This is a genomic window from Pseudomonas sp. 2822-17 (genome assembly GCF_002742485.1).
GTDB lineage: Bacteria > Pseudomonadota > Gammaproteobacteria > Pseudomonadales > Pseudomonadaceae > Aquipseudomonas > Aquipseudomonas cyclaminis.
In genome coordinates this window covers 57,672-112,745 of sequence record NZ_LJRZ01000926.1, presented here as the reverse complement: position 1 = coordinate 112,745, position 55,074 = coordinate 57,672, and the positions used below count along the sequence as shown (strand labels likewise).

General features: G+C 58.7%; 61 protein-coding genes and 2 pseudogenes (2 of these 63 running past the window's edge). 47 read left to right on the top strand and 16 right to left on the bottom strand.

Annotation, left to right across the window (positions count from 1 at the left end):
• Positions 1 to 592: the 5' portion of a LexA family transcriptional regulator gene (locus AOA60_RS30300; protein ID WP_044286778.1), read on the bottom strand. 140 nt of this gene lie to the left of the window's left edge; the window shows 592 of its 732 coding nt (coding positions 1-592); the start codon lies at positions 590 to 592; its stop codon lies off the left edge, out of view.
• Positions 593 to 670: 78 nt separating this feature from the next.
• On the opposite strand from AOA60_RS30300, the gene AOA60_RS30295 reads away from it, so the two are divergent.
• From AOA60_RS30295 to AOA60_RS32470, 38 genes and pseudogenes are all read left to right on the top strand, one after another.
• Positions 671 to 931, top strand: coding sequence for a hypothetical protein (locus tag AOA60_RS30295; protein ID WP_044286779.1), 261 nt, complete (start codon positions 671 to 673; stop codon positions 929 to 931).
• 328 nt (positions 932 to 1,259) lie between these two features.
• On the top strand, positions 1,260 to 1,778 hold the full coding sequence (locus AOA60_RS30290) for a phage regulatory CII family protein (RefSeq protein WP_032889628.1): 519 nt from the start codon (positions 1,260 to 1,262) through the stop codon (positions 1,776 to 1,778).
• A complete protein-coding gene (locus AOA60_RS30285; RefSeq protein ID WP_034106748.1) occupies positions 1,771 to 1,998 on the top strand; it encodes a TraR/DksA family transcriptional regulator in 228 nt (75 codons plus the stop codon). The genes AOA60_RS30290 and AOA60_RS30285 overlap by 8 nt, the downstream gene beginning before the upstream one ends.
• Positions 1,988 to 4,204 (top strand): VapE domain-containing protein, encoded by a 2,217-nt coding sequence (locus tag AOA60_RS30280; protein ID WP_099587399.1) that lies wholly within the window; start codon positions 1,988 to 1,990, stop codon positions 4,202 to 4,204. The genes AOA60_RS30285 and AOA60_RS30280 overlap by 11 nt, the downstream gene beginning before the upstream one ends.
• Positions 4,197 to 4,562 carry a hypothetical protein gene (locus AOA60_RS30275; protein WP_099587398.1) on the top strand — a complete coding sequence of 122 codons (366 nt, stop codon included), beginning with the start codon at positions 4,197 to 4,199 and terminating at the stop codon, positions 4,560 to 4,562. The genes AOA60_RS30280 and AOA60_RS30275 overlap by 8 nt, the downstream gene beginning before the upstream one ends.
• Positions 4,563 to 5,078: 516 nt before the next feature.
• Positions 5,079 to 5,423 (top strand): phage holin family protein, encoded by a 345-nt coding sequence (locus AOA60_RS30270; RefSeq protein ID WP_099587397.1) that lies wholly within the window; start codon positions 5,079 to 5,081, stop codon positions 5,421 to 5,423.
• A gap of 46 nt (positions 5,424 to 5,469) precedes the next feature.
• The gene (locus AOA60_RS30265; RefSeq protein WP_099587396.1) at positions 5,470 to 5,709 is read left to right on the top strand and encodes a hypothetical protein; all 240 of its coding nucleotides are present in this window, start codon (positions 5,470 to 5,472) and stop codon (positions 5,707 to 5,709) included.
• A gap of 3 nt (positions 5,710 to 5,712) precedes the next feature.
• Positions 5,713 to 5,814 (top strand): annotated as a pseudogene (locus AOA60_RS30260) (phage holin family protein); the annotation flags it as partial.
• A 276-nt stretch (positions 5,815 to 6,090) separates the two neighbouring features.
• The gene (locus AOA60_RS30255) at positions 6,091 to 6,399 is read left to right on the top strand and encodes a hypothetical protein (protein ID WP_099587395.1); all 309 of its coding nucleotides are present in this window, start codon (positions 6,091 to 6,093) and stop codon (positions 6,397 to 6,399) included.
• Between the two features lie 73 nt (positions 6,400 to 6,472).
• Positions 6,473 to 7,069 (top strand): terminase small subunit, encoded by a 597-nt coding sequence (locus AOA60_RS30250; protein WP_099587394.1) that lies wholly within the window; start codon positions 6,473 to 6,475, stop codon positions 7,067 to 7,069.
• 3 nt (positions 7,070 to 7,072) lie between these two features.
• Entirely contained in the window at positions 7,073 to 9,097 is a 2,025-nt protein-coding gene (locus AOA60_RS30245) for a phage terminase large subunit family protein (RefSeq protein WP_099587393.1), read from the top strand.
• A 1-nt stretch (position 9,098) separates the two neighbouring features.
• On the top strand, positions 9,099 to 9,305 hold the full coding sequence (locus AOA60_RS30240; protein ID WP_034106735.1) for a phage head-tail joining protein: 207 nt from the start codon (positions 9,099 to 9,101) through the stop codon (positions 9,303 to 9,305).
• A complete protein-coding gene (locus tag AOA60_RS30235; protein ID WP_099587392.1) occupies positions 9,305 to 10,786 on the top strand; it encodes a phage portal protein in 1,482 nt (493 codons plus the stop codon). Before AOA60_RS30240 ends, AOA60_RS30235 begins: the two co-directional genes overlap by 1 nt.
• Complete coding sequence (locus tag AOA60_RS30230) at positions 10,783 to 11,913, top strand: head maturation protease, ClpP-related (RefSeq protein WP_099587391.1); 1,131 nt, start codon at positions 10,783 to 10,785, stop codon at positions 11,911 to 11,913. The genes AOA60_RS30235 and AOA60_RS30230 overlap by 4 nt, the downstream gene beginning before the upstream one ends.
• The gene (locus AOA60_RS30225; RefSeq protein WP_099587390.1) at positions 11,910 to 12,248 is read left to right on the top strand and encodes a head decoration protein; all 339 of its coding nucleotides are present in this window, start codon (positions 11,910 to 11,912) and stop codon (positions 12,246 to 12,248) included. The genes AOA60_RS30230 and AOA60_RS30225 overlap by 4 nt, the downstream gene beginning before the upstream one ends.
• Positions 12,249 to 12,310: 62 nt before the next feature.
• Entirely contained in the window at positions 12,311 to 13,306 is a 996-nt protein-coding gene (locus AOA60_RS30220) for a major capsid protein (RefSeq protein ID WP_099587389.1), read from the top strand.
• A gap of 2 nt (positions 13,307 to 13,308) precedes the next feature.
• Entirely contained in the window at positions 13,309 to 13,629 is a 321-nt protein-coding gene (locus AOA60_RS30215) for a hypothetical protein (protein WP_099587388.1), read from the top strand.
• Complete coding sequence (locus AOA60_RS30210; RefSeq protein WP_099587387.1) at positions 13,626 to 14,282, top strand: hypothetical protein; 657 nt, start codon at positions 13,626 to 13,628, stop codon at positions 14,280 to 14,282. The genes AOA60_RS30215 and AOA60_RS30210 overlap by 4 nt, the downstream gene beginning before the upstream one ends.
• Positions 14,275 to 14,793: a hypothetical protein gene (locus AOA60_RS30205; protein ID WP_099587386.1), complete on the top strand. Its 519-nt coding sequence runs from the start codon at positions 14,275 to 14,277 to the stop codon at positions 14,791 to 14,793. Before AOA60_RS30210 ends, AOA60_RS30205 begins: the two co-directional genes overlap by 8 nt.
• Positions 14,790 to 15,365 carry a phage baseplate assembly protein V gene (locus AOA60_RS30200; RefSeq protein WP_099587385.1) on the top strand — a complete coding sequence of 192 codons (576 nt, stop codon included), beginning with the start codon at positions 14,790 to 14,792 and terminating at the stop codon, positions 15,363 to 15,365. The genes AOA60_RS30205 and AOA60_RS30200 overlap by 4 nt, the downstream gene beginning before the upstream one ends.
• 46 nt (positions 15,366 to 15,411) lie before the next feature.
• On the top strand, positions 15,412 to 15,609 hold the full coding sequence (locus AOA60_RS30195; protein WP_099587384.1) for a hypothetical protein: 198 nt from the start codon (positions 15,412 to 15,414) through the stop codon (positions 15,607 to 15,609).
• Between the two features lie 5 nt (positions 15,610 to 15,614).
• Complete coding sequence (locus AOA60_RS30190; RefSeq protein ID WP_099587383.1) at positions 15,615 to 15,941, top strand: GPW/gp25 family protein; 327 nt, start codon at positions 15,615 to 15,617, stop codon at positions 15,939 to 15,941.
• The gene (locus tag AOA60_RS30185; protein WP_099587382.1) at positions 15,938 to 16,825 is read left to right on the top strand and encodes a baseplate J/gp47 family protein; all 888 of its coding nucleotides are present in this window, start codon (positions 15,938 to 15,940) and stop codon (positions 16,823 to 16,825) included. The genes AOA60_RS30190 and AOA60_RS30185 overlap by 4 nt, the downstream gene beginning before the upstream one ends.
• Positions 16,822 to 17,427: a phage tail protein I gene (locus tag AOA60_RS30180; RefSeq protein ID WP_099587381.1), complete on the top strand. Its 606-nt coding sequence runs from the start codon at positions 16,822 to 16,824 to the stop codon at positions 17,425 to 17,427. Before AOA60_RS30185 ends, AOA60_RS30180 begins: the two co-directional genes overlap by 4 nt.
• The gene (locus AOA60_RS30175; protein WP_099587380.1) at positions 17,424 to 19,409 is read left to right on the top strand and encodes a phage tail protein; all 1,986 of its coding nucleotides are present in this window, start codon (positions 17,424 to 17,426) and stop codon (positions 19,407 to 19,409) included. The genes AOA60_RS30180 and AOA60_RS30175 overlap by 4 nt, the downstream gene beginning before the upstream one ends.
• Before the next feature lie 3 nt (positions 19,410 to 19,412).
• Positions 19,413 to 20,108 (top strand): phage tail assembly chaperone, encoded by a 696-nt coding sequence (locus tag AOA60_RS34100; protein WP_238704507.1) that lies wholly within the window; start codon positions 19,413 to 19,415, stop codon positions 20,106 to 20,108.
• A 98-nt stretch (positions 20,109 to 20,206) separates the two neighbouring features.
• Positions 20,207 to 21,382: a phage tail sheath family protein gene (locus AOA60_RS30165; protein ID WP_099587379.1), complete on the top strand. Its 1,176-nt coding sequence runs from the start codon at positions 20,207 to 20,209 to the stop codon at positions 21,380 to 21,382.
• 13 nt (positions 21,383 to 21,395) lie between these two features.
• The gene (locus AOA60_RS30160; protein WP_099587378.1) at positions 21,396 to 21,899 is read left to right on the top strand and encodes a phage major tail tube protein; all 504 of its coding nucleotides are present in this window, start codon (positions 21,396 to 21,398) and stop codon (positions 21,897 to 21,899) included.
• 14 nt (positions 21,900 to 21,913) lie between these two features.
• Entirely contained in the window at positions 21,914 to 22,519 is a 606-nt protein-coding gene (locus AOA60_RS34220) for a phage tail assembly protein (RefSeq protein WP_099587377.1), read from the top strand.
• 140 nt (positions 22,520 to 22,659) lie between these two features.
• Positions 22,660 to 25,176, top strand: coding sequence for a phage tail tape measure protein (locus tag AOA60_RS30150; RefSeq protein WP_099587376.1), 2,517 nt, complete (start codon positions 22,660 to 22,662; stop codon positions 25,174 to 25,176).
• 9 nt (positions 25,177 to 25,185) lie between these two features.
• Complete coding sequence (locus AOA60_RS30145; protein ID WP_099587375.1) at positions 25,186 to 26,031, top strand: phage tail protein; 846 nt, start codon at positions 25,186 to 25,188, stop codon at positions 26,029 to 26,031.
• Positions 26,006 to 26,212 carry a tail protein X gene (locus tag AOA60_RS30140; protein WP_099587374.1) on the top strand — a complete coding sequence of 69 codons (207 nt, stop codon included), beginning with the start codon at positions 26,006 to 26,008 and terminating at the stop codon, positions 26,210 to 26,212. The genes AOA60_RS30145 and AOA60_RS30140 overlap by 26 nt, the downstream gene beginning before the upstream one ends.
• 68 nt (positions 26,213 to 26,280) lie before the next feature.
• A complete protein-coding gene (locus AOA60_RS30135) occupies positions 26,281 to 26,598 on the top strand; it encodes a hypothetical protein (protein WP_099587373.1) in 318 nt (105 codons plus the stop codon).
• 69 nt (positions 26,599 to 26,667) lie between these two features.
• Positions 26,668 to 27,711 carry a phage late control D family protein gene (locus AOA60_RS30130; RefSeq protein ID WP_099587372.1) on the top strand — a complete coding sequence of 348 codons (1,044 nt, stop codon included), beginning with the start codon at positions 26,668 to 26,670 and terminating at the stop codon, positions 27,709 to 27,711.
• A gap of 63 nt (positions 27,712 to 27,774) precedes the next feature.
• Positions 27,775 to 28,338, top strand: a complete 564-nt coding sequence (locus AOA60_RS30125) for a glycoside hydrolase family 19 protein (protein ID WP_099587371.1) — start codon at positions 27,775 to 27,777, stop codon at positions 28,336 to 28,338.
• Positions 28,320 to 28,862 carry a lysis system i-spanin subunit Rz gene (locus AOA60_RS30120; protein ID WP_099587370.1) on the top strand — a complete coding sequence of 181 codons (543 nt, stop codon included), beginning with the start codon at positions 28,320 to 28,322 and terminating at the stop codon, positions 28,860 to 28,862. The genes AOA60_RS30125 and AOA60_RS30120 overlap by 19 nt, the downstream gene beginning before the upstream one ends.
• Positions 28,863 to 29,011: 149 nt before the next feature.
• On the top strand, positions 29,012 to 29,806 hold the full coding sequence (locus tag AOA60_RS30115; RefSeq protein WP_099587369.1) for a DNA adenine methylase: 795 nt from the start codon (positions 29,012 to 29,014) through the stop codon (positions 29,804 to 29,806).
• Positions 29,807 to 29,836: 30 nt separating this feature from the next.
• Complete coding sequence (locus tag AOA60_RS32470; RefSeq protein ID WP_143522605.1) at positions 29,837 to 30,994, top strand: DUF3800 domain-containing protein; 1,158 nt, start codon at positions 29,837 to 29,839, stop codon at positions 30,992 to 30,994.
• Positions 30,995 to 31,442: 448 nt separating this feature from the next.
• On the opposite strand, the gene AOA60_RS32465 is transcribed toward AOA60_RS32470, so the two are convergent.
• The 5 genes and pseudogenes from AOA60_RS32465 to AOA60_RS30095 form a co-directional block, all read right to left on the bottom strand.
• Positions 31,443 to 32,336, bottom strand: a complete 894-nt coding sequence (locus AOA60_RS32465) for a hypothetical protein (protein ID WP_143522604.1) — start codon at positions 32,334 to 32,336, stop codon at positions 31,443 to 31,445.
• 132 nt (positions 32,337 to 32,468) lie between these two features.
• The gene (locus tag AOA60_RS30110) at positions 32,469 to 33,503 is read right to left on the bottom strand and encodes a YaaC family protein (RefSeq protein WP_099587368.1); all 1,035 of its coding nucleotides are present in this window, start codon (positions 33,501 to 33,503) and stop codon (positions 32,469 to 32,471) included.
• 182 nt (positions 33,504 to 33,685) lie between these two features.
• Entirely contained in the window at positions 33,686 to 33,901 is a 216-nt protein-coding gene (locus AOA60_RS30105; protein WP_099587367.1) for a hypothetical protein, read from the bottom strand.
• 299 nt (positions 33,902 to 34,200) lie between these two features.
• A pseudogene (locus tag AOA60_RS34085) lies at positions 34,201 to 34,456 on the bottom strand (type II toxin-antitoxin system RelE/ParE family toxin).
• Between the two features lie 154 nt (positions 34,457 to 34,610).
• Positions 34,611 to 35,360, bottom strand: coding sequence for a metallophosphoesterase (locus AOA60_RS30095; protein WP_099587366.1), 750 nt, complete (start codon positions 35,358 to 35,360; stop codon positions 34,611 to 34,613).
• A 198-nt stretch (positions 35,361 to 35,558) separates the two neighbouring features.
• On the opposite strand from AOA60_RS30095, the gene AOA60_RS34080 reads away from it, so the two are divergent.
• Positions 35,559 to 35,777, top strand: coding sequence for a hypothetical protein (locus AOA60_RS34080; RefSeq protein WP_099587365.1), 219 nt, complete (start codon positions 35,559 to 35,561; stop codon positions 35,775 to 35,777).
• Positions 35,778 to 35,872: 95 nt separating this feature from the next.
• Here AOA60_RS34080 and AOA60_RS30085 read toward each other — a convergent pair whose 3' ends face one another.
• Positions 35,873 to 37,060, bottom strand: a complete 1,188-nt coding sequence (locus tag AOA60_RS30085) for an MFS transporter (protein ID WP_099587364.1) — start codon at positions 37,058 to 37,060, stop codon at positions 35,873 to 35,875.
• 480 nt (positions 37,061 to 37,540) lie between these two features.
• Between AOA60_RS30085 and mqo the strand changes: the two genes are divergently transcribed.
• Positions 37,541 to 39,187, top strand: coding sequence for a malate dehydrogenase (quinone) (mqo, locus tag AOA60_RS30080; protein WP_099587363.1), 1,647 nt, complete (start codon positions 37,541 to 37,543; stop codon positions 39,185 to 39,187).
• Between the two features lie 443 nt (positions 39,188 to 39,630).
• Entirely contained in the window at positions 39,631 to 39,960 is a 330-nt protein-coding gene (locus AOA60_RS30075) for a YXWGXW repeat-containing protein (protein ID WP_099587362.1), read from the top strand.
• A 43-nt stretch (positions 39,961 to 40,003) separates the two neighbouring features.
• On the opposite strand, the gene AOA60_RS30070 is transcribed toward AOA60_RS30075, so the two are convergent.
• The 4 genes from AOA60_RS30070 to AOA60_RS30055 all read right to left on the bottom strand — a co-directional run bounded on the left by AOA60_RS30070 (position 40,004) and on the right by AOA60_RS30055 (position 43,179).
• On the bottom strand, positions 40,004 to 40,399 hold the full coding sequence (locus AOA60_RS30070; protein ID WP_099587361.1) for a PIN domain-containing protein: 396 nt from the start codon (positions 40,397 to 40,399) through the stop codon (positions 40,004 to 40,006).
• A complete protein-coding gene (locus tag AOA60_RS30065) occupies positions 40,396 to 40,710 on the bottom strand; it encodes an AbrB/MazE/SpoVT family DNA-binding domain-containing protein (RefSeq protein WP_178075439.1) in 315 nt (104 codons plus the stop codon). Before AOA60_RS30065 ends, AOA60_RS30070 begins: the two co-directional genes overlap by 4 nt.
• A 122-nt stretch (positions 40,711 to 40,832) precedes the next feature.
• Positions 40,833 to 42,206 carry a nucleotide 5'-monophosphate nucleosidase PpnN gene (gene ppnN, locus AOA60_RS30060; protein ID WP_099587360.1) on the bottom strand — a complete coding sequence of 458 codons (1,374 nt, stop codon included), beginning with the start codon at positions 42,204 to 42,206 and terminating at the stop codon, positions 40,833 to 40,835.
• 148 nt (positions 42,207 to 42,354) lie between these two features.
• Complete coding sequence (locus AOA60_RS30055) at positions 42,355 to 43,179, bottom strand: aspartyl/asparaginyl beta-hydroxylase domain-containing protein (RefSeq protein ID WP_099587359.1); 825 nt, start codon at positions 43,177 to 43,179, stop codon at positions 42,355 to 42,357.
• Positions 43,180 to 43,489: 310 nt separating this feature from the next.
• Between AOA60_RS30055 and fabV the strand changes: the two genes are divergently transcribed.
• A complete protein-coding gene (gene fabV / locus AOA60_RS30050) occupies positions 43,490 to 44,686 on the top strand; it encodes an enoyl-ACP reductase FabV (RefSeq protein WP_099587567.1) in 1,197 nt (398 codons plus the stop codon).
• A gap of 155 nt (positions 44,687 to 44,841) precedes the next feature.
• Positions 44,842 to 45,465 (top strand): HAD family phosphatase, encoded by a 624-nt coding sequence (locus AOA60_RS30045; RefSeq protein ID WP_099587358.1) that lies wholly within the window; start codon positions 44,842 to 44,844, stop codon positions 45,463 to 45,465.
• On the opposite strand, the gene AOA60_RS30040 is transcribed toward AOA60_RS30045, so the two are convergent.
• The gene (locus AOA60_RS30040; protein WP_099587357.1) at positions 45,462 to 46,367 is read right to left on the bottom strand and encodes a LysR family transcriptional regulator; all 906 of its coding nucleotides are present in this window, start codon (positions 46,365 to 46,367) and stop codon (positions 45,462 to 45,464) included. The two genes, AOA60_RS30045 and AOA60_RS30040, sit on opposite strands and share 4 nt — an antisense overlap.
• A 96-nt stretch (positions 46,368 to 46,463) precedes the next feature.
• On the opposite strand from AOA60_RS30040, the gene AOA60_RS30035 reads away from it, so the two are divergent.
• Positions 46,464 to 47,642, top strand: a complete 1,179-nt coding sequence (locus tag AOA60_RS30035; RefSeq protein WP_099587356.1) for an acetylornithine transaminase — start codon at positions 46,464 to 46,466, stop codon at positions 47,640 to 47,642.
• On the opposite strand, the gene punR is transcribed toward AOA60_RS30035, so the two are convergent.
• Positions 47,614 to 48,537 carry a DNA-binding transcriptional activator PunR gene (gene punR, locus AOA60_RS30030; RefSeq protein WP_099587355.1) on the bottom strand — a complete coding sequence of 308 codons (924 nt, stop codon included), beginning with the start codon at positions 48,535 to 48,537 and terminating at the stop codon, positions 47,614 to 47,616. The two genes, AOA60_RS30035 and punR, sit on opposite strands and share 29 nt — an antisense overlap.
• 122 nt (positions 48,538 to 48,659) lie before the next feature.
• Here punR and punC point away from each other — a divergent pair, with 122 nt between their 5' ends.
• Entirely contained in the window at positions 48,660 to 49,838 is a 1,179-nt protein-coding gene (gene punC / locus AOA60_RS30025; protein WP_099587354.1) for a purine nucleoside transporter PunC, read from the top strand.
• Here punC and AOA60_RS30020 read toward each other — a convergent pair.
• Entirely contained in the window at positions 49,835 to 50,668 is an 834-nt protein-coding gene (locus AOA60_RS30020; protein ID WP_099587353.1) for a nucleoside-binding protein, read from the bottom strand. The genes punC and AOA60_RS30020 overlap by 4 nt on opposite strands.
• A 157-nt stretch (positions 50,669 to 50,825) precedes the next feature.
• Here AOA60_RS30020 and AOA60_RS30015 point away from each other — a divergent pair, with 157 nt between their 5' ends.
• Entirely contained in the window at positions 50,826 to 52,328 is a 1,503-nt protein-coding gene (locus AOA60_RS30015; protein WP_099587352.1) for a nucleobase:cation symporter-2 family protein, read from the top strand.
• 185 nt (positions 52,329 to 52,513) lie between these two features.
• Here the strand turns inward: AOA60_RS30015 and AOA60_RS30010 are convergent, their stop codons facing one another.
• Complete coding sequence (locus AOA60_RS30010; protein WP_099587351.1) at positions 52,514 to 53,440, bottom strand: proline iminopeptidase-family hydrolase; 927 nt, start codon at positions 53,438 to 53,440, stop codon at positions 52,514 to 52,516.
• Between the two features lie 93 nt (positions 53,441 to 53,533).
• Complete coding sequence (locus AOA60_RS30005; RefSeq protein ID WP_099587350.1) at positions 53,534 to 54,298, bottom strand: LuxR family transcriptional regulator; 765 nt, start codon at positions 54,296 to 54,298, stop codon at positions 53,534 to 53,536.
• 183 nt (positions 54,299 to 54,481) lie between these two features.
• Here AOA60_RS30005 and AOA60_RS30000 point away from each other — a divergent pair, with 183 nt between their 5' ends.
• On the top strand, positions 54,482 to 55,074 hold the 5' portion of the coding sequence (locus tag AOA60_RS30000; RefSeq protein ID WP_099587349.1) for a proline iminopeptidase-family hydrolase. The gene runs 295 nt beyond the window's last position; the window shows 593 of its 888 coding nt (coding positions 1-593); its start codon is at positions 54,482 to 54,484; the stop codon falls past the right edge of the window.

Below are 55,074 nucleotides of genomic sequence, written 5' to 3'. Positions count from 1 at the left end.
TCGTTCTTGGTACCCTTGCTATCACTCGGTCTCCTGGTCGTGTTTCCGCTTCAGGATCAACAAAAATAATACAGCCTGTTGGGTAGCTTCGGCCCGGCCCTGGATTCGTCATGGAATCGCCTTGAACCTTCAATGCGTAACCTTGATTACTTATAGATACGGGACACGAGAGCCAACTGTCAGCTTCGTAGTATTCGAAGTTTGATGGGGTTTCACACCAAGCGCCTGCTTGGACCCAAGAAATTAACGGTACTTTTCCAAATTTTTGAGCTATCTCTCTTATATTGCTATCTTCTTTACTTTCTAAGACAACCGACTTGTGAGTGTCGCTTAAGTTTTTAGGTTTTACTCCGTACTCCAACCACTCTCGCCTAATTTGCAACCATGAGCATAGCTCAACCATGCTGTCTGCTTCAGCGATGGCATCGCCATTCAGCCATTTGCTGATTGCTTGTGGGCTCTTGTTAACACCAGCACTCCTCAAATGCTTATGAATATCCACGCCACGTCCCCGGGTGCGTACACCGGCATCGTCGAGTGCTTCGTGAAGGCGCGCCGTGAAAGCTGCCCGTAGTTCGTTCTTATCAACCATGAGTTGATACTCTCACAGGGGTTGCGCAATAGTCAGTTGATGTTAATATCAACCGCGAGTTGATAAATGGAGGTTGCCATGTTGGACCCCGCAGATTTTCCGAACGCTATCGCGTTCGCATTTGAAGCAGTAGGCGGCATTGGTGCCGCCGCCAAGGTGTGTGAAAGGAGTTATCAGGCGCTCAATAAATGGCGCTTGGCTGCCAGCCTTCCCCGCACCGATTACACCGGTGAGACCCACTACGCAAAACTTTTGGCGACCGCTGCAGAGCAGAAGGGCAACGCGTTTGACGCTGCCTGGTTGCTCCATGCATCGGCCCCGCAGAAAGCTGCAATGTAGATAGAAAAAAGGCGACCCAAGGGCCGCCTAGTTCCTCCCGGCACACACCACCACAGTGCTGTCGGGTCGCGATGAAGGTAGGAGGGCACACCACATGCAAACCACCTCCCTTTATCGCGCTGCCAAGACACGGATGTCTTGGGTTGCTGCCTTTTCCACCACAGATTAGGCAGCTGTTGCGCCAGAGGTGAACAACGGATTGTTCGCCTCGGCACGGTGCCGGTTTTGATCCACAGATCTAGCCGGCGTTTGGGCCCTTTCAAGCCACGCGGCAAATGTAACACCACTGCATGTCGCGGGGCACTGGCAACTTCGTAGGATTAATGCCATGAGCCGAGTAGCTTTAAGCTGTGTTGATCGAGCGCAAAGGGAAGTACTGACGCTCGAATTAGCCTTGTACCACGCCGCACGGGACTATCCCGGCGGTGCCGCTGCAATCGCCGCCACCACTGGTAGAAATGCCACTACGCTGCAGCACAAGTTGTCCCCCACGCACCCGTCGCACACCGTCAACATCCAGGAGTTTGGCGAGATCCTCGAACTGACCAAAGACCGCCGCATTCTCGATGCGGTACACGGCCTTGTCGGCGACACGATCTGGCAGGAGTTGGCCGAGGCGTACACCAATGACATGCCCGAAACCCTCACCACGGGTATCGCGCAGTTCTTCCGGCAGGTCGCGGATTTATCCGAGACCTGGGCCAAGCACATTGGCGACGGCAAGGTCGACGACGGCGAGTTGGCCGAGATCCGCCAGTTGGTGTTTCGCGGCATTCAGGGATTGTTGGGCATGTACAACCGCGCCCGTTACGTCAACCAGACGACTCGCGGGGTGGAACGTGGCTGATATTGCTGACTTTGCAAATGACCTGGTGCAAGAGCGCCTGGATCAGGCACTTGCTGCACGTAATGCCAATAAACCTGCCATTGCTCCGCACTCATTCATGTTCTGCGAAGGGTGCGAGACGCCAATCCCATTGGAGCGCCGCCTTGCCATTCCTGGCTGCACCCAATGTGTGATTTGCCAATCCATCGACGAAGCCAGGAAGGCCCGCCATGCTCGATGAGGTACTGAATCAGTTCGCCGATTACGGCCTTGAGCCCGATCAGCCCTTGTTGTTCGGCAAGCTAACTCGCTGCAAAACCACTCAGGACAAAGGCAAAGAAAAAAACGGCTGGTACGTCGTCCACGAACACCGCACCGAGAAAAACGAGACGCTGATCTTCGGCAGCTTCGGTGACTGGCGTTCCGGTGACACTCAAAAGATCAAAGTCAAAGCCGGGCGTATGAGCCCCGAAGAGCGTGAAGTCATGCGCGCTCGGCAGGAAGACGCCAAACGAAAGGCCACTGAGATAGCGGCCAACGCGTCACGTCGAGCGGCCAGCCGTGCTTCCAGTCTGTTCAAGCGCATGCCCGAAAAGGGCAAGAGCGCCTATCTGGATCGAAAGCAGATCGTCGGCTTCAAAGTCCGCTATGCGCCCCGTACCGGCGCATTTTTAGTGCCTATGTGCAACGTGCGCGACCAGATCGTCGGCTTGCAGGTGATTTTCCCGGCCAAGCAAGAGGACACCGGGCGCGACAAAGCCTATTGGCCCTACGGCATGTCGAAAGAGGGCGCCTTTCACCTGATCGGTCCGCATCCCGAACCCGGCGAGCCGGTGCTGGTGTGTGAGGGCTACGCCACGGGCGCAAGCCTGCACATGGCGACGTCGCTCACTGTCGCCATCGCCTTCGACGCGGGCAACCTGCTGCCGGTCTCGAAGGCGATGCGCGAGCGCTTTCCCGGTTGCCCGCTGATCATCTGCCGCGACGATGACTGGAAGACCAAGCGCCCCAACGGTGAGCCCTGGAACCCCGGCGAGGAGAAGGCTGCCAACGCCGCCCTGATCGTCGGTGGCCAAGTGGTTGCCCCGGTGTTCTCCGGCGAGCGCGAGATCAAGTGGACCGACTTCAACGACCTGCACATTGCCGAGGGATTGGAGGCCGTCCGCCGCCAGGTGTTGGCGGTGGTCAAACCACCTGCAGCGGGTGGCTGGAAAGACCAACTGGCCCGCACCGAAAACGGCTCCCTGATCGCGCACATGCAAAACGTCGAACTGATCCTGGGCAACGACGAACGCTGGGCCGGCGTCATCGGTTACAGCGTGTTCAGCTCCAAGATCGTCAAGCTGCGGTCTGCGCCCTTCGGTGGCGGTGCCGGCGATTGGGCCGACATCGACGACATGCGCGTGATGAAGTGGCTGGCGCAGCAATACAACCTGCGGGTCAAAGCCTCCCATGTGATCGAGGCGGTCAGCGTGGTTGCCCACGACCATGCCTTCCACCCGGTGCGTGAGTACCTGGAGAAGCTGGAGTGGGACCGTGTGCCCCGCATTGAAACCTGGCTGACCGACGTGTTGGGCGTCCAGGCCAGCGAGTACTCGGCCAAGGTCGGTAAGCGCTGGCTTATCTCGGCGGTGGCGCGGGTGATGCGCCCAGGCTGCAAGGCCGACTCGGTGATGATCCTTGAAGGCGGGCAGGGCGCCGGTAAGTCCACGGCCATGGGCGTCCTCGGCGGCGAGTGGTTCATGGACACGCCTTTTGCCCTCGGCGACAAGGACAGCTTCCAAGCGATTCGTGGCAAGTGGATCGTCGAGCTGGGGGAGCTGGACAGCTTCAACAAGGCGGAAAGTACAAAGGCCAAGCAGTTTTTCTCTGCATCCACCGACACCTACCGCGAGAGCTACGGCCGCAGAACGAACGACGTGCCACGCCAGTGTGTTTTCGTGGGCACGACCAACCAAGAGGAATACCTCAAGGACGCCACGGGCAACCGTCGCTACTGGCCGGTGTTCTGCAACAAGGTCGACCTGGAGCAACTGCGCGAGATCCGCGACCAGCTGTGGGCCGAGGCGTTGTTCTGCTTTGAGGCCGGCGACATTTGGTGGGTGACTAAGGACGAATCCTGGATGTTCGCCGAGGCGCAGGATGAGCGCTTTGTGGTGGATGAATGGGAGGGCCCGATCCTGGCCTGGATGGAGGAGTCGCAGATCGGCGAAACCGCAACCGGCAACGAGATCCTGACGCAGGCGCTGAAGCTGGACTTCGGTCACTGGGGCAAGCCCGAGCAGATGCGAGTCGGGGCGATCATGCACCGGCTCGGTTGGCGTAAGCGGCGCATGCCGGCTTTGGCAAAAAGCGGGGTGCGGCCCTGGGCCTACGAAAAGCCTGCGGGCTGGGGGCGTGCGCCTGCGTTGCAGCAGTCGGTGATCGAGGAGCCTTGCTTTGATTAAGCGAATCGACGAGATGCTCAAACTATGGGCGCAGGATCTGCATTCGCCTGTGCCGGAAAACGCGGGCGGGCCGAGTGGCGGCAACATGATCGCCATGCTGATGGAGTGCAAGGGGGAGTTGATACGCGGCACTCGGGGCAGTCGCGTGCTGCTGGATGAATCGGCCGACATTGAGCTGATTGTCAACAAGCACCTGCCGCCGCAGCTATCGGTCGTCGTGCGCGAGCACTACTGCAACCACGAAAGCTTCTTGTCGCAGAAGTACACCCACTGCGGATGCAGTCGGGACACGTACTACCAGCGCCTGCACGAAGCCCACCTCCACATCGCCGGCATGCTGATGGGGAAAGCTGCATGACCCTCGGCAACAATCCGCGTGCCGCTGTCCTACTGTCCGGCCTTGTCCGACTGCCGTTTAGTGCAGTTGGACAGGCGCAGGCCGCGCCGTTGTTGACCTGTCCTACTGTCCAACCTTCACCCGCCCCACGCACATATGAGCATAGCGGGCACGTAATCGCGCCCATGGCGCGCACGCGTGCTTTTAGCTTTCTCTCTATACACAAGAGAAAAGTAAAAAAGGTAGGACAGTAGGGCAGAGTCCCGTATTTAGGCGCCTGTACCTGTCCCACTTCGATCCAGAATAGTGGGACAGGTAAGACAGGGCACCAGAAGCGATAGCCGATTGAATGCGTTGTCCCCGCGTCATACCTGTATTGCACCCGTATTGCGCCATGGCATTAAAACTCGCTTGCTGCCACCGGAATCCACCTGTAAAAAGTACCCATCTTCGATAGGTGCGACCGCAAGCAGCGGGACACACCACCACACTGAACCCGGCCATTGCGCCGGGTTTTTGCGTTTATGGGGTAGGGCGATGACAAACGAGCAGCAAGCGCTTATTGAGATGCCGATCTGGATGGTGATCGTACTGTCCCTGGTCGGCGGGATTTCCGGCGAGGCATGGCGGGCCGACAAGGCGGGGGTGAGCGGCTGGTCCTTGATTCGCCGCTTGCTCCTTCGATCCGGGGCCTGCGTGGTCTGCGGGCTTTCTACTATGATGTTGCTGCACGCTTCGGGCATGTCGGTTCTGGCGGCAGGGAGCATCGGATGCCTCACCGCAATGGCCGGCGCCGATGTCGCCATCGGGCTGTATGAACGCTGGGCCGCCAAGCGGTTGGGCGTGTGCGATGTGCCGCCCTCGGGCAGCGGTCAGGTATGATGCGCTGGAGGCCACGAAATCTGCACCAATTTATGGAGTTCTGATTTTGGATAAACCGCTGAAGGCGTATTGGGTCGGTTTTAAGGATGTTTACGCTGCGCCTGATGCTGAGCAGGCAGAGGCACTTGCGGCTCTGCATTACGGCCCTGAGTGGTTCACCATCAGGGATATCCGCGAGGCGACTCCCGACGAACTGGAAGAAAAGTTTAAAATCGATGGAAAAACTACGACTATTCGCGTTTTGCTTCAGGGCTTGAATGGGCCGTGCGTTATCGTAAAATTCTAGTTTGCAATGGCCGGCGCCGATGTCGCCATCGGGCTGTATGGACGCTGGGCCGCCAAGCGGTTGGGCGTGTGCGATGTACCGCCCTCGGGCAGCGGACAGGCTTGATGCTCTGGAGACCACGAAGTACGTGGCCTGTAGCGGCGCGCATCAAAATGGCGCGCCGAAAAGGCGCCGGGGACCCTGGGGGCATTCGAGGGACACGGGGCATGAAACCCGCGGGAAAGCGTTAGCGGATGGGCTGCCAGCTTACTGAAATTCAATCCATTGAAATTGAAATATCTTCTCTGAAATGTCAGAAGTAAGCAGCAAAATTAACGTAGTCCTTGGCTGGCTTGGATCACAGTAAATGTGCTTACATAGTTTTTTAAAACTGGTGATCTTATGACAAATCAACAGCAACTTGTTTCTGCGTCAGCTGACGCTATTCAAATCTTTACTAAGCAAAACCTTAAGGCAGTCGTTTCTGGCGGGCATGTTCCCATTCTCCAGGGAGATACGTTCGTTATTGACTGCGATACTAATAAGATACGGATAGCAGTTGCTACGCTTGACCAGTTTCCTCAATCGTTTTCTATCGGTGTCCAGGCGAAGCAAACAGGCGCGCCTCTAGTACCAGCACAAATGCTTCCTATTTCGGTTTTGACTGCATCCACGCTGTTGAAATACATGGATGCCCACTTCTACAAGTAATCCCCTCCTGCCCCGCTGATCCGAGGTAAGGGGTACTCCAATATTTCCCTCGGATCAGCTTGGTACTTCGCCAATGAAACAGAGTTTGTATCTGTCCAAAAGTGCCTTCGCCGCTCGGATAGGTCGGACGCCGAGCTACGTCACCTGGCTTAAGAATAATAGTCGCCTAGTGCTGTCGCCGGATGGCAAAAAGGTAGACGTGCTAGCAACCGAAGCGCTGATCCTCGAAACCGCCGACCCCAGCAAGGCCGCCGTCGCTGCTCGACACCAGCAGGACCGGATTCAGCGTGACGTTTACAGCCAACTGTCCCCTCTGGTCGAGCCGACTAACACGGCTGCGCCGCAGCAGCCTCTTACCGCCAAGGGCCACGACTTCCAAAAGGCCCGCGCTATGCGCGAACACAACCTGGCGCAACTGGCCGAGATCGAACTACACAAGGCGCAGGGCTCGCTGGTTGCCAGGGATGCCGTTGAGCTTGGGGCCTACAACGCCGGGCGCCATCTGCGTGACCAGTTGTTCGGCCTGCTGCCCCAGTTGTCCCACAAGCTGGTCGCGATGACCGACCCTTGGGACATCGAAAAACACCTGACGGCGACACTCCGTAAATCACTGGAAGAGGCTGAGCGCATGTCCTCCTCCGACCTTGAACGAGCGATGACAACGAGCTGACCTATGACCACGGAAATTCCTGACGGTGACCGTGCGTACCGTGAGGCGTATTTCCGTGGGCTGCGTCCTGATCCAGACCTCTGGATCGACGAGTGGGCCGATGAGTACATGCGCATCCCGCGAGACACTGGCGCGCCGGAACCGGGCCAGTACCGCACCGAGCGGACGCCATATGCCCGCGAGCCGATGCGCTGCCTGTCACCGGCTCACCCGTGTCGGCGCGTAGTCACCATGGTGGCTTCGCAGCTGATGAAAACGCAGATCGCCTTGAACTGGATGGGCGGCCTGATCCACATGGCGCCGTCCAACATCTTGGCGCTGTTGCCCAGCCTGAGCCTGTCCAAGCGTGTCTCCGGGCGGATCAGCAAGACGATCAAGGCCACCCCGGAACTGGCGAAGCGTGTAGCGGCCAGCCGCTCACGGGATGCCCGCAACACCATGGACACCAAGGAGTTCGAGGGTGGCGCCCTTTACGTCACCACGGCCGGCTCTGCGGCCAACTTGTCGGAGCTGTCGGCGCGCTACATCTACGGCGATGAGGTCGACCGTTGGGAAAACGATGTCGGCCAGGAAGGTGACCCCATCGTGCTGGCGGAAACGCGGGCGACCAACTTCGGCCGCAACGCCAAGATCTACTTCTCCAGCTCGCCGACGATCAAGGGCGCCTCGCGAATCGCGGACCTGTTCGAATCCAGCGACCAACGTTACTACTATGTGCCGTGCCCTTCATGCGGGCACATGCAGGTGCTGGAATGGGAGGGGCTGCTCTACAGCAAGGACTACAAAACGGTTCACTACCAGTGCGCCGCGCCAGATTGTGACGTCCTGATCGAGGAGCACCACAAGACCGACATGCTCGCCCGTGGCGAATGGCGTGCCCATGGCAGCGGCGATGGCAAGACGGTGGGCTTCCACCTCAACGCGCTGTACTCGCCGATTGGCTGGAAGGACTGGCCCTCGCTGGCCGAGGAGTTCGAAGACGCCAAGACGGCCCAGGCCAAGGGCGACATGGGCCTGATGCAGGTGTTCTACAACACCCGTCTCGCCAAGGTCTGGGACAGCGCGCAAGAGCAGACCAAGGCCAAAGTGCTGGTCGACAGGGCACGGTTGGAGACCTACACCCTCGGCAGCATGCCGGTGGGCGTGCTGATGCTGACCGGCGCCGTCGATGTCCAGGCCAACCGCCTGGAGCTGATGGTGATGGGCTTCGGCGTCGGCATGGAACGCTGGGTGGTCGACCACCAGGTGATCTGGGGCGATCCTGCCGACGAGCGCACCTGGGCGGTGTTGGACGAGAAGCTCAAGGCTCGCTACCGGCATCCTTGCGGAGTCGGCTTGGCGATCCTGGCGACGGGGGTCGACTCCGGCGGTCATCACACCGATGAGGTTTATCAGTTCTGCCGGGTACGGCGCTGGCGCAACATCTTCGCCATCAAGGGCGCGAGCAAGCCTGGCAAGCCAGTGATTGCTCAGCGGCCGTCCATGGTTGACGTGACCTGGAAGGGCCAGACCGAACGCGGCGGCGCCGAGCTGTGGTTTGTCGGTACCGACACCGCGAAGGACTGGATCTACAACCGCTACGCCTTCGAGGACGGCCCTGGCTCGCTGCACTTTGCCAACGACCTGCCGGACGAGTTCTTCGACCAGTGCGTGGCCGAGCGCAAGGTCGCTCGGTACGTCAAAGGCTACAAGCGTATCGAGTGGGTCAAGGGCAAGGCCGAGCGCAACGAGGCGCTCGACCTGCTGGTGTACTGCCTGGCGATGGCGCATTACCTCGGCATCAACCGCTACCAGGAACACGACTGGGAGCGGGTGCGACAGGCCCTCGCGCAGTCCGGTTTGTTCGACGATGTGTTGGGCGTAAAGCCCGTGCAAGGCGAGCGCGTTGACGCTGAAGAAACACCGGCCCCTGTTGCAGCACGTCAGGCGCTACCCGCACCGCCACCAGTTGCACCTGTCGCCCAACCGCGACCCGCTGCACCCCCTCAACGCCGCAGCTCCACCAGCGGTTACCTGAAGAGACGCTGATATGTCGTTTACCCCGAAGCACCTCGAAGTCATCGAGCGCGCCATTGCACGCGGTGAAAAAACCGTGCGTTACAGCGACCGCACGGTGGAGTACCGCTCTATCGACGAACTGCTCAAGGCCCGTGACGAGATCCGCACGTCGCTGAGCCAAGCCGCCGGCCCGCGCTCTCGCGTGATCCGGCTTACCCACGGAGGCAAGGGCATCTAATGGCTCGACATTATCCGACGCTCACCCGTAATGGATTCTTGCTGCCGTCGAACATCAAGGCCAGTTACGAAGGCGCCGGTGAGGGCCGACGTTCGGCCAGTTGGGAGGCTAGCGAAAACGGCATCAACAGCATCAACACCCCGGCGCTGCGTAACCTGCGGGCACGTTCACGGGCGGCGGTGCGCAATGACCCGTATGCGTTCAACGTCATCGACAAGCGCGTCAGCAACCTGATCGGCACGGGCATCACGCCCAGGCCGACGACGGAAGACGCAGATCTGCGCAAACTCCAGCAGCAGCTGTGGGATGACTGGGTGGATGAAGCGGACGCCGATGAGCTGACCGACTTCTACGGCATGCAGGCCCTGGTGGCGCGCACCGTGGAAACGGCCGGAGAGTGCTTTGTGCGGTTGCGACCGCGCAGCCCCAGTGAAGGTTTGGCGGTGCCGCTGCAGTTGCAGGCGCTGGCCCCTGAGTTTGTCCCTCACGACAAATTCGAAACGGCCAAAAACGGCAACGTGATCCGCGCCGGTATCGAGTTCAACCCGGCTGGCAAGCGTGTGGCGTATTGGATGTACTTGTCGCACCCACGCGACTCGTCGTCGTTGAACGCTGGTTACAACCAGTTGGTGCGGGTGCCAGCGGCGCAGGTGCTGCACATCTTTGAACCGATGGAGCCGGGGCAACTGCGCGGTGTACCGCGTTTGGCGCCCGTCCTGAAGCGCCTGCGCAGTCTGGACAACTACGACGACGCGGTGCTGTTTCGCCAGGAAGTGGCGAACCTGTTCGCCGGCTTCATCAAGCGGCCAGCCCCGGACAGTGGTCAGCAACCACGCGATCCTGTCACGGGGCAGTTGCTGACCACCGACCGCGACGGTTTCACGCCGATGGTCGCCCTGGAGCCCGGCACCATGCAGGAGCTGGGGCCAGGTGAAGAGGTGGAGTTTTCCAAACCACCGGACGCGGGCAACAACTACCCGGACTTCATGCGTCAGCAACTGATGGCTGCGGCGGCAGGTTCGGGCACGCCTTACGAGATCCTTACCGGCGACATGCGCGAGGTCAACGACCGGGCGCTGCGGGTGGTGCTCAACGAGTTTCGGCGGCGCCTGGAGCAACTGCAATTCGGCGTGTACGTGCATCAGCTGTGTCGCCCAGTGCGCGCCGCGTGGATGGACATGGCGGTGTTGTCCGGCGCCCTGGTGCTGCCGGACTACGCGCAACGCCGCCGCGAATACCTGCGCACACGCTGGGTGCCGCAAGGCTGGGCCTACATCCAGCCGGTACAGGACGTGCAGGCGCGGCGGATGGAAGTGCAGGCGGGCTTTGGTTCGCGCAGTGAGATGTGTCTGCGCAACGGCTACGACGCCGAAACCATCGACGCGGAAAACGCTGCCGACCTCGCCAGGTCCACGGATCTCGGCCTCAACTACACGACGCTTGATGCCATCGAGACGTTTGATGAAAAGGAACAACCATGAGCAAAAAAACCAAGCCCCGCGTTTATGACAAGGCGGGCAAGCAGGTCAAGGTCGCCGACAAGAGTTGGTACACCTTCCAGGCCAGCGGCGAAGCCGAGCAGCGCAACATCGAGATCTTCGTGTACGGCGAGATCGGCGCCTGGGGCGTCACCGCCAATCAATTTGTGCAGGATCTGCGTGCCATGGATGACGGCACGTCATCGGTGATCGTCGCGTTCAACAGCATTGGCGGTGATCTGTTCGACGGTCTGGCGATCCACAACGCGCTGTCACGGCTGGGCGAGCGCTGTACGGGGCGCATTGACGCCCTAGCGGCGAGCGCGGCCAGTGTTGCGGTGTGCGGCGCTCACCGGGTGGTGATCGCGGCCAACGCCATGCTGATGATCCACAACCCCTACACCTTCACCAGTGGTGATGCTGAAGACTTCCGCCGTGTGGCCGACGTGCTGGACCAGACTCTGGAAGCGATTATTGCGGCCTACAAAGCCAAGGCGCCGGACATTGACGACGCCGAGCTGCGGCGCATGGTCAACGCTGAAACCTGGCTCACGGCCAATGAAGCGGTGGCGCTGGGCCTGGCCGATGAAGTGGGCGACGGCCTCAAGGTCAGCGCCTGTCTCGGCCAGGGCAGCGTGCTACAGCGTTTCCAGCATGCCCCGCCTGAGCTGCTCGCTCAATTGGACGAAGAGCCGGAAGTAGAACCGCCTGAGCCTGATACGGCCCCAGTGCTGGACGCGGCCAAGCTGGCGCTGATGGTCACACAAGGATGTGCAGCGGCGGGTATCAGCAACCTGGTGGATCCGATACTCGCCGCGACCAAGCTTGAAAGCGAAACCGTGGTCCAGGCTGCGCTGACCAAGGCCAAAGCCTTGCACGGCCTGTGTGTCGCGGCGCGCCTGCCTGAGCTGACCGGCGAGTTCATCGCTGCCGGCCTTGACGAAGCCGCAGTCCGTGCGCGTCTTTTCGACAAGCTGGTAAGCAGTGGTGGTGGCTTTGAAATCAACAACGCCTTGCCGCTGGATAGCGACCCGGCACTCACGGTCAAGGCCAAGCAGGTCGACAGCCAATCAATCTGGGCCACCCGTCAGGCGGCACAAAACGGTAACTCGAAAGGAGCAAGAGCATGAAAACTGAATCGATGCACGCAGGTGAGTTCCTGCTGTCCGAGGGCGCTGGCAATATTTCCCGTGAAGCGATCAACGTCGCTGCCGGTGCCGCGCTGGAACCGGGCCAGATCCTGGGCTTGGTCACGCTCACCGGTGAGTTTGCGCCGTACCAGCCAACTGCCGAAGACGGCACCGAAAACGCCATCGCGATCCTCTACGGGCCGCTGGGCGAGTCGGATGTGCCGCGTCGCGGTCGTGCCATCGTGCGCTTGGCTGAGGTCAGCGAAGCGCATCTTACCGGCCTCGACCCCGCCGCCGAGAAGGCCCTGGCGACCCATTTCGTAATCGTCCGCTAAGACGCTCACCCTGTTAATCCATCCCGCCGAGCGCGGGATTTTTCGTTTCTGGAGAGTACCCCATGGCCGAGATCGCCATTTTTGAAGATGACGCGTTCAGCGTCTCCTCGTTGACCGCTGCAATCAATGACCAGGAATATCTGCCGGGCCGCATCAGTAGCCTTGGTTTGTTCCGTGAAGAGGGGATCAGCACGCTGACCGTGCAGATCGAGAAGGATGGCGACACCCTGGCCCTGGTGCCGGCGGGTGAGCGTGGCACTTCCGGTCTGGTGGTCGGTGCGACCAAGCGTCAGTTGATCCCGTTCAACACCGTGCACCTGCCGGAACGCTTCACCATCAAGGCCGACGAGATCCAGGGCATTCGCGCCTTCGGCACGCGCACCGAATTGCAGGCCGTGCAGGACGTGGTCAACAAGCGCCTGGCGAAAGCGCGCCGCCAGTTGGATGCCACCCACGAGTTCCAGCGCATGGGCGCGTTGAACGGCCAGGTACTGGACGCCGATGGCAAGACGGTCCTGTTGGACATTTATAAATCCTTCGGCGTGAATCGCCAGAAGCTTCAGATGGGTTTGAACAGTCCAGACACCGAGCTGCGGGTCAAATGCGGCGAAGCGTTGGACATGCAAGAGGAAGCCCTGGGCAGCGTCACCAGCAGCGGCTCCCGCGCAATGTGCGGCAAGAACTTCTGGAACAAGCTCATCGTGCACAAGTCGGTCAAGGAGACCTACCTCAACACCATGCAGGCCGCGTCCCTGCGTGGCGATGCCCGTGAAAGCTTCGAGTTCGGCGGGATCGTCTGGGAGCGCTATCGCGGCAAAGTGGCGGGTGTTGCGTTCGTCCACGACGACAAGGCCCTGCTGATCCCCGAGGGTGTGCCGGATCTGTACATCTCGTCCTTCGCGCCGGCCGACTACATGGAGACGGTAAATACCCAAGGCATCCCGTACTACAGCAAGATCGAGCCAATGCAGTTCGGCAAGGGCGTGGCCGGTGAAGCCCAGTCCAACCCGCTGCACCTGTGCACACGACCTCGGGCGCAGATCCTGCTGGAACTCTGACAGTGGCCTTTCGCGATCTGATCGACGACATCGACGATGTGGTGTTCGAAACCCTGGGCGACAGTGCCCAGATCGAAGGCCGCGCCGAACCGGTGCTTGGCATGTTCGCGGCACCCTGGAAAGCGCCGCAGTTCGGCAAGGTCCACACCGGATTGCGCGAGCCTCGTTTTGAGGTTCGCGTGAAAGACTCGGACGGTCTGAGCAAGGGTCTGCGGGTCACCATTGATCTGCCCACGCTTGACGGCGGGGGTGACTACGACCTGCTGCAGCTGGAGCCCGGTGGCGATGGCTTGGTTGCCCTGATTTTGAGGAAGCGTCCATGAGTGTCGGCAGCTACGTCCATCAGACTCGCGACAGCGGGATGCTCAACATTCAGCCGTCAGCATTACATTCCCAGGCATTACGCGAGTTCGGCCAGTTGGTGCCCAAGGCTGCTGCAGCGGCACAGCGTCGTGCGATCAACAAGACGCTGGGCTGGCTGCGTACCCACATCGCCCGCGCCGTGGGCAAGCAGGAACGCATCGCTATCGGCGCCGTCCGGCAACGCCTGCGGGCCTACCCGGTCAGCGGTGGGGCGATGCGCGGCAAGTTGTGGTTCGGGGTCAACGCCATCGAGGCCAGCCGGGTAGGCAAGGCTCGGCAAACCCGCTCTGGCGTCTCGGTGGCGGGGCGGCGTTACCAGGGCGCGTTCTTCAAGCAAGTGTATGGCAGCAGTCCTGACATCTGGATCCGCACGTCGAGCAAGCACTTCAACGCCTCGGACTATCCCGACAGCACTCAGGGCCGGCGCAGCTCGGGCTTTATCGCGGAGAGCGACAACCGCTTCCCGCTGGCGAAAGCCAAGGTCTCGCTGGACCAGGTGCGGCCGCACTTCGACAACTGGGTGAAACAGGCCGATGAGCGCTTGCTGGAAATCCTCAAGCAAGAACTCAACTTTGAACTACAGAAGTACCTCAAGGGGACCGCCCGTGTCTGATCAACCTTTCAGCCTTGACCGTTTGTATGAGGCCATCGAGCAGCACCTGCAGGATCAGTTGCCGGGCCTTCAGGGCGTTTCGTTCTGGCCGGACTTGTCGGCAGACACCAGCCTCCCCACACCCGTGGTGCTGCTGGAGATGGCCGAGATGGAGCCCGCGCAGGATCTCGGCACGGGTGAAACCGCGCTCACCTGCAAGTTCGAGGCGCGGATCATCGTCGATTCGATCAGTGCGGATCCTCAACGGCAGGCGGTGCAATTGGCCTCTCAACTGGCGGTGCTTCTAAGGGGGCAGAGCTGGGGGTTGGAAGTCGACTGCGCCGAGTTCGTGCGCTCCACCCAGGACTGGACCAAGCCCGAGCTGGACGGCTATTTCGTTTGGCTGGTGGAGTGGGACCAGACGGTTTACCTGGGCGCCGAGGAATGGCCGTGGCCGGATGAGCCGCCGGGTTCGCTGGTGATTGACCTGGGGCCAGGCGTTGGACAGATCAATTCAGGGGATCTGCAATGAGCTACGCCAGTGCCCAGCATGACCGGATGATCGCCTCGACGGTGATGCCCTGCGTGGTGGTGGCGGTCGATCTGACCACCGCCATGGTGCGCGTGCAGTCGGGCGACTGGACCAGCGCCTGGGTGCGCTGGCACAGCCAGGCGGCAGGCAAGGCGCGCCACTGGCGGGTGCCGAGCCTGAAAGAGCAGGGCGTGTTGATCAGCCCAAGCGGTGAGCCGGCGATGGGTACGTTCATCCCCGGCTTGTACGGCAATGCAGGTGCCCAGCCGGACAACCGCGACCACGTCGAGGTGTGGCGTTTCGACGATGGGGGCTCCCTGGTCTACGACTGGGAGGCCAACAGCTACACCATCGACCTGCCAGCCGGCACCGTGACGGTCAAGGTCGGCGGGTCTGTGTGGGAGATGACGCCAGACAGCACGCGGTTGGTGTCAGGCGCGATCAACCTGGTGGGCGCTGTCACTATCGACGGTGCAACCCAGATCAAGGGGCCATTGCACGCGACCGGCAACATCAATAGCGACGGCCAGGTCATCGACGTTGGCGGCAACACGCCGAACCACAAACACTGATTTCAACCCGCCCTGTGCGGGTTTTTCGTTTTAGGAGCATCCGTTGATGAGTAAGAACAAACCCGACAGCCAGGACGATGCACGGCCTGGCCGAGTTTTCCGCGACACGCTCTACACCTCGCGCACCTTGGTCTTCGCCGATGGCAGTACGGCAGCGGTTGCCAAGGGGCGTGTGACAGCCAGCAGCGATGAGCAATTCGCCCAGCTGGAGGCGCACCCGGATATGGAACTGCTGCAGGAGTAATCCCGATGATCGGAATGGATCGCCACACCGGCAAACCGCTGTCCGGTCTCGACCATCTCCGGCAGTCCATTGGGGACATTCTTGGGACGCCCGTGGGCAGTCGAAGGATGCGACCTGAGTACGGCAGCCAGATCCGGCGCTTTGTCGACCTGCCGGTTAACGCCGGTTGGAAGAGTGCGGTGCAGGCCGAGGTGGCTCGCTCGCTGGGGCGCTGGGAGTCGCGACTCAAGCTGGAACAGGTGCAGGTCGTTGCCGTCGTCAGCGGCCGTATCGACTTCAAGTTAACAGGCGAGTACTTGGGCGAAAGCCTACTGTTGGAGGTGTCGGCATGAGCACGGTGGATTTATCAGCGTTGCCGGCGCCGCAGGTGCTGGAGTCGCTGGACTACGAAGCGCTGTACGAAGAGGGCCTCGCTGCTTTTCGCGAGTACATGGGCGATAACTGGTCCGCCGCGCTGGAAAGCGACCCGGTGGTCAAGCTCGTCGAACTGGGCGCCTACGGCAAGATGCAAAATCGTGCACGGGTCAACGACGCGGCCAAGGCGCTGATGCTGGCGTACGCCGAAAAGGAAGATCTGGATCAGCTCGCGGCCAACGTGAAACTTCAACGGCTGGTGATACAGCCGGCCAACTTGTTGGCGGTTCCGCCGGTCGAAGAAGTTAAAGAGTCTGACGATGCTCTGCGCGAGCGTATCCAACTGGTTTACGAAGGACTGACTACAGCAGGCCCCCGTAACAGCTACATCTTCCATGCCCGCAACGCTTCGGCGCTGGTCGCCGATGCCACGGCAGAAAGCCCATCACCCGCTGTCGTGGTAGTGACCGTGCTAAGCCTTAGCGGTAGCGGTATGGCTGATCAGCCATTGCTTGACGCGGTGCATACCAAGCTCAGCGACGATGACGTCCGGCCGGTGGGTGACCGCCTCATTGTGCAGAGCGCCGAGATCCTGAATTACCGAGTGGATGCCGTGCTGCACATGCAGGGCGCTGGACCGGAAAACGACGCCATCCTGGCCGAGGCGACCCGGCGGCTTGCTGCCTGGATAAACCCGCGCAAACGCCTGGCATTGGAAGTTGCTCAATCTGGCGTCAACGCCCAGTTGCACATCAGCGGCGTCGGTCGGGTAGAACTGAAGAACTGGAAAGACCTCAAGCCCAGCAAATCCCAGGCGGCATATTGCACAGGCTACAGCGTCGTTCTAGGTGGCACATCATGACCAGTTTGCTGCCGCTGAACAGTACGCAGTTGGAGCGCGCTATCGAGGCCGCGTTGGCTGAGAAAACCGCCATCCCACTGCGCACCCTGTACAACCCGGACACCTGCCCGGCGCCTCTGCTGCCATGGCTGGCCTGGACTTGGTCGGTCGACCGCTGGGACAACAAATGGTCCGAAGCCGTCAAGCGCTCGGCCATCCGTTCTGCGTTTTACGTGCACGCGCACAAAGGAACCATTGGCGCCCTGCGTCGGGTGGTCGAGCCGCTCGGCTACCTGATCGAGGTGATGGAGTGGTGGCAGACCACGCCCAAAGGTATTCCCGGCACCTTCGCCTTGAAGGTTGGTGTTCTGGAAACCGGAATCACCGAAGAGATGTACCTGGAGCTAGAGCGCCTGATCGACGACGCCAAGCCCGTCAGCCGCCCCTTGACCGGACTGGCGATCAGCCTCGAAACCCAAGGCGCCATACACATCGGTGTCGCCCTCTACGAAGGCGACGTAATCGACGTCTACCCACCCGTGCAGCGTGACATTGACGTCACCGGGTACATCGGTGTGGTCGGGCGCGAACACAGCATAGACACTCTGGACGTTTACCCATGATTGATCGCAACTCGCAATTTATGGCGATCCTCACCAACGTGGGGGCCGCAAAGTTGGCAAATGCCAATGCCTTAGGGATTCCCTGGAACCTGACCCAGCTCGGGGTAGGGGATGCCAATGGCACTGATCCTATGCCCAGCGCAACACAGACCAAGCTGATCAACGAGCAGCGACGTGCACCGCTGAATCAACTGCGCGTTGATCCGGTTAACGCGGCGGTGATCATTGCTGAGCAGGTGATCCCGGCGGACGTGGGTGGTTGGTGGGTCCGGGAGATCGGGTTGTACGATTCGGACGGTGACTTGGTTGCTGTTGCCAACTGTGCGCCAAGCTATAAATCAGCTTTGGACCAGGGCTCAGGTCGTACGCAAATCGTGCGGATGAACTTCATTGTTTCCAGCATCAGCAACATTGTTCTGAAGATCGATCCTTCGATTGTGCTGGCGACCCGCGAATACGTTGACCTGTCGATTGCTGAGGCGCTCAACAAGCAGGACTTCAAGCATTCGGTGCTCGTGGCCACCACGGCAAACATCGTCCTGAGTGGCCTACAGACTGTCGACGGCGTAGCGCTTGCCGCAGATGACCGCGTACTGGTGAAAGACCAGACTCAGGCGAAAAACAACGGTATCTACGTTGTGCCGGCAGCCGGTGCCTGGAAGCGCGCTCAAGATGCTGACGCCGGTGCCGAGGTGACACCGGGCCTGTTCGTCACCGTTGAGAAAGGTACTACCAACGGTGATAGCGTTTGGCAGCTCGTGACAGATGCGCCGATTGTCTTGGGCACCACTGCTCTGATCTTTGAGGTCGTAGCAGGGCGCACCGGTGTTGTCGCGGGCACCTACCGTAGCTTTACCGTGGATAAGCTCGGTCGCGTTATTGCAGGCACGAACCCCACGACGCTTGCGGGTGCCGGTATTACTGACGCTATCCTTTCAACGCCTCAAACTGGTGTTGTTGGGAAAATCGCGGACATTGCCAGGCACCAGATTGGCGTATATGCGAGTGGGACCACCGATAGCCCGCCTAGCTCAAGTGGTGGCTTGTTTTTGCATATGAAGTACCCCGGCGAATCTCTCGCCGCGTTCGATATTTTCGGGCATGTAGGGGGTGGCGGTGATATTTTTGGCTTCCGGCGTGTGCTTGCCGATGGGTCATTTGTACATCGAACTGTTTATCACGACGGAAACTTCGACCCTGCAACTAAAATGCCTGTTAGTGGTGGGGCTTACTCGCCTAGTTTTTTCAGCCTGCGCATTACTACTAACTCCTTGCCTATTAACAATCCAGGCGCATACGTTTCATACGGAGCTGACGGGCAGTTCACTAATGCTTTCAATTCTGTGTGCAACCGAAGCTCAGGAACTGGCGGTTTTACCTGGAGAACTGTTAACGCCGACAACAGCGCCACCGGCCCTACAATGACTTACTCCTATGAGGGCCTGTTAACTGTTCCTTCGTTGGCTGTATCGGGGGTGGCTACTGTTCCAACTCAGGACGCGGGCGATAATAGCAAGCGAATTGCTAATACAGAATTCGTGAAAGCTTGGACATCGCAGTACCCGCTCCGCGACTCGATAACAGCATTGGGGTTGGCGAGTGGTGATAAAAACCTGCCTTACATGCGAAAAGATACAACCGGTGAGCTTGTAATGCTCCAGCCGTTAAAGCCCAAGGATACAGCCCTGCTCGCTGCTAACGGCTGGAGTAAGAACGCCGATACCGGCGAGATTATTCAATGGGCTGAGGTTGTTGTTGGCGATACCCCTGGAACTACTTTAGTTCCAGTTACATGGCCGTTTCAGTTTCCTGGCCAGTGTTTAAATGTAAGGCCAAGTCTAAAGCTAGCGGCTAGTACTGCGTCGGCGCTGGGTGTTTCGGTGTCTGCGATTACAGCAACTGGGTGTACTGTGAGAGTTGAGGAGTGGGCCTCTGTAGTGCAAACAGGACTAGTTTTAATGGTAGAGGCCAGGGGATTCTAATAAATGAAAATTTTCTATAGCGCAAAAGATAATACGTTCTTCAATGAGGTATTCCACAATACTCGGGCTATTCAGGTGGCTGACCCCGAGTGGGTGCGGCCTACCGTGGCTGTTCCTGACCCGGAGTGGATTCGCCCAAGTATTTCAGTGCCCAACCCGGCCTGGGTTGAGCTTGAGGGAGAGGGTGAGGAAACGGTTGCTCAAGCGGAATATAAAACCATTTTGATTCCTGATCCTGAGGCAGCGCATCCAATGATTATGGTTCCAGATGAGGGAGCTTCACCTCCGCTCATTACCGTGCCTAACCCTACGTGCTTGCTTCCACCAGCGTCCGAGCTTATCGACGTAACGCAGGATGAGCACGACGAGATTTACCGAGTGCTTTCGCTGGGTGGCTCAGTGCTTGCGCCTGGCGAAAACGGACGGCCAAGCACTGTTCCAGCGCCTGGCCCTACGCTGGAAGAACAGAAAAACCGCGAGCGTGCAATCCGCGACCGCGTGTTGCTGCTCACAGATCCGTTGATCTCGCGGCACCGTGATGAGGTGGAGGCCGAGCGGCCTACGGCCCTCACGGCAGAGCAGTACAAGCAGTTGCAGGGCTACCGGCAGGATCTGCGCGACTGGCCTGAGTCGGAGTACTTCCCGGCAATTGAGTACAGGCCTGAACAGCCTGCATGGCTGGCTCAGTTGATCCAATAACGTCCCGCACTGACGGGGCCTTTTCTTTTCCGTTACGCGCATCACTGCCAACCCACGGCCTCGCTTATGCGGGGCTTTCTCGTTTCTGGAGTTCAACCATGAGTACTGCAGGTGGTTTTTTTCACGGCGTCACCGTGACTAATGTCGACACTGGCACGCGGCCTATCGCCGTGCCGTCGTCGTCGATCATTGGTCTCTGCGACACCTTCACCCCAGGCCCCGCTGCCGGTGCCTTGCCCAATCAGTTGATGCTGATCACTCGCGAAAGCGAAGCCATTGCCGCCTGGGGCGCAGACGCGGCAATCACCAAGGCGATCCAGGCGATCTACGTTCGCTCCAAGGCGGTGATTGTCGCCTGTGGTGTGGAGAAGGTGGCAGACGCCGCCGCGCAGACCTCGGCCATCATTGGCGGTGTTCTGGCGAATGGCACTCGCACCGGCATGCAGGCACTGCTCGATGGCAAGAGTCGCTTCAACGCGCAGCCGCGCTTGCTGATCGTACCCAAACACACCGCGACGTTGCCCGTCGCTACGGCGCTTGAAGCGCTGAGCGATAAGCTACGCGCCCTGGCAATCATCGACGGCCCCAACACTACCGACGAAGCCGCCATGGAATACCGCGAAAACTTCGGCAGCAAGCGCGTGTTCCTGGTCGACCCTGGCGTGCAGTACTGGGACACCGCACTCAGTGTCACCGTCGATGCACCGGGTTCTGCCTGGGTTGCCGGGCTCTTCGCCTGGACTGACTCGGAGTACGGCTTCTGGGCCTCGCCTTCGAACAAAGAGTTTGTCGGCGTCACTGGTACCGGCCGGCCTATCGAATTCCTCGACGGCGACGAAACCTGCCGGGCCAACCTGCTCAACAACGCGCAGATCACCACGATCATCCGCGATGACGGGTATCGCCTGTGGGGCAACCGCACTTGTTCCAGCGATCCGAAGTGGGCGTTCGTCACCCGTGTGCGGACCATGGACATCGTCATGGACGCGATCCTGTACGGGCATAAATGGGCAGTCGATCGCTCGATCACCAAGACCTACGTCAGCGACGTCACGAACGGCCTGCAGGCCTTTATGCGCGACCTGAAAAATCAGGGCGCGGTGATCAATTTCGAGGTGTTCGCCGACCCTGAGTTGAATACGGCCAGTCAGCTGGAGCAGGGCAAGGTGTACTGGAACATTCGTTTTACCGACGTGCCGCCGGCAGAAAACCCCAACTTCCGGGTCGAGGTCACCAACCAGTGGCTGACCGAAGTCCTCGATACCAACGCATAAAGGAGAGCCCTCGATGGTTCCGCAAACGCTCTACAACATGAACGCCCATATCGATGGCCTCAGCTTCAACGGGGAAATCACCAGCCTAACGCTCCCCAAGCTCACCTTGAAAACCGAGGAGCATCGCGCTGGTGGCATGGATGCCCCGGTGGAGATGGATCAGGGTATGGAAAAACTGGAGTCCAGTTTTGCTGGCAAAGGTGCGCGCCCCGAGATCATGAAGTTTTACGGCCTGGCTGACCAAACTGCGTTCAACGCGGTTTTCCGGGGTTCCTTCAAAGGCCAGAAAGGCGCGACCACGGCAGTGGTCGCCACCCTGCGCGGCATGCTCAAAGAGATTGATCCGGGCGACTGGAAAGCAGGTGAGGCCGGGGAGTTCAAGTACTCCGTGGCTGTCAGCTATTACAAGCTCGAAGTCGCTGGCCGCCTGATGTACGAAATCGACCCGATCAACTGCGTGCGGGTCATCAATGGTGTGGATCAACTTGCCAGCGTCCGCCGCGACCTGGGCATGTAAGGGAGATATTTCTCATGAAAAGAAAACTCAAAGAGCTGCCTTCCTGGCTCACCATTGGCACTGACTGCGCGACGATCAACCTGACCCGCCCAAGTGATGTCAATGGCGTCACGGTCGACCAGTTGACCCTGCGCGCTCCGACGTTGCGCGAGGTGCGTGCCTCTGACGCAATCGGTGGCGCTGACGTCGTGTTGCGTGAGGTGACCTTGTTCGCCTCGCTTACCGACGTCGGTACCAAGGACATCGATGGGCTCAAAATGACGGACTACGCACGGGTGCAGACGGCATATTCGCAATTGCTGCTGGATGCCGGGATGCCCGAGAAAAACGACCAGATCCCGACTTGGTTGGTCGTCGGCCCGGACGGCGCCATCGTCACGCTGTCCAGACCCTATGACATCAAAGACATCAAGCACGACCGACTGATGTTGCGCGCACCGACTGTACGTGACGTGCGTGCTGCGACCTCGGCGTCCAATGGTGACGACGATCAGCGCGAGACACTCCTCCTGGCCAACCTGTCTGAGTCCGACACCAAGGATCTGGAGGGGCTCAAGCTGACGGACTACCAGCGGCTGCAAGCCGCCTACTTTCGCCTGGTGCAGGACGACGGGGTTTAACGCCGAACTGCAGAAGCAGGTCGCGAAACGCTTGGCTACGCAGTTTTCATTTGCCGCCCACGAAATCGAGACCATGCCCTTTTCCACGATGATCTGGTGGCTCATGGACTGAGCCCCACATCCCTGCCTGGAGTGTTCTCATGGCAAACAACCTGGCGCTTGGCCTGGTCATCGGCGGCGTCGTCAGCTCCACGGTCGGCGCCGCCTTCAAGGACGTTGAAGGCCGCATCAAGAAACTCGGCGAAACCGGCACCAAGGCCCGCGTGCTGCAGAGCACCATCGGCGACACGATTCGCCTGCGGGACGAATGGAAAAAAGCCCACGACACCGGCTCAGCCTCGGCCGGTGACCTGCTGAAAAAGCTGGAGGGCAATCTCAAAACCCTGAAGGAACAGGGCATTGAGGTCGGCAAATTGCGTAGGGAATACCAGGCCCTCGGCAAAGTAGCGCGGGGCGCCGAACTCAAGGCGCTGGGCCATACGCAGATCCAGCAGGGCAAGGAGGGGATGAAGAGTTCTCTGGGCCAGGCCGCTGTGCTGACAGGGTCGTTGGCGATCCCGACCAAGATCTCTGGCGATTATCAGGCGCAGATTCGCCAGATGTCGTTGTGGGCGCACACCGCCGGTACCGGCGATGAGGCTGAGCTGGCGGCGAGCATCAGCAAGGTCGCGGCAGAGAAAGGCATGAGCCAGCAACTGCTCGCGAAGTCGGTTGGTGCCTTGATCGAAAAGGGCGTGGACTGGGACGTGGCCACCTCCTATGCCGGGCAGATCGCGGACCTTATCGACGGTCAGGGCATGGAGCCCGAAACAATCGCGACTCTGATCAACTCTTTCAAGGAAGCCGGGGTCAAGCAGGGCGACATGGCTGCGATGCTGGGCCAGGTAGCAGCGGCCGGAGACATCGGCGCGTTCGGCCCCAAGGAAATGGCAAAGTACTTGCCCGCCATGCTTGGCAACATCAGGCGCTTGGGTATGGAAGGCCCGGAGGCTGTGCGCTTTCTGGGTGCCAGTCTGCAGTCGCAGTATTCGCAAACCCAGGACGCGGCGGCTGCAGCCACTAACATGAACAACCTGCTCAACGCAGTGATCAGCAGCACCAGCCAGGAACGGTTTGCCAAGGAAGGCTATGACTTGGCCGGCTCGATCAACGCGGCGACGAAAAGTGGCAAGGCGGCGAATCCTGTCGACGCGTTCATCATGCTCAGTGAGCAGTTGATCAAAAAGCAGGATCCGGCCAAGGCCAAGAAAATCGAGGCCCTCAAGGAGAAAATCAAAAGCTCAGTCGATGGCAGCCAAGAGGAAGCGCAGGCCATGATCGCGCTCACCGAAGCGGCTGGTCTGGCAACCATTGTCAGCGATCAGAGCGCCAGTGCGGGCCTGCTCGCGCAGATCAAATACGGCGAAAAGATCAAGACGGACATGTCGACCATCGAGAAAACGGACGGCAAGGCCAAGATCGAATCGGACGCGGCGAAGGCGCGGGAGACGTCCAACCGGAAGTGGGCAACGGCGACAGCCGGCATTGAATCCTCGATGACCCGCATCGGTGATGCATTACGGCCGCTGACGGATGTGGCGGCAGACGGGCTGGCGAAAGTGGCCTATGGGCTTGGCGAGTTGGCAGGTCGGTTTCCGACAGTGGTCAGCGGGGCGGCCGTGCTGGCTGCGGGTGTTGTTGGCCTGGGCGCTGCGATCAATGCGATCAAGATCGGCAAAGGCTTGATGAATGTTGCTCGCGGCTCGCTGATGGGCAATCCAAACGTGATCCAACGAGTGTTTGTCACGAACCCTTCCAGCAGCGGTGGCGGGGTCGATGTAGGTGATGGAAAGCGGCGTCGCGGCAAGGGCAAACGTGGTCGCGGTGGCCGAGGCGCTCCCGTCAGTACCGCTGCACCTTCGGCGCCGATTGGCGCAACGGCCAGCCGGTTCGCCCCCAAGGCCATGATGGGTAAGGGGCTCGGGTTCGCCAAGGTTGGCGCGCCTATGGCACTGATCGAGGCGGGTTTGATCGCTGCTGATACCTATCAAAACGCCGAGACCCGCGATGAAAAGGCCGAGGGCTACGGTAATGCCGCTGGCACCTTGGCCGGAACATTGGCCGGTGCTGCAGCGGGCGCCGCGATCGGTTCGGTGGTGCCGGTGATCGGCACCGTCGTTGGCGGATTGATCGGCGGCTTCCTCGGCAGTTGGGGCGGCGGCGAGTTGGGCGGGGCGGTGGGTAAAGCCGCTTTTGGCGGGCCAGACACACCTGTAGAGCGTCTGGCTCAGCCTTCGCCGTTGCGGTTGCCAGCGCCAGGTGCGGCAGTTATGCCACGTCTGGCGCACCTGGCGCCTTCGCTATCGTCCGGCCCGTTGATGCTTAAAGCGCCGGCAGCACCGGGGCCCGCCTTGGGGGATGTCTCGCGTTCGTTGGCGGCGGCTCCCACAGCAACTACGGCTCCGGCTGTGCTGGCTGCTGGACTCGCCGCGAAACCGGAACCCCCTCGGGTTGATCAACAGTGGACGTTTTCCCCAACCATGCCGGTGACCGTGCACGGCGACGTCAAGGATCCACGGCAGCTCGCGCAGGAAATGATGCCGCACCTGCGTCAGATGTTCGAGGAGTTCAGCCGGGAGCAGGGGCGGCGCAACCTGTTCGATGCCCCTCACGTTTAAGGAGTTGTCATGGCTTACATGGAGCAACTGCAATCGGGCTTCAAATCCCTGGTCCAGGCCGGGGAGGCGGGCCGCCACAGCATCGACGATATGATCGGCCCTGTGAACGGTGCCATTGGCGAAATCAGCGGGGCGGCTGATGAACTGTCCAGCATTCCCGGAGTGCCACCCGGTGTCGGCGAGAAGCTGCAGCGGGTTATGCGCGGGATCAACGCGGCGCAGTCCAAGGTCGGTACGGTGCTGGCGACCTATAGCAAAGCCACGCGTGCGTTGTCGGCAATTGACGAGCGCTTGGGCACGTTGAAGGAACAAGCTGCTAGGGCCAGCACCGCGATCAATCAGATCGCTGGCAAGGTCAGTCCGCGCCTGGCGAACATCTTGCCTACCAGCGCATTGGCGCCCAATGCCACGCCCCTGGCGGAAGCGGTCAAACCGTTTCCGCACCTGCTGATCCTGCAGCCGCTGCAGGCGAATGCGCAGCCGTTCTACTTCAATCTGGACACCGCAGCGTTTAACGAGCTACGCCGGCAGACGGAATTCCGCTGGGCCTCGCAAGAGCGCCTCAGTCGTCGGCCGGCGCAGCAAGCAGTGGGCATAGGGGAAGATAAGCTCAGTCTGAAGGGTGTGATTTTCCCCACGTTCAAAGGTGGGCTTAAGCAACTCGACACACTGCGTTCAATCGGCGGGCAGTTGCTGCCGTTGAATCTGACCACTGGCTACGGCGTTGTCCTCGGCACCTGGTGCCTACGCAGCATGGAGGAAGAGCAGGGCGCGCTGCTGGCCGGCGGGATCCCGCGCAAGCAAACCTTTAGTTTGGAGTTCTCGCGCTATGGCGATGATATGCAGAACGTCTGACGGTGACCTGCTGGATACGTTGTGTTACCAGCATTATGGGCACCTCAATGGCACGGTCGAGGCGGTGCTTGCCGCGAATCGGCTGCTGGCGGATGAGCCGCAACCGTTGCGTACCGGGCTGCTGATCACCTTTCCCGATATCGAACCGTCAGTGGTCGAGCAAGTGCAGTTGTGGGACTGATGGCTCGTTGCCCATAAAATCGACGCGCTGATAGACTCCTTCGTTTATTTGCATGGATGGAGTCTTCTATGGAAAGAGTCAGCGAAATTCGGCTGGTCAAACGCAGTTTTTGGGGTGAGCTTAGCTACCGCTCAAACTGGTTTGTCTTCGGTCTGATTGCGTGCATTCTTTTGGCATTCATTCCGATTGTCGGTTGGTTCATGGCTGCCGGCGTGTTCCTGGCGATGGTGTGGAAAACCTTCGGTCTCAGGGAAAAGCAGAAGGTCGGTGACTGCCCTGTGTGTACCCAGACGCTGTTGATTGAGCCCAAGGTTGAAGGCATTGATTGCCCTGTTTGCCAAAGCTACGTCGAGATCAGCGACAACCGGTTGATTGTCGAGGACTGACGTCGCCGTTCGCAATACCACTTCCAGCCCCGCCATCGTGCGGGGCTTTGTTGTTTTGGAGGTTTACTTTTGAAGCCAATCTTTCGGATCGTCGCCGACGGCGCTGACATTACGGCGTTGATCAACGACCGCCTGTTGTTGCTACGCACACTCGACAAACCTGGCATGGAGTCCGACGAGTTCGAGCTGCGCATCGATGACCGCGACGGTGCTGTGTCCCTCCCCAAAAAAGGAGCTGCCATACAGATCTACCTGGGCTACGACAGCAAAGCACTTGCCCGCGTCGGCCGCTACACGGTCGACGACATCGAGGTCTCCGGCCCGCCTGATACCCTTGTCATTCGCGGTAAGGCCAGCGACATGCGCGGCAGCGGCAAGACCACCCGTAGCGGCAGTTGGGAGAATGTGCCGCTGTCGAAGATCGTCAGCGACCTTGCTGCGCGCAATGGATGGAAGCCTGAATGTCCGGTCGCCACGGTCGTGCCCAGAGCTGATCAGATGAATGAGTCGGACTACAACTTCATCACCCGGCTCGCCAAAGATCACGACTGCACGGCCAAGGTCGCCGATAGCAAGCTGCTGGTGTTGCCTCGCCAAAGTGGGCAGACCGCCAGTGGCAAGAACCTGCCAGCGATCACTCTCAGGCGCAGTGACGTCAGCCGCTGGCAATTCCGCTTCCCCGACCGCACCACTCAGAAGGCCGTCAAGGCCAAGTACCAGGACAAGAAAACCGGCGAACTGGTCAACTTGACCCTGGACAACGACGACGCGCCGCCAGGTTTGCCGCCGGTTCATACCGACCGTCACATCCACCCGAACAAATCCGCCGCTGAACAAGCCGTTAAGGCCCGGCTCGCGGCGTTCAACCGCTCGACCGCCGAGGTTCGGTTAGAGATGGTGGGGCGCACGGACCTATTTGCAGAACGACAGATCGACGCGCAGGGCTTCAAGGACGGATTGGACGGGGAGTTCCTGGTCGGCTCCGTGGAGCAGGTGTTCACCCAGTCAGGCTGGAGCACCACGGTCGAGTGCAACGCAGGGAAGAAGGGTAAGGCCAAGGCGTCCGGCAAGAAAAAGAAGAAGTCCAAGGAGGTCAAAGTCCTAGAGCTGTAACTGGCCGTACCTGCTTCACCCCCCGCCGCCATCGAGCGGTATTTTTTTGTCTGGGAAAAAGCGATGTCCATCACCGAGCAACAACTCCAACGCATCATGCCCAACGCCCGCCGCCAAGCGGGCGTTTTTGTGTCCGCGCTCAACGCGGCCATGATCAATCGCAAGATCGATACGCCGAAGCGGCAGGCGGCGTTCCTCGCCCAGATCGGCCACGAGTCGGGCCAACTGCAATACGTGCGTGAACTGGGGGGCGATCAGTATCTCAGCAAGTACGACACCGGCCCGCTGGCCGCCAAGCTGGGGAACACGCCGGCAGCCGATGGTGACGGCCAACGCTATCGAGGTCGTGGGCTGATCCAGATCACCGGCCACGACAACTACCTGCGCTGCAGCCTGGCACTGTTCGGCGATGAGCGATTGCTGCGCACGCCGGAGCTGCTTGAGCTGCCGCAATGGGCCGCTGAGTCGGCCGCGTGGTTCTGGTCGATAAATGGATTAAACGCGCTCGCGGACCAAGAGCAATTCAACACCATCACCCGGCGGATCAACGGCGGCCTCAATGGCCTGGAGGATCGGCTGCAACTGTGGGCCAGGGCGAGGGCGGTGTTATGCGTCTCTTCGATCTGATCCCCGTGCAATACCGGATTGCGGCGGTCGGCCTGCTGCTGGTGATGTTGGCCGCCGGATCTGCTGCATTGGCCTGGACCGTCCAAGGCTGGCGGTACGGTCAGCAATTGGAGCGCCAAGCGCGCCTCCAGGCCGACACCCTCAACGAGCTGGCCCAGGCATCTGCCAGCCTGCAACGTGTTGAGCAGGACAAGCGCCTTGCACTGGAGCGGCGCCTGCAGAGCAAAGATGAAACCCACCACAAGGAATTGACCGATGAGCAAACGAAACAGGCTCGCCTGCGTGATCGCCTGGCTACTGCTGATCTGCGGCTGTCAGTCGTTCTCGCCGCCACCGATACCACCAGCGGCTGTACAGTGCCAACCACCACCGCCACCGGCCGCGTGGTTCATGGCCCCACAAGAGTCCAACTTGACCCAGCGCATGCTCAACGAATTATCGACATCACCGATGCCGGCGACCAAGGATTGATCGCCTTGCGGGCCTGTCAGGCCTACGCAAAAGAAGTTTCTACACCGAAGTAAAAGGAGCGGCCGGGCAGGATGCGTCAACATCCAACCCGGCCACCTTCCCCGCAGAACGTCCCTGCAAGTCCAGCCAAGGCTCCTGCTTCGTGCACAAAGCGGAGCGAGCCTAGCACTGTTTATCCATACAGCAAAGGTCTTGCTTTTATATGTCCACACCCATCATCCCTTGGATGGGCGGCAAACGCCGCCTGGCCGACCGCCTTATCCCTCTCTTCCCACCCCACGAATGCTACGTTGAAGTCTTTGCCGGCGGAGCTGCGCTCTACTTCATGCGTCCCCAGGCCGCGCCCGTTGAGGTCCTCAACGACATCAACGGCGACCTGGTGACGCTCTACCGCGTAGTACAAAACCACCTGGAAGAATTTGTGCGCCAGTTCAAATGGGCGCTCAGTTCCCGCCAGGTGTTCGAGTGGCAGAAGATGACCCGCCCTGAAACCCTCACCGACATCCAGCGTGCCGCTCGATTCTTCTACCTGCAGCACCATGCCTTTGCCGGCAAGGTGACAGGGCAGACTTTCGGCACCGCGACGACTGGACCGGCAATCAACCTGCTGCGGATCGAGGAGAACTTGTCTGCAGCGTGGCAACGGTTGTCCGGCACTTACGTTGAAAACCTGCCCTGGTTGGACTGCGCCGAACGTTACGACCGTGCGCACACCTTTCACTACATGGATCCGCCTTACTGGCAGACGGCGGGGTATGGCGTAGATTTTCCTTTTGAAAACTATGAGCGGATGGCTGATTTCATGCGGAGCTCTAAGGGGAAGGTGATGGTCAGCATCAACGACCACCCGGACATCCGGCGGGTGTTTGACGGTTTTCATTTCGAGACGCTGGACATCCGCTACAGCAACACTAATCAACGACAGGGCAAGGCCGAGGTGTGCGGAGAGTTGGTTATAATGAATTGGTCTCCATCAGTATTTGGAGGTCTATTTTAGTCTGTTGTATTAGGCTTTTTGGGGGGGGGTATGGAGAATTTGGAGAGCGCTGTACCGATGTATGATAGCGTAAATCATCTGGTTAGAGATCTTAAGTTGGATCGTAATAGTTGGATAAATAAAGAGGCGATTAGGTTTCTAAAAAAAACAGAGTATGATAAGTGTGAGGTGAGGTTAAAGCATGTTCCAGAAGAGTGGCTGGCGATAAATTTTCACTGTGATCAAGGGCATGACTTTAGTGTGGATTGGTTGGCCAAGACTCCACCATCATCAGTGTTTGAAGTAGAGGGCGGACTGTTAAGGCAGGCGACTTATGGGACGTTTTGTACTGTTTGCGGCGCTCCATATCAAATGCCTATTCATAATGCTAAATATGTCAGGGACGCCGATATTTTTGGAGATGAAGCTTTTCGCTTTGTTGATGGTAAGTCAATATTCTGCTATACGTTTGTTGGGTTTGTAGGGGCGCAGAAAAGCGAGAAAAAGTTTAAGCGTGAATACAGTAAAATAAAGGCGCGTCTTGCTCCGGCTGTATGTCCAGACGAGTGGGTATTGCACGTAACAGAATTGCTCAGCTCTGATAAGCGTAGGAAAAATAAGTATCTTTCCCATTTAAATGGTGATCAAGCTCTCAAAGGATTAAGAGAAATCGCCAGATTGATAGGGAAGTTTTCTAGTTTGTCCCATCTGAATGTATATAATGCGGTTAGTATCCTGCTTGGGGATGCTAAGGGTAGGGGTAAGGCTAGCGTATTAGATAGTGTCTATAGCTCTGTGCTGATGCGTGTTGTTAGTGAGTACACTGCTAGCGGAGTTGCACCTAAATTTTATTTCGAAAGGACAGGGGCGGATGGTTGGGCAAAAAACTTGTTTGATGGTGGGCGTTTGACGCTGTTATGGACTCGGATTGCAAACGGCTTGCCGGTAATGTCTCCCGTATTTGTACCGCCGTCACACAGCTTTTATCTAGAAATCGCAGATGTGGTTAGCTTTTTAGTGGCTAGATATTTGTACTGTGTCGGAAGTAGGGCGGAAGGGCGAATGGTGGAAAGTGATATTGATCCAAGCCTATTGGGGAAATTGAGGTATGTTTGGACTGACGGAGATGGTCATTGGAATTTAAGTCATACGACTGGGTTTCCGTCTAAGAGAATGTTCAAAGGGACTAGTTGGGAAGACTATATTTGACTTGTTTGCAAGCTATGGGGTCGCGATAAGTTTGTGGCAGCTGTCGTTCCGCGTCGTGTCGAAGGTTCCGCGAAGATAGTCCGATTCCCCCCCCAAAAAAAGGCCTCCTGTCCCCGGCAAGGTATTGGGGCCAACTCTTACATAACAGAAGTTATTCGTAACGCACCAGCCACTATTTGCCTTGACCGCTGCCAGAGCTTAGTCGATGGTGGCAAGGGCCGCTTCGTTCTCTTGCTGGTCGATCCGCCCCCCGTCAATATCCCGCTGATAATTCCTGTGACGGGGATTTTGGCGAATAGTGGAAGTCATTACTGCTTGTCCAATTTGTATAAAAATACAGACAGTTTCCGGGACTCAACCCGCGCTCAATCTACTGTCTGACGAGCTAGATGACCGTGGCTATATCTGTGCTTTCTAAGGTGCGTGTCAGTTGAAGAAAACCGTGTTGCTAGCAGTTAGGTGTTTGGATGTGGGCTAAGACGTCATAGATGGAGGCCGGAGGTTTTCGCTTCAAAGATGAATCCAGGATCTCTACATCAAGGTGATAGTCGCGACATAGTAGCTCGATTGACTCTTTGAACCAAGCATCCGATTTTGGCGAAACAACAATATAATTAATAAGCTTTCCTAAGTCGGAAATTTTCGCGACTGCTCCAACTCCGGGGTTTTCTCTCTCCGTATTTAGGTTGATCTCAGGATTCCATGCTGTCAGTCGCACCTCGCGCTCGTATGTATATGGAAGTGATTTCGATGTAAACGGTCCATGCTGTTTGTTGTCGAAGCTAGCCGCATCATGATTGATGTAACTTACTGGAGAAAGTATTGCTTTGGTTAGCTCTTGAGGGACGGTTATCTGCTCTAAAATTTGCTTCGCAGTCGTAAATATACAGATGGAGTTTTTACCTCCATACAGCGGCCACATGGCAGCGCATTCGTTATCTGATTGGTGCCAACAGCTGACGTATAGCCACTCCCTGCACCGTGGGAAAATCGTCTTGGCTTGGCTGCAAGGATAGTTTCCAAATGGGGTCGAAAACTCACTTGAGCTTATTGCGGTTTCAATGACGGCGCATTCTGCGAGTCGAGCCTGTCGGGTAGAAGGGGGTTCATTAGGTACGGGGAAGAGACCATTTAAAGCCAAGTCAAGTATTGGAGCATCATCAGTTGTTTTTAAGTAATCGTTAGCTGTGAGTCCGCCTTCAAGCTGGTCCTCAAATTTACTCATTTTTGAAAGAAATAGTGAGTTGCTTTGGAGTAGGAAGAGAAACTTTGGCAGGTCTAGGTATCGTTGTAAAATTGAGTCTTGGTTAAGGCTGTTCGAGATGTCTAATCGGTTTTCCATTTTTGAAGTCCTTTGATTGTTAAGGTGTTACATATCATAGCATGACAAAAAAGTGGGCTGAGTTTCTCGCATTCGAAAGCCCAGCACTCATGCTGTCTATGGCCGCCGGATGGTATGGTTCTGGGAGTGGCCTCAAGAGAGCCCTTCAAGTTCGCGGATTATCAGTGCGCAGTAATTTGCTTGAATTATATTCATCACTTCTCGTATTGCAGGCATTATGAAATCACCATTCTGTTGGCCCTGCATCATCCCAAGCCAATGGGTAGGGTGATACCGCGACAAAGTTCCTAAGAAAAAGGCTAGAAGAAAGTAGCGCCCAATTTTGGAAATATGAATATCGTCTCGAAATGGTGCAATTAACGCTGAGTGCGCCTCAGAAATGTTTTCGAATTGTGGCAGAAGCTCTAACCAAGATGAGTCCGTTGGATGGGGCAGCCTGTAGTGAGAGTGACCGTCTGTGTGTACGAAGTTATGGTTATACGTGTGCGTAATTTCTAAGCTGGTCGGGATTGCAAGCTGTTTCCTAAGAATAGCTTCTTCAGGAAGACCGTGTATCCCAGGAAATATGTCAATGTCGGTGTGCGCGTTTCCAATTGAAAACATGAATGAACGATAATTGGAGGCGCTTTTTTGAAAGGTTTTCTCAAATATCTCTCTTAATTCAGGCGTTCTTGAAAGCACCTCTTCAAATGTGATCCGGACCTCGGCGAGCGACGCTGTCGGATAACTTCTGGCCAATATCAGCTTGCTTGGATATGGCCCTGTATATACCCAAGGGGTATCAAAGTTTCCCGTATGCTCCATCAATGATAGAAATGTTCCATTATTCACCGCTACGGATAACTCTCCAGGTTGTTTTTTTGAAAGTTTTTCTCCCCACCCATTGCTAGATAGACCGTGTGCTTGAGGCAGCGATGTTTCTCGGAGATTTGGCGATAGCAACAAAATTAGCCCACGGCTAAGAGCTAGTACTCCGTAGTATTGCAGTACTGGCCGTACCAATAGCCCTGCGTCTGCAGCTGCAGTGAAGTACTCGCGACCCTGTGCTAATGCGGAAACTATTTCTTGGGCTTTGCCTGTGTTCAGTGTTCTTGAGTGTCTCTTATTAAAAAGAGCCTTCACCAAGTCCGTGCTTTCATACAATGATAATCGTGCCCAACTGTCCATATTTACCTGGTCTTCATATAAATGGATTTCGGTTCTTTTGGCATCTTGTTCGCCATGAAGCGAACGAAGCAGACGGTTCCTATTCTCGACCTTTAATCACACAGCTGGGTCAAGCCTTGCTTTATGTGGACTACGTTCTCACGGATCCCGGACAATCCTGATCTGGCACAGACAACGTCAGGTTAGCCCTCGCTCTTTCCATTCAGTCTGGCAAGCCCTTGCTTGATATGCCCAGCATTCTCTCCAATCGCCCACAAGGCCCCCCGAACGTTGTCGCCGACTTCGGCCAAGCCTTGCTGTTCAGCATGAAGCGTCAGCTCCATCAAGGCTGCTTCCAGACCGAGCTGATTCTGGTACATCCTCTCCAGCACATCCGATAACGAATATTCGTCTGCCATAGCATCGACTCCTTTCGAAAAGACAAAGCATAGTACCGGTAGTGCGCTTTGTGGGCGGTAATTGATGCATGCTTAGAAATTGCTACAAAGCATTATGGTTTCGAGGGATGAGCCAGGTTGGCCGGGAGGGAAGCGAGGGGCTACGCCCAATCCATCATCGGGGCGACGGAGAAGCGGCGGGAGAGTGGGGCGGTTTGTAGGGGCATGGGGGAATCTGAGTCAGCGAGGCGAATGGGGTGCAGTTTATCAGGGATGGGTATTGGGTGTCGGTGGTGTGCAGTTCACCTCGTACGGGGACGTTACCGTGTATGAAGCACGCCGAGAATTGCAGGCGATCACCGCCTACCCGGTACGGGATTAGATAAGACCAGTTGGGTACTGCCCATTCGCGGGTGTTTTTGACCCTGCCTTCACGGCCCATGGAGGGAAACTGAGCCAGTTTGTCGACGCTGGTGCAAATAGCGCCGAAGAAATAATCATCAAGCTATTGATTTTCAAGGAGAATTAGTTGGCTTCGTCTTCCAGGTTTTTGAGTGCTTTTTTAAGCCACTCAATTGTGAGGTGTGTTTGGGAGTGAATCGTTGCTTTTCCTCTGCCAACGCAAAGCCGGGTATCGTGGTCTGACCCCGATATCCCGCGCCACGCACGGTGACGCGGGTAGAACCCAAACTCTTTACCTAGGGTAGTCGGCGTAAAGCAGAGTCCGCTATTACGACCCGGCGCCAAGAGAGTCATGCAATAAACGCATGCTTACATGGCTAACCTCTCCAGTATCAATGTCTATCACGCTCAATGTACCGTCCGAAAAAGAGCAACCAGTATCGATATAAACGACATTGCCCAATGTATGCACATGGGGGACTGTCGAGTGGCCCACATATAACTTATCCAGACCTATGATCGGTGCCTGGTTTTGCTGTTCTATTCTTTCCCTGGCATAGAGTGCGGTTTTCAACGCTTGTTGTTGGGCGGATTCTCCGCGCATGCCACTGATAGCGTCTTTGGCGTCTTGCCAACTTTGGGTAGCACATGAAAGAAAGGCTTCAGCATGGACAATGCCGATTTTTCGACCATCCGATAAGTTGACCTCAATCATGACTGGGAGCGTTTGCAGTAGGTTGTAGATCTCGTTCTGGACGCTGGGCGACAGCGCGTAAAGCCACGCTCCGCCGTTTCGGGTGTGCCTGTTGATGTCGCCGCGACCGGATAGGCAATCAATAAGCATCTGCTCGTGGTTGCCACGTACGCCGTAAAACCATGGTTCGCTGAGCCACTTCAACACGTCAATAGAGTCAGGGCCTCTATCAATAAGATCGCCCACACAAAACAAACGATCCTGTTGGGTGTTGAAGTCTACTTTTTCCAGGAGTGACGCGAGTAGCTTGAAATGCCCGTGAATATCACCCACCACAAAGTCGCGGCCCTTTGGGTTGGATTCAAATACTTTGATGCTGGACATGTTCAAGGCTTCGATGGGGTGGACGTTAACGGACTATATCATTGCCAATGCCTGCGAAAACCTGGCGTCATCCCCAAATCAGGCAACCTGAACCCTACCTGTCGCCCAGCAAAGCTTCATAATTCCCTGCGCCGTTGAGGTCTACGATTCCCTGCAATAGAGGACCCCAGCGCCTCCAGCCCACAGGGAACTGAAACCATGATTTCAAACCTCGTCAAAATCGCAATGATCACCGGCGCGTTGTTGTTGAGCGCTTGTTCATCTTCCCCAGCCGTGAGCAGTGACCCGTGCTTTTCAGGTGGATGCCAGGCATTTGGCGACCACAGTCCCAACAAAGCCACCAAGATGAATGCTGGTGGCAGTGGGTTGGGGAGCAGTTATGGGGAGTATGGGTCGGGGTTGTTGCATGATGATTGATGGGGTGGTGGGGCAGTCACTGGGGTGGTGACTGACCCATTGCTATCGGGGGCAAGCCCCCTCCCACATTGGAACTGAGATTGGAGCGGGAAATGTCAGTGGCCGCCCTTCATGCGCCGCGCGATCACGTAAATGCCCAGCCCGACCAGCGCCGTAGCGGCACCTATATAGCCGGTACTGGTCCAGCCCAACCCCGCCGTAATCGCCATTCCGCCAAACCATGGCCCCAGCGCGTTCGCCAGGTTGAAGGCCGCGTGGTTGGATGCCGCCGCGAGGCTCGGTGCTTCATGGGCGATGTCCATCAGGCGGATTTGCAACGGGGCGGCCAGGGCGATCATGGTGCCGACCAATGCGATGCCCACTAGCACGCCCCATAGCGAACTCGCTGCAAAGTGGAAGAACACCAGCACGGCCATCGACCAAACCAGAATCCAACCCACCGCGCGAAATTGCATGCGGTCAAACAGCTTGCCGCCGGCGATGTTGCCAATGATGCCGCCGACGCCAAACGCGGCGAGGCCGAAGGGGATCCACTGCGGTGACACTTTGGTCACTTCGAGCATGGTCGGCGCCAGGTAGCTGAACACGCAGAACATGCCGGCAAAGCCAATCGCGCCGATGGACAGGGCCATCCACACCTGGGGCTTGGTGAAGGCGCGCAGTTCCTTGCGCGGGTCGCTGCGTTGTTCGTCGTGGCGGTGGGGTACGAATTGCCAGACCAGCGCAATGGTGCACAGGGCGATGACGCTGACCAGCGCAAACGCCGAGCGCCAGCCCAGGTGTTGGCCGAGGAAGGTGGCGATGGGGTTGCCCAGCAACATGGCCAGCGTCAGGCCGAGCATTACCCGGGCGACGGCGCCGGCACGTTTGTCGTTGGGCACCATGCTGGAGGCGACCACGGCGGCGATGCCGAAGTAGGCGCCGTGGGGCAGGCCGCTGATAAAGCGGAAGGCCACCAGCGAGCCGAAGGTCGGGGTGAAGGCTGTGGCAAAGTTGCCCAGGGCATACAGGCCCATCAACAACAACAGCATGTGTTTGCGCAGCAGCTTGGCGCCGAGGATGGCCAGCAGGGGCGCGCCGACCATAACACCCAGCGCGTAGGCGCTGATGGCGTGGCCGACCTGGGGTTCGCTTAAACCCAGGTTCTGGGCGATGTCGGGCATCAGGCCCATGATGGCGAATTCGCCGGTGCCGATTGCGAAAGCGCCCACAGCCATGGCCGCTTCCATTTTGGCGGCACTGCGCGCGGGCAGCACGTGCCCGGGTGTTTGGTGGATAGACATGGATCGCCTGTTTGGAAGGAGTGCATAAAGGAGAGCCGCCGATGCTACGCAAGCTGCGGCGAAGGTGTCTAGAACCGCTGATTCAGGCAGAGTTCCGTGCCTGTGACCCCACGTCGCGCCTACCATACTTGACACCGGCCCGATAAAAGCCGCGATTTAGAGCTGTCAATTGGCCAAACGGCGCATAAACGCTGTTTGCCGTGATATTCTGCGCGCCGTCTTGGTCTAGTCTTTCCTGGTGCGTACACCCGTATACGTCCCAGCGATTGGCTGTCGCCCAGGTAGCTGAAGCCAATAATGATAAGAAGTCAGCGCAGAAGGGACATAAAAGTGAGGTCGATACGTCGGCCTTGTGTGCCCACCCTGCGGCCCTCGTGTGAATGTGCAAACCCCGCGGTACGTTGCCTGGCGTAGCGTGATCGAGGGTTGCCCGTTCTCTGGGGTAGCGGGGCGGATGGCGTTTTATCATAGGTGCTACTGATGTTTAAGAAAGTAAACACTGCCCTGCTGGGGCTGGCTTTGTCGATGGGGATCACGTCCGTTCACGCGGAAGAGGCAAAGAAAGTCGATGTGCTGCTGATCGGCGGCGGCATCATGAGTGCGACCCTGGGTGTCTGGCTTAACGAGCTGGAACCGGAATGGTCGATGGAAATGGTCGAGCGCCTCGATGGCGTGGCCGAAGAAAGCTCCAACGGCTGGAACAACGCGGGTACCGGTCACTCGGCCCTGGCTGAGCTGAACTACACCCCGGAAGACAAGAACGGCAACGTTGAGATCCCGAAAGCGGTCGAGATCAACGAAGCGTTCCAGATCTCCCGTCAGTTCTGGTCCTGGCAGGTCCAGCAGGGCGTGCTGAAGAACCCGCGTTCGTTCATCAACACCACTCCGCACATGAGCTTTGTGTGGGGCGATGACAACATCAAGTTCCTCAAGAAGCGCTACGAAGCCCTGCAAGCGAGCCCGTTGTTCGCCGGCATGCAGTACTCCGAAGACCCGGCGCAGATCGCCAAGTGGGTTCCGCTGATGATGGAAGGGCGTGACCCGAACCAGAAAATCGCGGCCACCTGGAGCCCGCTGGGTACCGACATGAACTTCGGCGAGATCACCCGCCAGTTCGTTGCTCACCTGCAAACCACGCCTAAGTTCGATTTGAAGCTGTCGAGCGAAGTGCAGGACATCACCAAGAACGCCGACGGTTCGTGGCGTGTCAGCTACAAAAACCTGAAAGATGGCACCAAGACTGAAACCGACGCCAAGTTCGTGTTCATCGGCGCGGGCGGCGGTGCACTGCACCTGCTGCAAAAGTCGGGTATTCCTGAAGCCAAGGAATACGCTGGCTTCCCAGTGGGTGGTTCGTTCCTGGTGACCGATAACCCGACCGTGGCCGAGCAGCACTTGGCCAAGGCCTACGGTAAGGCTTCGGTTGGCGCGCCACCGATGTCGGTTCCGCACCTCGACACTCGCGTGCTGGATGGCAAGCGCGTGATCCTGTTTGGCCCATTCGCGACCTTCTCGACCAAGTTCCTGAAAGAAGGCTCGTATCTGGACCTGCTGACCAGCACCACCACCCACAACATCTGGCCGATGACCAAGGTTGGTATTCGTGAATACCCACTGGTCGAGTACCTCGCCGGTCAACTGATGCTGTCCGATGACGACCGCTTCAAGGCGCTGCAAGAGTACTTCCCGAACGCCAAGCAATCCGACTGGCGCCTGTGGCAAGCCGGTCAGCGCGTGCAGATCATCAAGCGTGACGAAGAGCAGGGCGGCGTCCTGAAACTCGGTACCGAAGTGGTCAGCTCCGCCGACAACACCATTGCAGGCCTGCTGGGTGCATCGCCAGGCGCGTCCACCGCGGCTCCGATCATGCTGACCGTGCTGCAGAAAGTGTTCAAGGACAAGGTCGCTACCCCGGCCTGGCAGGAAAAACTGCACCAGATCGTGCCAAGCTACGGCACCAAGCTGAATGACAGCCCTGAAGCTGTTGCGAAGGAATGGGCTTACACCGCCAATATCCTGCAACTGCCTACACCGCCGGTAATCCCGGCGAAGGCTGCTCCCAAGGCGACCGAGGCTGCCAAGCCTGCGGCTGAGCCGAGCAAGCCGGCGTCTGACCTGGCGCTGTAAATCGCTCGTGGGGGGCTGAATCAGGACCCTACCGGTAACAAAAAGCCCGCTGAACCGATAACGGTCAGCGGGCTTTTTTGTGCGTGTTAAGTGCGCAAGCGCTTCATTCAAGCCAGCCTGGGAATTTGGTCTGCACGTTTAACCGCTAACGTTCAGCGGTTCTTGAAGATCAGTATTCAAATATTGAAGCCTTTTTTCAGTTGCTCATGCAGATGCAGCGCCAAATGGTTTGCGCTGCCGGTATTGCCGTAGTGATCGCAGGCCTGGTGCTGGTACGGTTGAAACGACCGACTGTCGCATGTGCCTCTTGATGCCCTTGGGTTCAGCAACCTGACAGATACTGCCTGTTAAAAAAGTACCCATGCCACGCAGGAGCGCGGCTGTAACACAGGAGGATTTTTTTACTGGTGCAGGTGTTGGGCGTCAGCGCCCGAGGGTTTTCTATGTTGCTACGTTATGCGGCATTGGCGGCGGTCGTCGTCGCGGCATCCGGGTGTGTGCAAGAGCGTGTGGTGCATGAGCGCCGGCCGCCGCAACGTGAATATGTCGAGGTGGTTGCGCCGCAACCTCCGCCGGTGCAGGTGATTGAAGTCGAGCCACCTGTGCGCGAAGGTTACATATGGTCGCGCGGTTACTGGCGCTGGGAAGGCGGGCGATACGTGGCGGTACACGGCCACTGGGAGCCGGTGCGCGAAGGCTATCGCTATGTGCATCCGCACTGGGTGCCGCGCAATGACGGGTATCACTGGCAGGTAGGGGGTTGGGTTCGCTGAGCCTCGTATCAACAAAACCTGCCCGGTGCCGCAACGCCGTGACTCAGGTCAGTCGTCTCATAGCCGCCGCCTTGGCGGCCTTGAGATCAAAGGTGGCGGTGTATTCACACCCGGCTGCGTGGGCGCAGCGTTCTATCAGGCAGTCGGCAAAATCAGCGTTGTTCGCCGCGAATCGCCGAAGCGCCTGCCAGATGACTTCGGCGTGTTCGATGGTCAGCTCACGGGTGCGCAGCAACGTTTCCAGAACGGTGACCACGTCACTCTTCGTGCACGGGTAACAGCTTTGTAACACCCAGACCAACTCCACCACGGACACCAGGCTGACAAAGCCTGGCGCAAGGGTGGTGAGGGATTCGATCAGGGCGGATGCCTTGGGGGACTGCACCGGATCATCCTGGGTGACGTAGCGCACCAGTACGTTGGTATCCAGCCCGATCATCCGCCATTCGCTCCCCGTGCAGCGATGGCGCGGTTCATATCGTCGATGGACACCGCTTCTGCAGGCTTGCGGATCAGCCCCTTGAGGTCCTGCACCGTCTTGCTCGCTGCAATGATCGAAAATCTGCCGTCTTCCATTTCGACAAACTCGACGCGGTCTCCTGTTTCGAGGCCGAGTGCGGTCCTGACTTGTATGGGGATGGTGATTTGCCCTTTCGAGGTGAGTGTGGCGGTGGCCATAGTGAGTATCTCCAACATGATGCTCCTTACCTTAGGGTAAGGAATGATGGAGGACAATATCCGTTGGTCCATAGGGTGGCTCGCAGGTGTGAGTGAGTCGCAATAGTCAAACCCAAGTCCGGATTCCCCGTACTCACACCCTTGGCCGTGGGCCAAAGCGATACAAACTATGACCTACCGCCAGCCCTGTTGCCTTATTGCACCACGCGATAACAAGGCACATACGCCGCGCCGCCCGGTAACTTCATGCGGTGCTGGGCAACAAACGCCTGCAGCAGCTCATCCAGCGGCTTCATGATGGCCGGGTCGCCATGGATCTCGTACGGGCCATGCTCTTCGATCAGGCGGATGCCCTTGTCCTTCACGTTGCCCGCCACGATCCCCGAGAAGGCCCGGCGCAGGTTGGCCGCCAGTTCGTGGGGTGGCAGCGTGTGGCTCAGTTGCAGGCTGGCCATGTTCTCGTGCGTCGGGTCGAAGGGGCGCTGGAAGCCTTCGTCGATTTTCAGCAGCCAGTTGAAATGGAACGCATCGTTGCGCTCGCGGCGGAACTGTTTCACCGCCTTGAGGCCGGCGGTCATCTGGCGGGCCACTTCGGCCGGGTCGTCGATGATGATCTGGTAGTGCGCCTGCGCCGCTTCGCCGAGGGTGGCGCCGACGAAGGCGTGCAGCTGTTGCAGATACGGCGCGGCCTGTTTCGGCCCGGTGAGAATGACCGGGAAGGGCACGTCGCGGTTGTCCGGGTGCATCAGGATGCCGAGCAGGTAGAGGAACTCTTCAGCCGTGCCGGCACCGCCCGGGAAGATGATGATGCCGTGACCGACACGCACAAAGGCTTCCAGGCGTTTTTCGATGTCCGGCAGAATCACCAGTTCGTTGACGATCGGGTTCGGCGCTTCGGCGGCGATGATGCCCGGCTCGGTCAGGCCCAGGTAGCGCCCGCCGGTGATGCGTTGCTTGGCGTGGGAAATGGTCGCGCCCTTCATCGGGCCTTTCATCACGCCGGGGCCGCAACCGGTGCACACGTCGAGGCTGCGCAGCCCCAGTTCGTGGCCGACTTTCTTGGTGTATTTGTATTCTTCGGTATTGATCGAGTGCCCGCCCCAGCACACCACGATCTTCGGCTCCACGCCCGGACGCAGCGTGCGGGCGTTGCGCAGCAGGTGGAACACGTAGTCGGTGATGCCCTGGGAGTTGCTCAGGTCGATGCGCTGGCTGTCGAGTTCGTTCTCGGTGTAGACGATGTCGCGCAGGGCGCTGAACAACATCTCACGGGTACTGGCGATCATTTCACCATCGACAAACGCGTCGGCTGGGGCGTTCAGCAGTTCCAGGCGCACGCCACGATCCTGCTGATGGATGCGCACTTCAAAGTCTTTGTAGGCGTCGAGGATGGTCTTGGCGTTGTCGATGTGCGCGCCGGTGTTGAGGATCGCCAGGGCGCACTGGCGGAACAGGGTATAGATGCTGCCGGTACCGGCTTCGCTCAGTTGCTGGACTTCACGTTGGGACAGGGTTTCGAGGCTGCCCTTGGGGCTGACGGAGGCATTGATGACTTGGCGTTGGAGCATTCTGATTCCTTGAAAGCACAGCCACCGCAGCCGTGGAGGCGCGATGGCTTGAGAATGGTGGGCGCCGTAAACGGTCGCACGAGCCGGATATTTACCTCAGGCGCAGGGCCCAGCGCAAATACCGTCCACCCCCATCATGCCGCAGAACTTACTGAATCAGCTTCCAGTTTTTGTAGAAAACCCGACGCAGGGTAAAGACCATTCCCGAAAACCCAGCGATCACGGCGTTGAGCACGGACGGCAACGGCGTCGGTCGTACGATATCGATAAACAGACAGTAACGTTTGGCGTCATTTTTGTTGAAGGACGCGTGCATCAGCGTGTCATCGAAGATAAACAGCGGGTCGTCATGCCAGTAATGCTTGTGCTTGCCCACCTGGATGTAGACGCCCTCGTGATGGGGCGCCGGCGCCATGTTGTAGAGCACGCGGAACATCATGCGCAGCGGGCCGAAGTGAAAGGAGGTCGAGCGGTTTTCGTTGAAGACGGACACACCGATGGTCTTCACGAACGGCAGTTTCTCCCGCAGTTTCGGGATGTCCAGGGTGGTCTCGATCGGCCGGCCGTACCATTGGAAAAACAACATGCCGCGCTTCTTCTCGGCCATGCGTTCGTCCAGGTACCCGATGATTTCATCCTTGTGCGCCATAGCGTCGTCGATCACCTGTTGCAGGTCCTGTCGCCAGGCGAGTGGCAGGTCATGCATCGTGTAAACGTGGCGGTTACGCGAACTCAGCAGGTCGAACAGCGTGTTGAACGGCGCCAACAGCCAGGTGTTGCGGCCACTGCCAATAAAGTATTTCTTGATGGTGCTCTTGTCATACAGGCCGTTACGCAGGAAGTCGTAAATACCGCACACCAGTACCAGGCAGAGGAACACCAGCGTGGTTTCGGGGAATACATCGATAATCAGCAGCACGCCGAGTACCCAGGCGACCGATACCGCTTTTTTACGCAAAGCAGGCTTGTTCATGCAACTCAGCTCCAGGAGGACGCCATTCGACAGTCGGATCCGTGGCCGCGAGTGGTGGGGTTTTTGAAACATATTGAAACAACTGCGTCATGATAAGACGTTCTGCGCCGCAAGGGCGTATTAAATAGTGCGAAATTGTGAAGGCTTTGCACCGTTTTCAAGCCTTGCCAGCACTGTGTGGATTGGATTTTGTAAACGGAAGATTTACGTCTATCGTGACGCTTCGGTTTTTCGGGCGTCATAGACCGGTACGATTGAAGTTGAATGGCCACCATTGGCCTTCGGCACCTTGGAAGAGGCAGAAATTTTTATGATCATCAAACCGCGGGTTCGTGGCTTTATCTGTGTGACCGCTCACCCTGTTGGCTGTGAAGCGAACGTCAAAGAGCAGATCAACTACGTAACTGAAAACGGCGTCATCGAAGGCGGCCCCAAGAAGGTGCTGGTCCTCGGCGCTTCCACCGGCTACGGCCTGGCCGCGCGCATCAGTGCTGCGTTTGGCTGCGGCGCCGATACCCTGGGCGTGTTTTTTGAGAAAGAAGGCGAAGAAGGCAAGCTCAGCTCCGCCGGCTGGTACAACAGTGCTGCGTTCGAGAAGTTTGCCGTCGAAAAAGGCCTGTACGCCAAGAGCATCAACGGCGACGCGTTCTCCGACGACATCAAGCGCCTGACCATCGAAACAATCAAGAAAGACCTGGGCAAGATCGACCTGGTGGTCTACAGCCTGGCCGCGCCACGCCGTACCGATCCTAAAACCGGTGAAGTCTATAACTCCACCCTCAAGCCGATCGGCAAAGCCGTGACCCTGCGCGGTATCAATACCGACAAAGGCGTTGTGGTCGACACCACCCTTGAGCCTGCGACCCAGGAAGAAATCGACGGCACCGTGAATGTCATGGGTGGCGCTGACTGGCAATTGTGGATCGACGCCCTGCGTGACGCCGACGTCCTGGCCGAAGGCGCCAAGACCACTGCGTTCACCTACCTCGGCGAGAAGCTGACCCAGGACATCTACTGGAACGGCTCCATCGGCGAAGCCAAGAAAGACCTCGACAAGAAAGTCCTGACCCTGCGCGACAACCTGGCCGCACTGAAAGGCGACGCCCGTGTGTCGGTACTCAAGGCGGTGGTTACCCAGGCAAGCTCGGCGATCCCGATCATGCCGTTGTACCTGTCGTTGCTGTTCCGCGTGATGAAAGAGCAGGGCACTCACGAAGGCTGCATCGAGCAAGTCTACGGCCTGTTCAAAGACAGCCTGTACGGCAGCGAGCCGAAACTCGACGCCGACGGTCGTTTGCGTGCCGACCTGGCTGAGTTGGAGCCAAAGGTCCAGGACGCCGTTGCGGCACTGTGGGATCAGGTTACCGACGAAAACGTCAACGAGATCAGCGATTTTGCCGGCTACAAGGCAGAGTTCCTGCGCTTGTTCGGCTTTGAAATCGACGGCGTGGATTACGAGGCTGATGTGAACCCGACCGTCAAGATCAACGGTCTGGTCCAGGCCTAAACGCGGTTGAAACTGTGGGAGGGAGCAATCCTCTCCCACATTTGATTGGTGTAGATGCTTCCTTATGGGAACATTCCTACACGCCGTTGCGCTCCCATTCCCGCCTCAATCTGCCAGACTTCCCCCGCTATCAAGCCACGCTAACGGAGGATCTGATGACGATTCGTGCAGTAGTTTTTGATTTCGGCGGTGTTTTGTTCGATTGGAACCCGCAACACCTGTACCGCAAGCTGATTGCCGACGAACACGAGCGGCAATGGTTCCTCGATACTATTTGCACCCAGGCCTGGAACACCGAGCAGGATGCCGGTCGGCCGTTGGCCGAAGCCACGCAGGTGCTGGTCGATCAATTCCCGCACCATAAAGCCTTGATCACCGCGTACTACGACCGTTGGCACGAGATGCTGCGTGGTCCGTTGCCTGACGGTGTGGCGATTCTCAAGGCGCTGCATACGGCCAACATGCCGTTATTCGGGCTCACGAACTGGTCTGCCGAAACCTTTCCCTATGCCCGGGCCAACTACCCATTCCTGAAGTGTTTTCGCGACATAGTGGTGTCTGGCGAATTGAAGCTGATCAAGCCCAATCCGGCGATCTACAACGCCAGCCTCAGTCAGGTCCGTGCCTATTTGCCCGATATCCAGCCAGGGGAAGTCGTGTTTATCGACGATGTTGCCGACAATGTCGACGCTGCCGTCGCGCTCGGCTGGCGAGGCATTCACCATGTGTCGGCTGAACACACGGCGGCTCGGCTGCGTGAGTTGGGCGTGGGGTTCTAGCGCGCCCACTTCTCCAGGGCGAAATCGACAAAGGCGCGCAGCTTTGGCAGGCGATAACGGTCCTGGCCGTACAGCAAGTGCATGGGGCGGCTGGGCAGTTGGTAGGTGGTCAGCAATGCCACCAGCTTGCCGGTCTGCAGGTCGGGTTGCACCAGGGCGTCGGGCAGCATGACGATGCCCATGCTTTGCACCGCTGCCTGGCGCAGGGCCTGGGAGCTGTTGATGGTCAGCGAGCCGGATACCGGGATTTCCACCTCGCCCTCTGCGCCGGTCATGCGCCAGAGCTTGTCTGCATTGCGCCAGTCGTCGGTGGACGGGTAGGCGAAGGCCAGGCAGTCGTGGTGTTGCAGGTCTTCGGGTGTCTGTGGCGTGCCGCGCCGTGCCAGGTAGTGCGGTGAGGCGCAGAGGGTGATGGTGTAGTCCTGCATCGGCCGCGCGATCAGGCTCGACGCCTCCAGTTCCCCCAGGCGGATCGCGACGTCAAAGCCGCTGTCGACCATGTCCATGCGCTGATTGCTGAGCACCACGTACAGTTTGATCAAGGGGTAGCGTAGGGAAAATTCGCTCAAGGCGGGCGCCAGGCGTTCGGTGCCGAAGGCAGGTGGGGCGGTGATGCGCAGGGTGCCTTTGGGAACTTCACTGTGGGCTTGTTCAGCCCATTGCTCGGAATCGGCCACCAGCCCCAGCACTTCCAGACAACGCTGGTAATACTGGCCACCGAACTCCGTCAGGCTCTGTTTGCGCGTGGTGCGCTTGAGCAGGCTGACGCCCAGGCGTTGCTCCAAGGCGCGCAGGTGGTTGCCGACCATGGTGGTCGACATCCCGCACGCGTGGGCGGCGGCGGTCATGCTGCCGGTCTCCACCACTTTCACGTAGACCGACATCGCTTGGAACAGATCCATTATCAATCCCTGATTTAAAGTCATTGCAGGAAAGTGCAGTTTATCCAGCTGAGGTGGCTAACGATACTTCAACCACCCCAACCGGAGCCTGCCACCATGACTGCCGCCTGCCTGATGACCACCTACCAACCTTTGGCCTTGAGTTTTACCCGTGGCCTGGGCACACGCCTATGGGACCAGCAGGGCCGAGAGTACCTGGACGCGGTAGCGGGCGTGGCAGTAACCAACGTCGGTCACTCCCACCCGAAACTGGTGACAGCCATCAGCGAGCAAGCCGGCCTGTTGCTGCACACCTCCAACCTCTACAGCATCGACTGGCAGCAGCGGCTGGCTCAGCGCCTGACACAACTGTCCGGCCTGGACCGTGCCTTCTTCAACAACTCCGGCGCCGAAGCCAACGAGACCGCACTGAAACTGGCGCGATTGCACGGCTGGAAAAAAGGCATCGAAGAACCGTTGGTGGTGGTGATGGAAAACGCCTTCCATGGCCGCACGCTCGGCACCATGGCCGCGAGTGATGGGCCATCGGTGCGTCTTGGTTTTCAGCGCTTGCCTGGGGATTTTCTCAAAGTCCGGTTTGGTGATCTGGCGGCCATCGAAGCGCTCACCAAAACCCTTGGTACGCGGATTGCGGCGGTCTTGCTGGAGCCGATCCAGGGCGAAAGTGGCGTGTTGCCAGCCCCACCGGGTTACCTGCAAGCCTTGCGCGACCACTGCACGCGCCACGGCTGGTTGATGATGCTCGATGAAATTCAGACGGGCATCGGCCGTACCGGCGCGTGGTTTGCGTTCCAGCACGAAGGCATCGTGCCGGACGTGATCACCCTGGCCAAAGGCCTCGGCAACGGCGTGCCCATTGGCGCCTGCCTCGCCCGGACGGCGGTCGCTCAGTTGTTCACGCCGGGCAGCCATGGCAGCACCTTCGGCGGCAACCCGCTGGCGTGTCGGGTGGGCTGCACCGTGCTGGACATCATCGACGAGCAGGGCCTGTTGCAGAACGCTGCGCAACAAGGCGAACGCTTGCTGGCGCGGTTACGCATGGAATTGGACGAGCACCCGCAGGTGCTGGCGATTCGCGGGCAGGGCTTGATGATCGGTATCGAATTGGCCAGCCCCTGCCGCGACCTTGCCCAGCGCGCCGCCCAGGAACATGGGCTATTGATCAACGTGACGCGGGGCAAGGTCATTCGCCTGTTGCCGCCGCTGACCCTGGATGCCAAAGAGGTCGAGATGATCGTGCGGGCCATCACCCGGTTATTGGATCAGGTCCATTGAGCCATTCCTGGTTCATGGTTTCTTTATCGCCCAGGTATTCGAGCAACCACGCCATGGCCGGGGACAGTTTGTTCTGTGCCCAGGCCACGCACGACGGGCTGGCAGGGAAGGGCCGGGTCAATTGCAGCGCTACCAGTTCACCGCGTTCGATCCATGGCAACACCTGATGCGCCGGCGCCATGCCGACGCACAGGCCATCGCGCAGGCAATCGATGGCGGATGCCCAGTTCGGCACCACCAGCCGCCGTTGGTTATCCAGCGTCCAGGTATCACGCTTGGGCAGGTTACGTGAGGTGTCGGTCATGCACAGCGAGGCGTACGGGCGCAGTTGGTCATCACTGAGCAGGCCTTGCACGGCCGCCAATGGATGCCTGGCGCTGACCACGCACAGCCAGTTCAACAAGCCCATGTCGCGGAAAGTGAAGTGACTGGCCACCGGCACCGCGCTGGTGGCGCCGATCACAATGTCGGTGCGCTCATCGGCCAGGGCATCCCACACGCCGTTGTACACCTCGTACTCCAGCAACAATTCCACCTCGGGAAACTGTCGATAGAAATCCAGCACCAATTGCCGGCAGCGCTGAGGTTTGACGATGGAGTCCACGGCTACCTTCAACTGGCCGCTCCAACCGTTCGCCACCTGCTGGCACAATCGCCGCGTGCCGAGCATTTTTTTCATCACGCCTCGGGCTTCGTCTATAAACAGACGGCCTGCGGGGGTCAGCTCGACGTCGCGATGGCGCCGCACAAACAGCGGCACCGCCAGCCATTCTTCAAGCTGGCGCACCGTGTAGCTGATAGCCGATGGGACGCGGTGCAATTCTTGAGCGGCGGCGCTGAAGCTGCCGTGGCGCGCCACCGCATCGACGACATCCAGGGAGTATTCAGACCACATAATGCTTGCCTTCAAAATTATTGATAGGAGTGTCCAATTATTATCGCTTCACACGCAATCTGTCAGCTTCATAATGGGCGCCAGTCAGCAAATAGTTTGATGGCAGGATCGACAAGGCTTCAATGAAAAATTCTTTTGGTTTCACTTGGTATCTGGCGGGGCTGAGCATGCTCGGTTATCTGGCCATGGACATGTACTTGCCGGCGTTCGGCGCCATGGGCGAACAGTTGCAGATTGGCGCGGGCGCGGTGGGTGCCAGCTTGAGCATTTTCCTCGCCGGCTTTGCCCTGGGACAGTTGTTGTGGGGGCCGTTGTCCGACCGCCTGGGCCGCAAGCCCATTCTGCTCGCAGGCTTGAGCCTGTTTGTGCTGGGCTGCGCCGGGATGTTCTGGGTCGAGACGGCACCGCAACTGCTGGCCTTGCGTTTTATGCAGGCGATTGGCGTGTGTTCTGCTGCCGTGAGCTGGCAGGCGCTGGTGATTGATCGCTATCCGGCCGACAAGGCTCACCGGGTGTTCGCCAGCATCATGCCGTTGATGTCGCTGTCGCCGGCCCTGGCGCCGCTGCTGGGCGCGATGGTGCTGAATCACTTTGGCTGGCAGGCGATCTTCGGGGTGCTGCTGGGCGTTTCGCTGCTGTTGCTGCTGCCGACGTTGTTCCTGCGCAACGTGCCGAAGCTGCGGACTGAAGCACCATCGCGCCTGGGTTATACGCAGTTGCTGACGTCTCGGGTGTTCACCGGCAACGTAATGATCTTCGCTGCCTGCTCCGCCAGTTTCTTTGCCTGGCTGACCGCTTCGCCTTTCATCCTTGGCGACATGGGCTACAGCCCGAATGACATCGGCCTGAGCTACGTACTGCCGACACTGGCGTTTCTGGTGGGTGGCTACAGTTGCCGCAGTGCCCTGCAGCGTTTCCAGGGCAAGACGCTGTTGCCCTGGTTGCTGGTGGCCTATTGCATCAGCATGCTGGCGCTTTACCTGGTTGCGACCTTGACCGTGCCGACCCTCACCACGTTGCTGATTCCGTTCTGCCTGATGGCGTTGGTCAACGGTGCGAGTTATCCGATTGTGGTAGCGAATGCGCTGATGCCGTTTGCGGAAAACTCCGGCAAGGCGGCGGCGCTGCAAAACACCTTGCAACTGGGCCTGTGTTTCCTCAGCAGCCTGCTGGTGTCGTCGATGATCGAGCAACCGCTGCTGATTACCGTGATCGTGATGCTGGCGACCGCGCCACTGGCGGTGTTGGGCTACTGGCTGGCGCGGCCGAAGGCGGACGACTCCGAGTTGGCCGCTGCCTAGAACGTTATTTCCATATTCACCGTCGGCGTCGACGTGCGGCTGCCCCGGCCGCCGTCTACACCGAACTTGTTATGCCAGTACTCGTAACCCACCCCGAGGTACAGGTTCGGCTTCACGCTTTTACCCGGCCGTACCGCCACCATCAACGCTGTGCGCATCAAGGCCTCCGGCGCCGTGTCGCGGCCATGGTAGTCCTCACCTTTTTCCCCGACGTAATTGATAAACCCCTGGAATTTCGCCGCGTGGCTGGCGATCTCGAATGGACGCATCCAGGTCAGGTTAAGCAGGTAGGTGTCGTCGAAGGCGTGGTTCGATTCCTGCGCGCCGGGGATGCCGGTGTGGTTCTTTTCCTTGTAGTACATCAGGCTCAGGTCCAGCACGCCCACGGTGTTGAACTTCAAGGTCGGGCCAATCACCAGCGCGCGTTTTTTCGCCGAGGCAAAGTTGTTGTTGCGGTTGGCATCAAAGCCCAGGGTCAGCGCGTAATCCTTGATCAGCCCGGTGCCCAGCGGCACATCCAATACACGTGAGGCGTACAACTGATGCCGGTATACGGCATACACCTCGCTGCCACCGTGATCGGTGCCCTTGCGTGGGTCGCTGCTGTCGGACAGGAACACATCCAGATTCAGGAAATTGCTGCCGTATTGGTAGCCGCTGGCGTGGGTGAAGCTGTAGATGCGTTTGCTGAAGTCGTCGGGATTGTTCGGGTTGGTGAACTGCTGGCCATAGCGAAAGCCCAGGCTGTTGTTCATCCATTCCACCGCGACAGCCTCCCCACCGCCGAGGAGGGTGAGTGCAACGGTGGCGCCCTGTAATACCTTTTTCATGGTTGTGGTCCTTTGGCGTTCTGGCTCATCACGGCCGGATTGTTTTTGTAACGCCGAAGGAGGGTATCTTGTTCGATTGATTGTATACAACTCTATGGACATCTAGTCCTAACATTGCATACAGTGGCCGCACAACAAAAACAGAGAACCCCTCACCATGACTATCCCGAAGGCGTCACCGCAGCGGCCAGAAGATGAGAATCTCGGCGTCGCCGCCAACATGGCTTACGGCCTGCAGCATGTGCTCACCATGTACGGCGGCATCGTCGCGGTACCCTTGATCGTCGGCCAGGCGGCTGGGTTGTCACCTGCCGATATTGGTCTGTTGATCGCCGCCTCGCTGTTTGCCGGTGGCCTGGCGACCCTGTTGCAAACCCTTGGCCTGCCGTTTTTTGGTTGTCAGTTGCCGCTGGTGCAAGGCGTGTCGTTTGCCGGTGTGGCCACTATGGTGGCGATTGTCGGCAGCGACGGTGCTGGCGGGGTGCCGGCGATTCTCGGGGCGGTGATGTCCGCGTCGTTTATCGGGCTGCTGATCACGCCGGTGTTCTCGCGGATCACCAAGTTCTTCCCACCCTTGGTGACCGGCATTGTGATCACCACCATCGGCCTGACCTTGATGCCCGTGGCAGCGCGCTGGGCCATGGGCGGTAACAGCCGTGCGGCGGATTTCGGCAGCATGTCCAATATCGGCCTGGCGGCGTTGACCCTGGTGCTGGTGCTGCTATTGAGCAAGATTGGCAGCGCGACCATCTCGCGCCTGTCGATCCTGCTGGCGATGGTAATCGGCACGGTGATCGCGGTGTTCCTTGGCATGGCGGACTTTTCCGGCGTAACCCAAGGCCCGATGTTTGGTTTCCCGACGCCCTTCCATTTCGGCATGCCGACCTTCCACATCGCGGCGATCATTTCCATGTGCATCGTGGTGATGGTGACCCTGGTGGAAACCTCGGCGGACATCCTGGCCGTGGGCGAAATCATCGACACCAAAGTTGACTCCAAACGCCTGGGTAACGGCCTGCGCGCCGACATGCTGTCGAGCATGTTCGCGCCGATCTTCGGTTCATTCACGCAGAGTGCATTCGCCCAGAACGTCGGCCTGGTGGCGGTGACCGGGGTGAAGAGTCGCTTCGTGGTGGCCACCGGTGGCCTGTTCCTGGTGATCCTCGGCCTGCTGCCGTTTATGGGCCGGGTCATCGCGGCGGTGCCGACCTCGGTGCTCGGCGGTGCCGGGATTGTGCTGTTCGGCACGGTGGCGGCCAGTGGTATTCGCACGTTGTCGAAGGTGGATTACCGCAACAACATGAACCTGATCATCGTCGCCACCTCCATCGGTTTTGGCATGATCCCCATCGCGGCGCCGAGTTTCTACGATCAATTCCCCAGCTGGTTCGCGACTATATTTCACTCGGGCATCAGCTCGTCGGCGATCATGGCGATCCTGCTGAATCTGGCGTTCAACCACTTCACGGCGGGTAACTCGGACCAGCAGTCGGTGTTCGTGGCAGGGACTGAGCGCAGTTTGTGTTTCCACGACGTTGCAGGCCTGCGGGACGGGGATTACTTCAGGGGCGGCAAGTTGTTTGATGCCGAGGGCAAGGAGATTCCATTAGTGGCGCAGGTGCCGAAGAAAGCGGTAAAAACTGAGGTCAGCCAGGCCTGACCCGATAGCTGCTACGCGACGACGGGAGTCCTTGGCATCCGTAGCAGCTGTCGAGCCTTGGCGAGGCTGCGTAGCGGGCGTATTGACACTCCGCGATCTGCGGGGCGCCCAACGCAGCCTCGCTTGCGCTCGACAGCTGCTACCGGGCGAAACGGGCGCTTGCCCGGTGAGCGTCAAGACGGTATCTACGCAATTTTAAGCACTTTATTCGAACACGCCTCATCCAGAAACTTCACCACCGTCCCCATGCACGCCTGGCGTTCTTCCACATGGGGCATGTGGCTGGAGTCTTCGAACAGCGCCCAGCGCACATCCGCGATCTCATCCAGAAACGGCTTGACCACCAGTGGCGTCGCCTCGTCATGTCGGCCGGAGATTACCAGGGTCGGCACGTTGATCGCGGACAGGCGGCCAATGGATTTCCAGTCCTTCAAACTGCCGATCACATGGAACTCGGTCGGGCCGCTCATGGCGTGATACACCGTGGGGTCTGAGTCGACCTGGGCGAAGGTGCGCGCCACTTCTTCCGGCCAAGGGTTCACGCGGCACACGTGCTGGTCATAGAACACCCGCGACGCGGCGAGGTATTCCGGATCCTGGTAGGTGCCGGCGGCTTCGTGCTTGAGCAGGGTTTCGTGCACGCCTTGCGGCAGCAATTGGCGCAGGCGATTGGCTTCGCTGACCCAAGTGCGCATGCAGGTCGGTGAGTTGGCCGGGATAAACGCGCGCAGGCCCTTGGGTTGCAGGATCGCATGTTCACTGCCGAGCATGCCGCCCCAGGATTGGCCGAGGATCGCGTAGTTGTCGCTGATCTGCAGGTGGTCCAGCAGGTTATCCAGTTCTTTGAGGAACAGATCGACAGTCCAGAAGGACGGGTCTTTTTCAGGCAAATGCGTGGAGCGGCCGTTGCCCAGTTGGTCGTAGTGGATGACGGCGTGGCCGCTGGCCGCGACGTCCTTGAAGGCGTCAACATAATCATGGGTGCAGCCGGGGCCGCCGTGGATGACGACCAGCGGTGTACGGCCACTGGCCAGGTCGCCCGTTACGCGGTACCAGGTCTGGTAGTCGCCAAATGCGGCATACCCTTCGCGGATTTGTTCGATGAATTCCATTTCGTACCCTGCTCTGAAAAAAAGGATCAGGGACACGATAGTCTGCACGTGAAATTTAGGTAACTAGCAAAACAGCTAGGTTTTGCCGATGGATCAATCTTCCAGCAGGCGGTAATGGGTGGCACGAACCACCGCCTGGACGCGGTTCTTTGCCCCCAGCTTATGCATTGCCGAGGCCAGATGCAGGGTGACCACCGCCAGCGAGCGGCTCAACTGAGTGGCGATCTCGGCCGCCGTAAGGCCGTCGGCGGCCCATTTCAGGCACTCGCGCTCGCGTTTGGTCAGGTGGATATGGGGGTAGGTGCGCAGTTCCTTGCTGAACAGCGGGTAGGCCGCTTCCTGCAATGCATGGGAAATCACACTGAAGTCCGACAGGGTCTGCTGTGCCTCCTGCAGCACGGTGCCGGCGCTACCGATGCGCAGGCCAGTCAGCGAAGCAAAACCGCCACGGGGCAGGTGGATCGGTACGCTGACGCCGCAGGTCAGTTGCTGGTCATGCAGGTAGGATGAAACCGGGGCGTGGCACGGATCGATGATTTTTTGCAGCGGGGTATCGGTCTTGGCTTCGTAGGACCACACGAACGGCGACACCGTGCTCAGGGCCAGATGTTGCACCGGATCGATCTGGTAAAACCCTTTGCTGCACCATAACGCGTGCCAGTCGGGCGGGGTATTGCGCAGTTCCAGCACCGAGGGGGTGATCAAGGCGCCTTCCTGGTCGATCGGCACGGGCGAGTAGTCGTAGACCAGCGCATCGAAACCCAGCTGTTGAGCGAGGATAAAGGCGTTGTCCATCTGCTCGTCCAGGCTCCTGCCCGGCATCAGACGTTTGTTGAAGGCAGTCAGCTTGGCCAGCATCCGTTCTGCTCCTGAATTCATTTGAATCTCGACTTGCTGCAAGTAGAATGCCACGCCCCGGCGAAGGACTGCCAGGCCAAACCTATAAGAACTACTAGGTTATGGACGCGCGGCATCCTCGGTAGTGTTGGCCTGGCAAACGGCCGCTACCCGCCAGGCCGATACAACACAAGGAATGTATGCATGTGGCGTGAAATTGCCCCCGACCAGCAGTACAACGTGCAAGTCGACGGCTATAACCTCGTGGTCTACAGCTTTGGCGAAGGCGATGAGGTGCTGTTGTGCCTCAACGGCGGGCCGGGCCTGCCGTGTGACTACTTGCGCGACGCCCATGGCTGGCTCAAGGCGCATAACCTGCGAGTGGTTGCATTCGACCAGCTTGGTACGGGCGCATCAGCCAGACCGACCGATGTTGGGCTGTGGGAAATCCGCCGTTATGTCGAAGAAGTCGAAACCGTGCGCCAGGCACTGGGCCTGGGCCGCGTGCATTTGCTCGGGCATTCCTGGGGCGGCTGGCTGGGCATTGAATACGCCATCCATTACCCCGACGCGCTGAAAAGCCTGATCCTGGAAAACACTGTCGGCGACATTCCGCACCTGTCCCAGGAACTGGAGCGCCTGCGCGGTGCCCTTGGCAGCGAAACCGTGGCCATGATGCAACGCCATGAAGCCATGGGCACCCTCGACCACCCGCAGTACCAGGCCGCGATCACGTTGCTCAACTATCGCCATGTGTGCCGCCTGGACGAATGGCCGGAGCCGGTCAAACGTTCCCT

Bases quoted from the DNA above. Each gene is read 5' to 3' on its own strand.
- AOA60_RS30295 (WP_044286779.1), top strand. From the start codon at position 671: ATGTTGGACCCCGCAGATTTTCCGAACGCTATCGCGTTCGCATTTGAA.
- AOA60_RS30290 (WP_032889628.1), top strand. From the start codon at position 1,260: ATGAGCCGAGTAGCTTTAAGCTGTGTTGATCGAGCGCAAAGGGAAGTA.
- AOA60_RS30280 (WP_099587399.1), top strand. From the start codon at position 1,988: ATGCTCGATGAGGTACTGAATCAGTTCGCCGATTACGGCCTTGAGCCC.
- AOA60_RS30270 (WP_099587397.1), top strand. From the start codon at position 5,079: ATGACAAACGAGCAGCAAGCGCTTATTGAGATGCCGATCTGGATGGTG.
- AOA60_RS30255 (WP_099587395.1), top strand. From the start codon at position 6,091: ATGACAAATCAACAGCAACTTGTTTCTGCGTCAGCTGACGCTATTCAA.
- AOA60_RS30250 (WP_099587394.1), top strand. From the start codon at position 6,473: ATGAAACAGAGTTTGTATCTGTCCAAAAGTGCCTTCGCCGCTCGGATA.
- AOA60_RS30245 (WP_099587393.1), top strand. From the start codon at position 7,073: ATGACCACGGAAATTCCTGACGGTGACCGTGCGTACCGTGAGGCGTAT.
- AOA60_RS30240 (WP_034106735.1), top strand. From the start codon at position 9,099: ATGTCGTTTACCCCGAAGCACCTCGAAGTCATCGAGCGCGCCATTGCA.
- AOA60_RS30235 (WP_099587392.1), top strand. From the start codon at position 9,305: ATGGCTCGACATTATCCGACGCTCACCCGTAATGGATTCTTGCTGCCG.
- AOA60_RS30230 (WP_099587391.1), top strand. From the start codon at position 10,783: ATGAGCAAAAAAACCAAGCCCCGCGTTTATGACAAGGCGGGCAAGCAG.
- AOA60_RS30225 (WP_099587390.1), top strand. From the start codon at position 11,910: ATGAAAACTGAATCGATGCACGCAGGTGAGTTCCTGCTGTCCGAGGGC.
- AOA60_RS30220 (WP_099587389.1), top strand. From the start codon at position 12,311: ATGGCCGAGATCGCCATTTTTGAAGATGACGCGTTCAGCGTCTCCTCG.
- AOA60_RS30210 (WP_099587387.1), top strand. From the start codon at position 13,626: ATGAGTGTCGGCAGCTACGTCCATCAGACTCGCGACAGCGGGATGCTC.
- AOA60_RS30200 (WP_099587385.1), top strand. From the start codon at position 14,790: ATGAGCTACGCCAGTGCCCAGCATGACCGGATGATCGCCTCGACGGTG.
- AOA60_RS30195 (WP_099587384.1), top strand. From the start codon at position 15,412: ATGAGTAAGAACAAACCCGACAGCCAGGACGATGCACGGCCTGGCCGA.
- AOA60_RS30190 (WP_099587383.1), top strand. From the start codon at position 15,615: ATGATCGGAATGGATCGCCACACCGGCAAACCGCTGTCCGGTCTCGAC.
- AOA60_RS30185 (WP_099587382.1), top strand. From the start codon at position 15,938: ATGAGCACGGTGGATTTATCAGCGTTGCCGGCGCCGCAGGTGCTGGAG.
- AOA60_RS30180 (WP_099587381.1), top strand. From the start codon at position 16,822: ATGACCAGTTTGCTGCCGCTGAACAGTACGCAGTTGGAGCGCGCTATC.
- AOA60_RS30175 (WP_099587380.1), top strand. From the start codon at position 17,424: ATGATTGATCGCAACTCGCAATTTATGGCGATCCTCACCAACGTGGGG.
- AOA60_RS34100 (WP_238704507.1), top strand. From the start codon at position 19,413: ATGAAAATTTTCTATAGCGCAAAAGATAATACGTTCTTCAATGAGGTA.
- AOA60_RS30165 (WP_099587379.1), top strand. From the start codon at position 20,207: ATGAGTACTGCAGGTGGTTTTTTTCACGGCGTCACCGTGACTAATGTC.
- AOA60_RS30160 (WP_099587378.1), top strand. From the start codon at position 21,396: ATGGTTCCGCAAACGCTCTACAACATGAACGCCCATATCGATGGCCTC.
- AOA60_RS34220 (WP_099587377.1), top strand. From the start codon at position 21,914: ATGAAAAGAAAACTCAAAGAGCTGCCTTCCTGGCTCACCATTGGCACT.
- AOA60_RS30150 (WP_099587376.1), top strand. From the start codon at position 22,660: ATGGCAAACAACCTGGCGCTTGGCCTGGTCATCGGCGGCGTCGTCAGC.
- AOA60_RS30145 (WP_099587375.1), top strand. From the start codon at position 25,186: ATGGCTTACATGGAGCAACTGCAATCGGGCTTCAAATCCCTGGTCCAG.
- AOA60_RS30140 (WP_099587374.1), top strand. From the start codon at position 26,006: ATGGCGATGATATGCAGAACGTCTGACGGTGACCTGCTGGATACGTTG.
- AOA60_RS30135 (WP_099587373.1), top strand. From the start codon at position 26,281: ATGGAAAGAGTCAGCGAAATTCGGCTGGTCAAACGCAGTTTTTGGGGT.
- AOA60_RS30125 (WP_099587371.1), top strand. From the start codon at position 27,775: ATGTCCATCACCGAGCAACAACTCCAACGCATCATGCCCAACGCCCGC.
- AOA60_RS30120 (WP_099587370.1), top strand. From the start codon at position 28,320: ATGCGTCTCTTCGATCTGATCCCCGTGCAATACCGGATTGCGGCGGTC.
- AOA60_RS30115 (WP_099587369.1), top strand. From the start codon at position 29,012: ATGTCCACACCCATCATCCCTTGGATGGGCGGCAAACGCCGCCTGGCC.
- AOA60_RS32470 (WP_143522605.1), top strand. From the start codon at position 29,837: ATGGAGAATTTGGAGAGCGCTGTACCGATGTATGATAGCGTAAATCAT.
- AOA60_RS32465 (WP_143522604.1), bottom strand. From the start codon at position 32,336: ATGGAAAACCGATTAGACATCTCGAACAGCCTTAACCAAGACTCAATT.
- AOA60_RS30110 (WP_099587368.1), bottom strand. From the start codon at position 33,503: ATGGACAGTTGGGCACGATTATCATTGTATGAAAGCACGGACTTGGTG.
- AOA60_RS30105 (WP_099587367.1), bottom strand. From the start codon at position 33,901: ATGGCAGACGAATATTCGTTATCGGATGTGCTGGAGAGGATGTACCAG.
- AOA60_RS30095 (WP_099587366.1), bottom strand. From the start codon at position 35,360: ATGTCCAGCATCAAAGTATTTGAATCCAACCCAAAGGGCCGCGACTTT.
- AOA60_RS34080 (WP_099587365.1), top strand. From the start codon at position 35,559: ATGATTTCAAACCTCGTCAAAATCGCAATGATCACCGGCGCGTTGTTG.
- AOA60_RS30085 (WP_099587364.1), bottom strand. From the start codon at position 37,060: ATGTCTATCCACCAAACACCCGGGCACGTGCTGCCCGCGCGCAGTGCC.
- mqo (WP_099587363.1), top strand. From the start codon at position 37,541: ATGTTTAAGAAAGTAAACACTGCCCTGCTGGGGCTGGCTTTGTCGATG.
- AOA60_RS30075 (WP_099587362.1), top strand. From the start codon at position 39,631: ATGTTGCTACGTTATGCGGCATTGGCGGCGGTCGTCGTCGCGGCATCC.
- AOA60_RS30070 (WP_099587361.1), bottom strand. From the start codon at position 40,399: ATGATCGGGCTGGATACCAACGTACTGGTGCGCTACGTCACCCAGGAT.
- AOA60_RS30065 (WP_178075439.1), bottom strand. From the start codon at position 40,710: ATGGACCAACGGATATTGTCCTCCATCATTCCTTACCCTAAGGTAAGG.
- ppnN (WP_099587360.1), bottom strand. From the start codon at position 42,206: ATGCTCCAACGCCAAGTCATCAATGCCTCCGTCAGCCCCAAGGGCAGC.
- AOA60_RS30055 (WP_099587359.1), bottom strand. From the start codon at position 43,179: ATGAACAAGCCTGCTTTGCGTAAAAAAGCGGTATCGGTCGCCTGGGTA.
- fabV (WP_099587567.1), top strand. From the start codon at position 43,490: ATGATCATCAAACCGCGGGTTCGTGGCTTTATCTGTGTGACCGCTCAC.
- AOA60_RS30045 (WP_099587358.1), top strand. From the start codon at position 44,842: ATGACGATTCGTGCAGTAGTTTTTGATTTCGGCGGTGTTTTGTTCGAT.
- AOA60_RS30040 (WP_099587357.1), bottom strand. From the start codon at position 46,367: ATGGATCTGTTCCAAGCGATGTCGGTCTACGTGAAAGTGGTGGAGACC.
- AOA60_RS30035 (WP_099587356.1), top strand. From the start codon at position 46,464: ATGACTGCCGCCTGCCTGATGACCACCTACCAACCTTTGGCCTTGAGT.
- punR (WP_099587355.1), bottom strand. From the start codon at position 48,537: ATGTGGTCTGAATACTCCCTGGATGTCGTCGATGCGGTGGCGCGCCAC.
- punC (WP_099587354.1), top strand. From the start codon at position 48,660: ATGAAAAATTCTTTTGGTTTCACTTGGTATCTGGCGGGGCTGAGCATG.
- AOA60_RS30020 (WP_099587353.1), bottom strand. From the start codon at position 50,668: ATGAAAAAGGTATTACAGGGCGCCACCGTTGCACTCACCCTCCTCGGC.
- AOA60_RS30015 (WP_099587352.1), top strand. From the start codon at position 50,826: ATGACTATCCCGAAGGCGTCACCGCAGCGGCCAGAAGATGAGAATCTC.
- AOA60_RS30010 (WP_099587351.1), bottom strand. From the start codon at position 53,440: ATGGAATTCATCGAACAAATCCGCGAAGGGTATGCCGCATTTGGCGAC.
- AOA60_RS30005 (WP_099587350.1), bottom strand. From the start codon at position 54,298: ATGCTGGCCAAGCTGACTGCCTTCAACAAACGTCTGATGCCGGGCAGG.